This is a genomic window from Sphingomonas sp., from assembly GCF_036677245.1.
Lineage (GTDB): Bacteria > Pseudomonadota > Alphaproteobacteria > Sphingomonadales > Sphingomonadaceae > Allosphingosinicella.
Map to the genome: position 1 here is coordinate 1 of NZ_JAKFCG010000055.1, position 54489 is coordinate 54489.

The following is a 54489-nucleotide window of genomic DNA, read 5'->3' on the forward strand; positions in this document are numbered from 1 at the left end:
GCGGGCAAAGCGGCGGCGGCTGCTCGAACAATTCTCCTCGCACGGCCTCGTGCCGGCCTCGCTCCGCGGTCTCCACGCCTGGCTGGCGCGTGATCCCCACTTAGCCGACGCGGTAATCGAGGCCGACCCGATGGGGATCGTCGAATATGGCGATGCGGACGCATTGACGGCCGATCAGGCGCGGCGGCTGTTCGGCGCACTGGAGCGTCTCGCTTCCGAGAATCCCCGCTTCTTGGACTGGCGCGAATACCGCGCGGCATCGCTAGTGACCCCGCCGCTGATGTCGGAGGTGGAGCGTGTTGTCCGCGATCCAAACGCGGAATTTGGGCTGCGCACTCTTCTCCTGCAGCAACTAAAAGGCGCCGCTACAGCCGAAGGGCTGCGTCACCTGCTGCGGCAGATTATGCTGGATGAGGCGCAGCCGTATGGCATCCGCCAGCCATCCGCGATGGCTTTGGTATGCCTCGGCGGCGAGGACTGGCCCGCCCTGCTCGAGCAGCTGCGGTGCCAGGCGCGCGAGGATTCCCTGCGGCTCGCGCACGAACTGCTCGACGACATTGGTCTCGAGACCCTTAGCGACGAGCAGATCGTCGCGATTATTCTAGCTCGCGACGGCGTCTCGCTTTGTCCGATCGGAGCGGAGCCAGAGCGCAACACGGTGATGGGCTTCTACCGCTTCGCCAAGCACGTGCCCGTCGCGCGGCTGGACGGGTTGCTCGATCTTTTCGCGGCCTATGCCGAAGAGCTGCTGCCCGAGCACGCGGGGTACGAAGAGAACGAGCTGATCGACCTTCAATATGCCTTGGTACTGAAACGGCTTGCAAATGGTGATCCGGTCGATCCGCTGCGGCTCTGGCGGTGGCTTGAGCCGTTCGGCGAGCAGAACTCCTACCGGCGAGAACAGGGCAAGGAGCTAGCAGATTGGCTAAAGGCCAACGCATCCGTGCGCCAAGCCATTCAACGTCACATTCTAATCGACGAGGTAAGCGGAAAGGACGTTCGCGAACGAGCTTGGCCGCTCCATCGCGACGCCCTCAACCTCTATCCCACGCAGGACGACGTTGTCGCTTTGCTGAATTCAATGAGTTTAGCCGATCCGCGCTGGCGCGAAGTTCTGGATCTGGGCCGCACCTGGGGCGAAGAGGGACGACCGCTGCGCGAGGCGGCCGCGCGCTTCGCGGCCGGCGAGCCCGAAGACCTCGCGTGGATCGAAGCCAACGCCGAGCGACCTGTGCCCGAGTGGGAGCGCAAGGAGGAGGAGCGGACGCGTAAACGCGACGCCGAGCGAACGGCCAAGCATGCAGAACATCGCCGCGAGTTCCTGGCCAAGATGGAAGGCGTAAGGGCCGGGGAGTATGGCCTGATCCTGCCCCTTGCCCAGGCGTACCTCAAACGGTTCAGCGACATCGGCGACGGCGTGCCCGCGCATGAGCGGATGGCCGAGTGGGTGGGCGAGGAGGTCGCGGCGGCGGCGCGGGTGGGTTTCGAAGCGTTCCTCCGCGCCCGCCCGCCGCGCCCGCGCGCGGCTGAAATAGCGCGCAGCTTCGCCGAGTCGAAGCGTTGGCATGCGGCCGATGTCATCGTCGCCGCGCTCGCCGAGCGGGTTCGAACCCAGGAGCGGCCGTTTGATGGGCTGAGCAGCGAGCGCTTGGTGGCGGGGCTGTTCGAATGTTGGCACGGGGCAATCGACGACCATGCCGGGCTAAGAGAACTCGGGCCGCTGCTCGAGGCCGAGCTCAAGCGGCGTGGGCAGTGGAGACGGGCGGCGCGGCTCTTTGTTGAGCCGCAGCTGCGCCGGCGCGTGCAGCACGTGGACCGGCTTTGGGCGATCATGCGCGCGGATGACGCCGGTCTGGCCGCCGACTTAGCCGAGGGTTGGCTGACCCGCTTTCCCGACATGTCGGCCGAGGCAGAGGTCGAGATGGTCGATCGGCTGATTCGCTCCAACCGTCGGCACGCGCTTCGGGTGCTGCTCGCCGACCGCGAGGCGAAGGTGCTGGACGACGAGCGGCGGCGCAACTGGGAAGCGGTCGCGCTGATCGTCAACTTCGACACGGCGCGGGCGCGGCTCCGGGACCCGATTGAACCCGAGCTGCTCTGGCACTTGCGCGCCCGCATCGGCGGCCGACGCTATCATGATGATGGCGAGGGGCCACCCGCCTTCCTATCGGTCGACCAGGTGGCTTGGGTAATCGCGACGTTCCGGACGATTTGGCCGAACGCGGATCGGCCTAGGTCAATGATGATTGGTGATACCAATCCCTGGGACGCATCGGACTATCTCTGGTCGTTAATCAAGCGGTTGGGCAATGACGTTTCGCCCGAGGCCGTACGGGCGCTTGCCGAGCTGCGCGACGCGCCCACCGACGGCTATACTACCGCACTTCGCGTCGTTGCGGCCGAGCAGCGGCAGAAGCAGGCGGACGAGAGCTATAGCCCCCCCACGCTTGAGCAAATCAAGGCGGTGCTCGAAGGGGGGCCGCCCGCCGGCATCGCGGACCTTCGTGCGATCGTGGTGGATGAGCTGCAGGAACTCGGTCGGCGACTGCGCGGCAGCTCCGAGGACGAGGTCCGCTGGTTCTGGAGTGGAAACCAGCCGCTCGGCGAGAATGACTGCCGAGACCTAGTCGTCACACTGCTCCGCGGTCATCTTGCGCCCCTATCGATTTATCCGATGGACGAGGCCGACATGCCGGAGGGCAAGCGCGCCGACGTCGTCTTCTATCACGATGCGCTGTGGCTGCCGGTAGAGGCCAAGCGCCAGCAGCACCCCGACCTGTGGATCGCCATCGAGCACCAGCTGGAACGCCTCTACACCGGCCATTGGCAGGCGGAAAAGCAGGGCGTCTTTCTTGTCTTTTGGTTCGGACTGCGGTTCAACGTCCCCACCCGACCCGACGGGGGGCCCAAGCCGACCACAGCCGCCGAGCTGCAAGCCGCCCTCGACGCCCACCCGGCAGCGAAGACCGGGCGAGTGCAGGTCGTCGTTCTCGATCTGTCACGACCGGGATGATTCTCGACCCGGAGCAAGACTGGCTGCCATCACACGGCGCTCTCTACGGCGTGGCGATGTCCTCTGCGCCGATAATCGGCAGCGTGGAGCACGCGCCCATGCCGTTCGTGCGGCCGTTCACGCTTGCGCAGCACTTTACGCGCGGCGGATACACGGGAAGCCTGCACGCGGGTTCCGCACTTCGAGCTCGGCAATGGCGTGAGCGCTGGCTCCGTGAAGGGCTGCCGCTGCTGCCCCTCGACCAGCGGGCTTCGATTATCGAACCCACGCAGTTTTGGCCACTGCTCGCAGAACTGAACGGCCAGGGGTTCGGCAAGCTGCAGCGCGCGCTCCGACTGGACAACGCCACCCTGGAACGCGCCGTTGCTGTCGCCGAGCAGCGCGGGCTGCTGTTCCCGCTACCGCTCTGGACCCGGCCCGACGCCACGGACGCGCCGCCGCCGCTCCGCTATTGGCGAGACAGCGCCTTGGTAGCAGATCTTCAGCGACGTCGCGAGAACGTGTCGCGCGTCAAAGTTTGGGAGGAGAAGCGATGGGAGGCGTTCGTGATCGCGGCGCTCGCCGGCGCGGCGGGTATAGCCGTCCGCGCGCGAGGCTACCGCATCGGGCAGGATGAGATCGATCTGATCTTGGATTGGCCGCGAAGCCGTCGCCCTTGGGCTATCGAAATCTCGGCGTCCCGCAACAAGCAGCTCTCCCCAGGCAACTGGCGCGCGTTTGAAGAAGCGGAGGCGGAGCGATTGATTGTCGTCGACGCCGGGCCGGAAGCGCGGAGTCGGCGCGCGCGCGGCGAGGAGCCGATGCGGCTGATCGAAGCAATGCGCCAGGTGCGGATGGGGCCGTGACACAGTGGGCCACGACATAGGCTCTTCTCTGTTGGGCAGCTGATTGAATGTCCGCTTACTAACCTAGGCGAACGGAGAGCCGTCGGTCGGCTAACGGACATCATCGGAAGCTCCCCTGATAGTTGCTCGCTATCAATGACACATGGGCCTCCAGCGGCGGCCGCAGTTCGAACTTCTTCATTAGAAGGAGCCCCCGTCACCGAAACCGGCTCCATTACTTAGCCATTGCGCTAAGCGCCGGGGCCATGATACTTAGCCATATGGAAAAGCATTCGGAACCGCTGGACGGCGTCTTCCAGGCGCTCGCTGATCCCACCCGCCGGGCTGTGCTCGGGCGGCTCGGGCAAGGGCCTGCGAGCATCAGCGACCTGGCCAAGCCGTTCGACATGGCGCTGCCTTCGTTCATGAAGCACATCCGCACGCTCGAGCAGAGCGGCTTGATCCGTACGCGCAAGCAGGGCCGGGTGCGCACCTGCGCGATCGAGAAAAAGCGCTTCGCTGCCGCCGAAGCTTGGCTCTCGGAGCAACGCGCGCTCTGGGAAGGCCGCATCGGGCGGCTCGAGCAATTCGTCACGACCGAAGAAGCGAAAGGAAATCGTCAATGAGCCGCTCCGTCGATCCGCTACTCGACCTGACGATCTCGCGGGTGATCGCAGCGCCCCGGTCCACCGTCTGGGGCGCCTGGGCGGACCGCACCCGTTTCGAGCAGTGGTGGGTCCCGGCCCCGGCGCAATGCCGGGTCGACGCGATGGACCTCGTGCCCGGCGGCGCGTTCGAAACCCGGATCAGCGAGGAGGACGGCGTTTTCAGGCCGCATATGAGCGGCTGCTTCCTCGCCGTGGATCCGGCGGAGCGGATCGTCTTCACGACCTGCCTCACCGGCGGATGGCGGCCGGCGGAGCAGCCCTTCATCACCGCGATCATCACTTTTGCCGATCATCCCGACGGGACCAATGTCGACGCCCATGTGATGCACAAGAACACAGCCGACCGCGCGATGCACGACGAGGCCGGCTTTTTCGACGGCTGGGGCACTTGCCTGAGCCAGCTGGCCGCGATCGCCGAGCGAAGCGCGTGACCATCGCGAAGCCGCACATTATCGCAACGGCGACGACGCAGCCGAGGACCCTATGAACGCCGCACCTTCTCTCACCCTCTACGGCATCAAGAATTGCGACACGGTCAAGAAGGCGCGCGCGTGGCTCGACGCCAATGGCGTCGGCTACGCCTTCCACGATTATAAGAGCGCTGGGATCGAGGCCGAAAGGCTGCGCGGCTGGGCGGAGGAAGTCGGCTGGGAGCGGCTGCTCAACCGCAGCGGGACGACCTTCCGCAAGCTGCCCGATGCGCAGAAGCAGGATCTCGACCAGGTCAAGGCGATCGCGCTGATGGTGGCGCAGCCCTCGATGATCCGCCGCCCGGTGGTCGAGGGCGCCGGCGGGCTGCTCGTCGGGTTCGATGCGGACCGCTATCGCGGCGCGCTGCTCTGAGCTTTCTGGCAAAGCGCCGAGGGAGTCGCTAAAAGCCCAGCGATGTCCACTTACACGCTCGACACGTCGACCAGCCGCGCCAACCCGACGCCGGCGCCGATGCGCCGCCTCACCGTGCCGGCGATCCGTGGGCGCAAGGGCGGCGATCCGATCGTCATGCTGACGGCCTACACAGCGCGGATGGCGCAATTGCTCGATCCGCACTGCGACCTTCTGCTGGTCGGCGACAGCCTCGGTCAGGTGATCTACGGCCTTCCCACGACGATCCCGGTCAGCCTCGAGATGATGTGTGCGCACGGCGCGGCGGTCGTACGCGGCTCTTGGCATGCGGTGGTCGCGATCGACATGCCGTTCGGCAGCTACGAGGCGAACCCGGCGCAGGCGTTCGAAAGCGCGGCGCGGATCCTAAAGGAAACCGGCGCCGCCGCGGTCAAGCTCGAAGGCGGCGAGGCGATGGCGGAGACGATCGCCTTTCTCACCCGGCGCGGGATTCCGGTGATCGGCCATGTCGGCCTCACGCCGCAGGCGGTCAACGTCCTCGGCGGATATGGCGCGCGCGGCCGCGACAAGGCCGAAGCCGCGAAGATCGTCGCGGACGCCAAGGCGGTTGCCGATGCGGGCAGCTTCGCGATCGTCGTCGAGGGCGTGGTCGAGGAGATTGCGATCGCCGTGACGCGCGCGGCGCAATGCCCGGTGATCGGCATCGGCGCGTCGGCGCAATGCGACGGGCAGGTGCTGGTGACCGAGGACATGCTCGGGCTGTTCGAGCGCACGCCCCGTTTCGTGAAGCGCTTCGACGATCTCGCCGCGCGGATCAGCGCCGCCGCCGCGGACTACGCGGCCGAGGTTCGCGATCGTGCCTTTCCCGGCGCCGAGCAGGTCTACGCGGCCTTGGGTCAGGACCCATTAGATGCACGCTCGTGACAAGGGGAGATTTGGTTCCTGGCCAGGCGCGAGTGCGCCGGATAGCAGCGCTATCCGGCAATCGAGCAACGCCGCCGGGGGCCAAATATCCCCTTGCCCCGAAGGGGTGGGGTCGAAGCGGGCGATCCGCGTCGTCAAGGCCCCTCACCGTAGCTCTGCTACGCTTTCGGAACCTTTCCTCGCGGCTCATCCCGCTTCGACCCCATCACGAACGTGCATCTAATGAGTCCTGACCCTCGGGCGAAGTCCCTTCCGTTTGACGCACAGCCTCGATAGAGGAGGAACGGGAGCGATCCGCCGCCCGCCAATCTTCCGTTCATCTTCCATCCTGTCTAGGCGTGAAGCTGTCCGGAATGGCGTGGTTGCCGGCCCGCTGATGGAGGAAAGTCTTGGCTGTTACGCCGAAGGACAATGAAGCATTCTACCGCGAGGTCGACGAAGAGCTTCGCCGCGAGCAGGTCAGCCGTGCGATGCGCCGCTATGGCGTGGCCGCCGCCATCCTCGTGCTGTTGTTCCTCGGCGCCGTGGGCGGCTACCTGTGGTGGCAGCAGGAAAAGGAAAAGCGCGCGGGCGTGCAATCCGAGACATTGAACGGCATTTTCGAGGATATCGCCGGCGGCCGCACCAAGGGGATCGAATCCAGGCTCGATGAAGTCGCCAAAAACGGCGGGCTCGGCTATCGCGCGGCGGCGCTGCTGACCAAGGCGGCGGTCGCCGTCCAGACCGGCAATGATGCAGCCGCGATCACGACCTACAAGGCGGTCGCGCAGGACGAGGATTTCGCCCAGCCCTATCGCGACCTCGCGACGATCCGCCAGACCGCGCTCGAATATGACACGCTTGCCCCGGCCGCGGTGATCGAGCGGCTCAAGCCGTTGGCGGTCGCCGGCAATCCCTGGTTCGGAAGCGCCGGCGAGATGATCGCGATAGCGCATTTGAAGGCCGGCAAGCCGGAGCTTGCCGCTCCGATCTTCGCGGCAATCGCAAAGGATGAAAACGTGCCGGGTTCGATCCGTTCGCGCGCACGGGAGATGGCCAGCTCGCTTGGCGTCGATGCGGTCGAGGACCGCGCGGCCACGCCTGCGGCGAAGGGGCAATGAAGGAAGTAAGCGAATGAAGCGATTGATTGTCTCCGTGGCCGCGCTTGCCCTGCTTGGCGGCTGCGGGCTGTTCGACGGCAAGGGCAAGCCGAAGACCCCGACCGTGGGCGAAAGGATCGCCGTGCTGAGCGCCGAAGCCAGCATCGAGGCCGATCCGGCGCTCGCCGACGTCGCGGTGATCGTTCCGCCGGCCGTGGCCAACGCCGAATGGCCGCAGCCGGGCGGCAATGCCGCCAATTCGATGACCCATGTCTCGCTCGGCACTGCGCTGAGCCGTGCGTGGAGCATCGACATCGGGCAGGGCGGCAACAGCCGTATCCGGCTCGCGTCCGCGCCCGTGGTTGGCGGCGGCAAGATCTACGTCATCGACGCGATGGCGGACCTGCGCGCGTTCGACCCCGCCAATGGTCGGCAGATATGGCGGGCGCAAGTCGGCGATGCCAAGGAGACCCGCGGCGGCATGAGCCTGTGGAGCGGCGAATATACCGGCAGCAGCGCCTTGTTGTTCGGCGGCGGCGTCAGCTACGACAACGGCCGCGTCTACGCGACCAACGGGCTTGGCGACACGGCGGCATTCGATGCCGCCACCGGCGCGCAGATCTGGCGGGTGCGGCCGGGCGGGCCGCTGCGCGGCGCGCCGACCATCGCCAACGACAATGTCTATGTGGTGAGCCAGGATAATCAGCTGTTCGCGCTCGACCCGGCCGATGGCAAGACGCGGTGGCAGGAATCGGGATCGGTGGAGCTGGCGGGCGTGTTCGGAACGGCTGCGCCGGCGGCCGCGCAGGGCACGGTGGTTGCGGGCTTCTCATCGGGCGAGCTGAACGCCTATCGCTATGAGAACGGCCGCGGCCTGTGGCAGGACGTGCTCGCACGGACGAGCATCTCGACGGTGGTCGGAACGCTTTCCGACATCGACGCCAATCCGGTGATCGACGCCGGGAGAGTCTATGCGATCGGCCAGGGCGGCCGCATGGTCGCGCTCGAGCTCAACACCGGCCAGCGCATCTGGGAAATCAACGCGGCGGGCATGTCGAACCCGTGGGTGGCCGGCGAATGGATCTTCGTGGTAACCGATCAGGCGCAGCTTCTCGCCATCGCCCGGTCGAGCGGCAAGGTGCGCTGGATCAGCCAGTTGCGCCGCTTCCGCGACGAAGAGGACAAGAAAGGCCAGATCTACTGGCGTGGACCTTTGCTTGCCGGCGATCGGCTGATCCTCGTCAATTCGATCGGCGAGCTGGTCAATGTCTCGCCGGCGAACGGCCAGGTCCAGTCGGTGGCGGCGACCAAGCAGGACATCTCCCTGCCGCCGATCGTCGCCGACAACACGCTCTATATCCTCAGCGACGACGGGAAGCTGTCGGCCTGGCGCTAACTTCGGCGGCGCTATTCATATCGTCCCGGGCCGACTGCATCGGCGCGCTCGGCTCCTACTGACCGCGCGAGCCGGATCGAGGAGTGCCCCGTTACGCGCGGGGAAAGCACGCCGGTTGACCGCCGGGCGGCAACGGGGCAGGGCGCCGCCATGGCGAAGCTTCCCACCGTCGCGATCGTCGGCCGGCCCAACGTCGGCAAGTCGACCCTGTTCAACCGGCTCGTCGGCAAGCGGCTGGCGCTGGTCGACGACCGTCCCGGCGTGACGCGCGATCGCCGCGAAGGCGATGCCCATCTGCTCGGCCTCGATTTTCGGGTGATCGACACCGCCGGCTACGAGGATGAGGATCCCGACACGCTTCCGGGCCGGATGCGCGCCCAGACCACCGCCGCCGTCGCGGAGGCCAACGTCGCCTTGTTCCTGATCGATGCGCGCGCCGGCCTCACGCCGCTCGACGAAGAGATCGCACGCTGGCTGAGAACCGGCAGCACGCCGGTGATCGTCGCTGCGAACAAGGCCGAGGGAAAGGCCGGCGAGGCCGGGACGATGGAGGCCTATTCGCTGGGTTTCGGCGAGCCGATCGCGATCAGCGCCGAGCATGGCGAGGGCGTCGTCGACCTGTTCGAGCAACTCCTTCCCCATGTCGAGCAGGAGCCCGAGGCCGAGCCGGAGACGGAGGAGCATCCGCTCAGGTTCGCGATCGTCGGCCGGCCGAACGCCGGCAAGTCCACCTTGATCAACCGGCTGCTCGAGCAGGAACGGCTGATCACCGGCCCCGAGGCCGGCATCACGCGCGATTCGATCGAGATCGAATGGCAATGGCGGGGAAGGCCGGTGCGGCTGATCGACACCGCCGGGATGCGCAAGAAGGCCCGCGTCCAGGACAAGCTCGAGAAATTGTCGGTCGCCGACGCACGCCGCGCGGTCGATTTCGCCGAGGTCGTCGTCTTGCTGCTCGACGCCACGCTGGGGCTCGAGGCGCAGGATCTGCGCATCGCCGACCAGGTGCTGCAGGAAGGGCGCGCATTGCTGATCGCGATCAACAAATGGGACGTCGCGCAGGACCAGTCGTCGCTCTTCCAGGGCGTGCGCGCGGCACTCGCGGACGGGCTTTCGCAGGCGCCCGGCGTGATGCTGCTCGCAGTCTCCGGCAAGACCGGCAAGGGGCTCGACCAATTGCTCGACGCCGCCTTCGAGCTGCGCGACATCTGGCAGAAGCGGGTCAGCACGGGCGAGCTCAACCGCTGGTTCGCCGACGCGATCGAGCGCAACCCGCCGCCGGCGCCCCACGGCAAGAGGATCAAGCTGCGTTACATTACCCAGGTCGGGACGCGGCCGCCGAGCTTCGTCATCTTCGGAACGCGAGTCGACCAGCTGCCCGACAGCTACAAACGCTATCTCACCAACGACATGCGCAAGACGCTTGGCTTCGGCGCGGTACCGGTGCGCCTGCATCTGCGGGCGCCCGGCAATCCGTTTGATCGGTAACGCGATGAACGGCGGCGAAAGCCTGGTCGATGCACGGGGGCTGCTCTGCCCGTGGCCGGTGCTTCGCCTCTGCCGTGCGGCGCGCGAAATGGCCTCTGCGGGTGCGATCCGCATCCTCGCCGACGATCCTGCAGCCGGGCGGGAGATCGCCCAGCTCTGTGTCGAGCGCGGCTGGAAATTCGCGCCCGATCAAGCCGAAACGGATGCGTTCATCGTAGTGATCGGCTGACGGCGTCAACTGCCTGTTTACTTAACCCCCCTAGGGTCGACGGCGGACGTGGTGGACCAATAATCTCAAGAAGGAGCGGTGATTTGTCGGAAATCAACGCTATCGTGGACTGGACTGTTTTTTCGCGTGCGCGCGCCGAGCTCGGGCCCGGCTTCGTCCGGATTCTCGGCTATTTCCGGGAAGATGGCGAAAAGTCGGTCGCGAAGATCGAGGAAGCGATGCAGCGCCGCGACACCACCGGGCTCGTCATTCCGGCGCACACGCTCAAATCCGAAGCCCGCCAGTTCGGCGCCGAGCCGCTCGGCCAGCTCGCCGAGGAGATCGAATTTGCTGCGCGCCGCGCGATCGAGCAGCGCACCTTTCCCGATGAGCTGATCCCGGCGGTGGCAAGGCTTCGTCCGCTCTACCGCGAGACGCTCGAATTGTTCGACAGGGAAAGCAACCCGCTGGTCGAGCGGCGCCCCGCGTTCGGCAAGGCCGGCGTCAGCAACCAGAATTTTGGGCGAATCTAGCCCGTTACGCCGTTCTTGCGCATCGGCTGGGGCCGCCCGCGCGCGAGGCTGCGCCACAGCCATTCGAACGGCCCGTAGCGGTAACGCTCGAGCCATGGCTTGCTCCACAACAGCATCAGCATCCAGGCCGGCACCACGACCAGCCACAGCTCCGCACGGCTGAGCTTGCCGAACAAGCCAAGGCCATAGCCGTAGAAGAGGGCGGTCATCAGGATGCTGGTGCCGAGATAATTGGTGAAGGCGGCTCTCCCGGCGGCGGCAATGCGATCCGTCAGCGCGCCGCCGCGGCGCGTGGCGAGGATGATCAGGGCGATCGTCGCGAAGATCATGATCGGCCGCAGCAAGGTCGTCGCGGCAAGGTTGAGCGAGATGATCGCCGGGTTGCTGAATTGCTCGCGGATGAGGCCAAGCGCGAGGAGCGAGCCGAGCGGGATGCCCATCGCGAAGCCGGCCGCCGCGATCTGCCGGTAGCGGCGGAGGCTCCAGCTCCCGGTGATGAAGCCGGTCTTCAGCGCCGCCATTCCCAGCAGCATGTAGCCGAGCGTCTCGGCGCCGTTCAGCAGGATCGAGTCGATCGGCCCGTAGAGGCCATCGGTGAATTGGTGGTGGACGATGCCGCCATAGCTTCCGCGGTAGAGCGCGACCGCCTCCGCAACCCTCGACGCGATCGCCGATCCGGCCGACGCTTGGCCGGGCATGGGAGGCGTTTGCGGACCGGCGAGCAGGCCGGTCGCGGGCAGCGCGAGCAGGGCGAACAACAGGAATTGCAGCAGGATCAGCGCAATGGCGACCCGCACCAGCGCGCGCGGCGAAGAGCCATGCAGGAACCAGGCGACGATGCCGACCGCCGCGTAGAGGGTGAGGATGTCGCCGTGCCAGATGAAATAATAATGGAGGAGCCCGAACAGCAGCAGCCAGCCCATGCGGCGGAAATGCACTTTGTCGGAGGGCTCGCCCGCCGCCTCGGCCCGCTCGATGACCAGCAGCATGCTTGCGCCGAACAGCAATGAGAAGAGGCCGCGCATCTTGCCTTCGATCAGGACGAAGCTGGCGGCCCAGGAAAGGAGATCGGCGTCGCTCTCGAGACCGAGCGCCCGCGGGTTGAGATAGGCGTCGAGCGGCAGGGCGAAAGCGGCGATGTTGATCGCGAGGATGCCCATCACCGCCACCCCCCGCAAAATGTCGAGCGTCACGATGCGGCCGCTGCCGGTCATGCGGAGGCCGGTCGGGCGCCGCCTGCGGCGCTAGGGGGCGGGGGTGGATCCGCCATCACTATGCCTTACGCGGCGGCCGAGCGCAGACCAAGCGCAGCGGGGCTGCCCGGGCTTCAGGCAAGCGCCGCGTCGGGGCCCATCAGGGTCGGGAAGAAGCCCTCGTGCGCACGGCGCAGGTCCGCGAGCGCGACACTGAAGCCGTCGCCCTCGCTGGCGATGCGGTTGCCGCCGGTGACGCCGAGCCGAACGACTTCGAGCCCCGCCTGCCGCGCGCGCTCGATCGCGCGCGCGTCGCTGGCGGGGACTGTCACCACATAGCGGCCCTGGTCCTCGCCGAACAGGCGTGCGGCGAGCGGCTCGTCGCCGGTCTCGATCGACAGCTGCGCGCCGATATCGCCGGCGAGCGCCATTTCGGCGATCGCGATCAACGCGCCGCCGTCCGCGCAATCGTGGACCGCGCTGACCAGGCCATCGGCGATCGCGGCGCGCACCACCCCGCCGGCGCGGCGTTCGGCGTCGAGATCGACCGGCGGGGGAGGGCCTTCTTCGCGGCCCGCGATTTCGTGCAGCCAGAGCGACTGGCCGAGGTGGGTGCCCCAGCCGCCGCCGATCATCCAGATCACCTCGCCTTCCGCCTTGAACGCGATCGTCGCAGACTTTCGCCAGTCGCCGAGCAGGCCGACGCCGCCGATTGCTGGTGTCGGCAGGATCGCCGACCCGGAGCCGTCGTCATTCTTGGTTTCGTTATAGAGCGAGACGTTGCCCGACACGATCGGGAAGTCGAGCGCGCGGCACGCTTCGGCCATGCCTTCGATGCAGCCGACGAACTGGCCCATGATCTCGGGACGCTGGGGATTGCCGAAATTCATGCAGTCGGTCGTGGCGAGCGGCTTGGCGCCGACGGCGGACAGATTGCGGTAGCATTCGGCGATCGCCTGCTTCCCGCCCTCGACCGGATCGGCGAAGCAGTAGCGCGGCGTCACGTCGGTCGAGATGGCGAGGCCCTTGTCGGTGCCGTGCACCCGCACCACCGCCGCGTCCCCGCCAGGGCGCTGGACGGTGTCCGCGCCGACCATGTGGTCGTACTGCTCCCAGATCCAACGGCGACTGGCGAGATCCGGGGAGCCCATCAGCCTGACCAGATCGGCGGCCGCGTCTTTTGTGTCGGGAGCATTTTCAAGCGGAGCCGGTTTGGGCGTGGCGACCCAGGGCCGATCGTAGAGCGGTGCTTCGTCGGCGAGCGGCGCGAGCGGAATGTCGGCGGCGACCGCGCCATTCCATTTGAGCACCATATGGCCGGTGTCGGTGACCCGGCCGATCACCGCGAAATCAAGCTCCCACTTGCGGAAGATCGCCTCGGCCTCGGCCTCGCGGCCTGGCTTGAGGACCATCAGCATCCGCTCCTGGCTCTCGGACAGCATCATTTCGTAAGGAGTCATGCCCTGCTCGCGGCAGGGGACGGCGTTCATGTCGAGCTCGATGCCGACCCCGCCCTTGGACGCCATCTCGACGCTCGACGAGGTCAGGCCGGCCGCGCCCATGTCCTGGATCGCGACGATCGCGTCCGAGCCCATCAGTTCGAGGCACGCCTCGATCAGCAGCTTTTCGGTGAACGGGTCGCCGACCTGGACGGTCGGGCGCTTCTCTTCGCTGTCCTCGGTGAAGTCGGCCGACGCCATGGTCGCGCCGTGGATGCCGTCGCGGCCGGTCTTCGAGCCGACGTAGACGATCGGATTGCCGATGCCCGATGCCGCCGAATAGAAGATCTTGTCGACGTCCGCGACGCCGACCGTCATCGCATTGACCAGGATGTTGCCGTCATAGGCGCGGTGGAAGTTGACCTCGCCGCCCACGGTCGGAACGCCGACGCAATTGCCGTAGCCGCCGATGCCCTGCACCACGCCTGAGATCAGGTGGCGCATCTTGGGATGATCGGGCCGGCCGAAGCGAAGCGCGTTGAGGTTGGCGACCGGCCGCGCGCCCATCGTGAAGACGTCGCGCAATATCCCGCCGACGCCGGTCGCCGCGCCTTGATAGGGCTCGATATAGGAGGGGTGGTTGTGGCTCTCCATCTTGAAGATCGCCGCCTGACCGTCGCCGATGTCGATCACGCCGGCATTCTCGCCGGGACCCTGGATGACCTGCGGGCCGGTGGTCGGCAGTTTCTTGAGATGGATGCGCGAGCTTTTGTACGAACAATGCTCCGACCACATCACCGAGAAGATGCCGAGCTCGGTGAGGTTCGGCGTGCGGCCGAGCGCGTGCAGCACGCGCTGATATTCCTCGGGTGAAAAACCATGTTCGGCGACGACTGAAGGGGTGATCGGAGATTCGCTCATCGCGCGCCTCTAGAGCATCGTGCGGAAAAGTGGGAACCGGTTTTCCGCGAGAACGATGCGCAGGCAGAGCATCGTGCGGAAAAGTGGGAACGGGTTTTCCGCGAGAACGATGCGGAGGCAGACACCGAGACGCCAATCCCCGGCCTGTCCAAACCCGCCTTTCCCCCCTCCCATGCTTGCGCGATCATGGCGCAAGGCGGATAATTGGCAGCCCTGGAGCAGAGAGGAGCGCTGCCATGAGCGTCAATCCGATTCCAAGCGGCTATCATAGCGTCACCCCTTACCTGATCGTCGACGGTGCGGCGGCGGCGATCGCCTTCTACCGCGAGGCGTTCGGCGCGACCGAGGTGCTGCGGTTGCCGATGGGCGACAAGATCGGCCACGCCGAGGTCAAGATCGGCGATTCGCACGTGATGCTGTCCGACGAATGGCCGGACATGGAGATGGTCGGGCCAGCCAAGCGCGGCGGCACCAGCGTCAGCCTCGCGCTCTACGTCACCGATGTCGACCTCGCCTTCGCCCGCGCGCTGAGCGCCGGGGCGCGTGAAGAGCGGGCGGTCGAGGACCAGTTCTATGGCGACCGGACGGGGACCCTAATCGATCCGTTCGGCCACCGCTGGTCGCTCGCGACGCACATCGAGGATGTCGCACCCGAGGAGATGCAGCGGCGGTTGGACGCCATGGCCGGGGCGGCGGCGGATGCTCCAGCCTGATGGCGTAGCGCCGCGGCGATGCTGGGCGCATGAAAAAGGCCGGCCGAATCATCGGCCGGCCTGTTGAGACCCAGGAAAAGCTGCGCTTACGCCCTGCAGCTCTGGCTGCCCTTGCCGGGCGCGGTGAGGTTGATTTCGGTGCCGCTGCTGCTCACCGAATAGCCGTCGGCGACATAAGGCTCGCCGGCCGCCGCGGAGGTCAGGACGGTCGGTTCACCCCCCTTGGTGGTGCGGTACCTCGCCTGCTGGTTGCTCATGAAGTCGATATAGACCAGGCTGTTGTCCTTGCACCGGTAGGTGCGGCTGGCGACGATCGAGGGCGGAAGCTCGACCGGCGCAGCAGCAGCGAGCTCTTTCGCCTGCGTATCCGGCGGACCCGAGTTGATGACCTCCGGCTCCTGATTGCAGGCCGCGAGTGGGAGGAGTGCCGCGACTGAGGCGGCGGTGAGCACACGAAGAATTTTCTGCATAGCGGGCCCCTTCCCCGAGTGTGACCGCTCTCGTCAAGAGAAACTTTACAATTGCGCAAAAAGCCGGAGTTCGACAAGCGCGTCGCAATTCGTTACTTTTGGCGTCGCAAGGGGCGGGAGATCTCACGCACATGCAGCGCGTTCGCATCGGCCTGACGGGTTTGGCGTTCGTCTTCGTCCTCGTCCTGCTGGGCGCGGTGTTCAGAAGCGCGAGCGACGAACGGCCGATCACGGCCAACAGCATCGAGCAGCAAAGCGTCGACGGCAGCGCGGGCGACGCGCAGGAGGCGGAACCGACCGAGCCGCTCGCCGAGCTTGGCGTTGCGCCGGGCAACGCCGATTCCAACACGCTCGCCGACGCGGCAGGAGCGGGGCGATAATAAGGCGCTAGGGTGTGATCCTCTGAGGTCGAAGCGCTTCGCGCTTCCGCCGAAAGCGTGAATCGGGCTCTATTCAAGGTCTCCCGAGCCGAGACTCGCATCGTCGATCTCGCGCCGGCCGTCCGCAGGATCGAGAGCGACCGCTTCCCCAGACTTATCCACAGGGCTTCCAACAGGAACGAGGATAGAACTCTATCTAGAACAAACCATGAATACATGCCTTGACTCCATCTATTGGCATGAAATCCCCACGTACGGCATGAAAACCCCTTCCATCCCAATGCTTATCCTGTTATCCACCGGACCTTAGAGTTTGGGGCACTTCCTGTTGGCCGACAGATGACGCGCGGGTGCGAAGGCATTCGCCGCGAACAGGAGGGCTTTGTCCGGGGAAGCGGCTTGGAATTGGATCATCTCTTCAACGGCAGCGCGCTGACAGCGGTGGACGCCAAAGGGCGTCTTTCCGTGCCGGCGTTCATCCGTGGAGTGATCGAGCGCCGTTCGGACGCCAAGGCGGTGGTGATCGGCGGGCACGAGGTCGACCCCTGCCTCACCGCCTACGACCGCGGCTATGCGCGGATCCTCTATCTCGAGAACGAGCGCCGCCGCCTCAAGGAGGAGGAGGCAGGCGGCGTCCCGGAGGCGCATTATGCCCGCGCCCGCCGCACGTTCGGCCTCACCGAAGACGTTCCCTACGACAGCAGCGGCCGCATCATCCTGCCCCCGATGATCCGCCGCAAAGGCCAGATCGAGGATCTGGCGCTGTTCGTCGGCGTCGGCGGCACGTTCGAGATCTGGAACCCGCTGATCGCGATCAAGAGCGGCGACGAGGATCTGCGCGAGCTCGCCGCCTATCGCCTCGAAGAGCGGGGGATCAGCGCATGAGCGCCGCTCCCGAAACCGCTGCGCTCGGCGCGGAGTCGCGGCCGCATGTCCCGGTGCTGCTCGACGAAGTCATCGCAGCGCTGGCGATCGAGCCGGACGAGTTGCACGTCGACGGCACGTTCGGTGCCGGCGGCTACACCAAGGCGATGCTCGCACGCGGTGCCCAAGTCTTTGCTTTTGACCGAGATCCCGATGCTGTCCGCGAGGGTCAATCCCTCGTGGACGCGAGCGGGACGCGCCTGACGCTTGTGCCGGAGCGTTTTTCCCGGATGCGTCAGGCGCTGTTGCGTCTCGGTGTCGAAGCGGTCGACGGCGTGACGCTCGACATCGGCGTCTCGTCGATGCAGCTCGACCAGGCCGAGCGGGGCTTCTCTTTCCAGGCCGACGGGCCGCTCGACATGCGGATGGAGAAAGCGGGGCAGAGCGCCGCCGACTTCATCAACCACTCCGATGAAGCCGAGATCGCGGACATCCTCTATCATTATGGCGAGGAGCCGAAATCGAGGCGCATCGCGCGCGCGATCGTCGCCGCGCGGCCGATCGAGCGGACCGGGCAACTGGCCGAGATCGTCCGCCGGGCCGTGGGCCACAAGCCCGGTGCCAAGAAGGATCCGGCGACGCGCGCTTTTCAGGCGATCCGCATCCATCTCAACGACGAGCTGCAGGAGCTCGAAGGCGGCCTCTCCGCGGCCGAGGACGTGCTCAAGCCGGGCGGCCGGCTTGCCGTCGTGACCTTTCACAGTCTCGAGGACCGGCTGGTCAAACGCTTCCTGCGCGAGCGCAGCGGCGCCGTCCCGGCCGCATCGCGGCACCGGCCGGAACAGGCGGAGGGCCGCGCGCCGAGCTTCGAGGCCGTCGCCAAGCCGATCCGCGCCGGCGAAGCCGAAGTGCGTCGCAATCCGCGCGCGCGTTCCGCGACCTTGCGCGTCGCCCGCCGCACCGCGGCATCCGCCTGGCCCGAAGCGCCGCTCGGCCATTCCAAACCAAGCCACAAACAAGGAAAGCAACGATGATGGCTCCGGGTTTCAAACCCGTTGGATGGGTTGCCGCTGTCGGCGGCGCCGCCCTTGGCTGCTACATGCTGTCGCTCAACGTCGCCTCCGAACGCGCCGAGCTGGCGCGAGTCGAACGGCAGATCGTCGCGGCCAAATCGGAGATTCGCTCGCTCCAGACCGAATTGGGCACGCGCGGGCGGATGGCGCAGCTCGAGCAGTGGAACGCCGAGGTGCTCGCGCTCGCCGCGCCTGCGTCCGGCCAGTTCCTCGACAATGAGATGAAGCTCGCGCGCTTCGATCAGCGCGGCCCGACGATCGAAGAGCGGGCCGCGGTCCGAATGGCAGCAATGCAGGTCGGGCCTGTCGAGAGCAGGAAGGCCGAGGCGCCGGTCGTCCGCGCCGCGGCGGGGATCGAGCCGGCGGTTTCGGATCGTCCGATGGTCCGCCGCGCGAGCCTGACCGTCGGCCCGGCCAAGCTGCTGCAGCCCAAGCCGCTCGCGGCCGCGAAACCGCTCGGCGCCGCAAAGCCGCTCGGGGACGACAAAGCGATGCCAGCCGCGAAAGCGCCACGCGCGGCCAAGTCCGCGCCTCGTCTCGACGACCGGCTCGCCAGGGAAATCAGCGCTGCTGCGAGAATCGAAGCGGGCACGGGCGGGCAATGACCGCAATTGCGGTGCAACCGGGGCGGGCGCTCGTCCCCGCCGATCGGCACCAATCACTGGCCCTGACCTACCATCGGCTGATGCTGGTGATGCTGGTGTTCGCGGGCGTCACCTTGCTGATCGTCAGCCGGCTGGTCCTGCTGCAGCTGTTGAGCGACCGCTCCAGCGGCCAGGCGATCGCCGACCCCTTGATCCCGGCGCGCGCCGACATCGTCGATCGCAACGGCATTCCGCTTGCCCGCACGATCGATGCATGGTCGATCGCGATCCACCCCAAACGCCTACTCGGCAACCCCAACGAGCTGGCGGCGAAGCTCGCCGAGCTGATGCCCGAGCGCAGCGCCTGGCAATATCAGGAGATTCTGCGGTCGGGGAAAAGCTTCGTCTATCTGAGCCGTCGCGCCGCCCCCGAACTGGTCGCCGCCGCCAACGCTTTGGGCGAGCCCGCGATCGTCTTCCAGCGCGAGCCCGAGCGCCTCTACCCCAACCTCGGCCTCGCCGCGCATGTCCTCGGCTTCACCGACGTCGACGGCAACGGCGATGCCGGGATCGAGCGCGCGTTCAACGATCGCCTCTCCAACCCGGCGTCGCGCGGGCAGCCGCTCGAGCTCTCGCTCGACGCGCGAGTCCAGCAGGCGCTCGAGGCCGAGCTCGGCGCAGCGATGGCCCGGTTCAGCGCGATCGGCGCCGCCGGCATCGTGATGGACATCAAGACCGGAGAGGTGCTCGCGCTGACGTCGCTGCCCGAGCTCAATCCGAACGTTCCCGGGCACGGCTCGATGGAAGCGCGCTTCAACCGCGCCACTTTGGGCGTCTACGAGCTGGGCTCGACGTTCAAGCCATTCACCGTCGCAATGGCGATGGATGCCGGCGTCATCACCAGCTTCGGCCAGACCTATGATTGCCCGGCCGGGCTGAGGGCGGGCGGCTTCACGATCACCGACACCCATCCGTTCGGGCGCCGTGCCAGCGTCGCCGAGATCATGAAGGAATCGTCGAACATCGGCACCGCCCAGATCGCCGCGCAGGTCGGCGGCGAGCGGCAGCGCGAGTTCCTCCGCAAGATGGGTTTCCTCGACAAGGTCGCGATCGAACTCAAGGAGCGCGGCCGGACGCTGACCCCCGGCGCCAATTGGGGAAATGTGGCGACGATGACGGTCGGCTACGGCCACGGCATCGCCGTCACGCCGCTCCACCTCGCGAGCGGCTATGCCTCTTTGTTCAACGGCGGCCTGTGGCGTCCGGCGACCCTGCTCAAGGTGGGCGCCCGCCATCCCGTGCCCGAGGGCCAGCGCGTGTTCAGCGAAGAGACGTCGTACAAGATGCGTTCGCTGATGCGTCTCGTCGTCACCCACGGCACCGGCAAGAAGGCCGACGCGCCTGGCTATCGCGTCGGCGGCAAGACCGGCACCGCGGAGAAGATCGTCGCCGGCCGCTATACCGGCGGCGCGGTGGTGACGACGTTCGCGGGCGTTTTCCCGATGGACGAGCCGCGCTATGTGGTGGTCGCCATGCTCGACGACCCCAAAGCGACCGCAGAGACTTTCGGCTTCCACACCGCCGGGTGGAACGTCGCGCCGGTGGTCTCGAAAGTGGTCGGTCGGATCGCACCAATGCTTGGCGTCATGCCCGACAGCCGCCGCGACGCGAATCTCTCCGAGGTGCTGCCTTTCGTTCGCCCCGAGGCGCATTGAGCGATGCGCTTGGCTGATCTTGCGGGGATCGAATCCGATTCTCAGGTCACCGGCTTTGCCATCGACCACCGCAAGGTTGCCCCCGGCACCGTCTTCGGCGCGTTCAAGGGCAGCCGTTTCAACGGCGAGGATTTCATTGCCGATGCGGTCGCGTCGGGCGCGGTCGCGGTCGTCGCCGCGCCGGAGGTGGCGGTGCCGGGTGCGGTGCACATTGCCGCCGACGAGCCGCGCCGCGCATTCGCGCAACTCGCCGCGCGCTTCTTCAAGCCGTTCCCGCCGGTCGTGGTCGCAGTCACCGGCACCAACGGCAAGACATCGAACGTCGAGCTGACCCGCCAGCTGTGGCGGATGGCCGGCCATCATGCCGCCTCGATCGGGACGCTCGGGGTCACGACCGCCGACGATCAGGCCAGCACCGGCCTCACGACGCCGGATATCGTCACTTTCCTGTCGAACATGGGTGGCCTGGCGCGCGAGGGCGTCACCCACGCGGCGTTCGAGGCCTCGAGCCACGGGCTTGCCCAATATCGCACCGAGGGGCTTCCGGTTCAGGCCGCGGCCTTCACCAATTTCAGCCGTGACCATCTCGATTATCACGGCACGATGGACGCTTATTTCGAAGCCAAGATGCGGCTGTTCAGCGAGGTGGTCGCGCCCGACGGCTCGGCCGTGATCTGGATGGACGATCCGCGATCTGAGGAGGTGGCGCGGCGCTGTCGCGAGCGCGGCCTCCGGCTGCTGACGGTGGGTACGAACGGGGAGACCTTGAAGCTGGTCGGCCGCAGCCCGACCCAGCTCGGCCAGCGGCTGACGATCGTCGTCTACGGGCAGGAGCGCGAGGTGACGATCCCGCTGATCGGCGCCTATCAGGCGGCCAATGCGCTGACCGCTGCGGCGCTGGTGATCGCCACCGGCGGCGACGTCGAGCGGACATTGACCGATCTTGCGCGCCTGCAGCCGGTGCGCGGCCGGCTCGAGCGCGCCGTCATCACCCGTGCCGGGGCGCCGCTCTACGTCGATTACGCGCACACGCCCGACGCGCTGCGATCGGCGATCGAGGCGCTCAAGCCGCACGCCAAGGGCCGGCTGATCATCGTGTTCGGCGCCGGCGGCGACCGCGACACCGGCAAGCGCCCCGAAATGGGCGAGATCGCCGCGCGGATGGCGGATCTCGCGATCGTCACCGACGACAATCCGCGCAGCGAGGATCCGGCCGTCATCCGCCGCGCCATCCTGGCCGGGGCGCCGGGCGCGCGCGAAATTGCCGGCCGGCGCGAAGCGATCGCCGCCGCGATCGCCGAGGCGAGCGCGGACGATATCATCCTCGTCGCCGGCAAGGGGCACGAGCAAGGCCAGATCATCGGCGAGCGCATCCTGCCGTTCGACGACGTCGGCGTCGCGAGGGAGTGCGCCTCGTGAAGCCGCTCTGGACCGCGCAGGAGCTTGCCGAAGCGACCGGGGGCCATGTCGAGGGTGACTTCGCCGTCAAGGGCGTCGCCTTCGATTCGCGCGAGATCGAGGCGGGCGACCTGTTCATTGCGATGAAGGGCGAGAGCGACGACGGCCATCGCTTCGTCGAGGGCGCTTACGCCGCCGGCGCGGCAGGGGCGATCGTCAGCCGCCCCGTGGCGGGACCGCACGTCCTCGTCGCCGATACCAATGCAGCGCTCGACTCTATCGGCCGCGCCTCGCGGGCCCGCAGCGCCGCCCACATCTTCGGCGTGACCGGATCGGTCGGCAAGACCGGCACCAAGGAAGCGCTTTTTGCCGCGCTCGACCGGGCGGCGCCGGGCAGCGCGCATCGCTCGCTCAAGAGCTACAACAACCACACCGGCGTGCCGTTGTCGCTCGCGCGCATGCCGCGCGAGGCGCGCAGCGGCGTCTTCGAGATGGGGATGAACCACGCCGGCGAGCTCGCGGCGCTGACCCGGCTGGTCCGCCCGCACGTCGCGATCGTCACCGCGATCGCCCCCGCACATCGCCAATTCTTCGCCAGCGACGAGGCGATCGCCGATGCCAAGGGGGAGATTTTCCAGGGGCTCGAGCCGGGCGGGACGGCGATCATCCCGTACGACAGCCCGCATCGCGATCGGCTGGTCGCCGCCGCGCGGCCGCATGCCGCGCGGATCTGGACCTTCGGACACGGGGAAGGAGCGGACATTCGCGCCCGCGACAGCGTCTCGGCGGCCGAGCGCGGCACGCTCGTCTCGGCCTCGCTGCCCGAGGCGGAGCTCACCTTCACCATTTCGCAGCTCGGCGATCATTGGGTGTCGAACGCGCTGGCGGTGATCGGCGCGGTCCACGCGGTGGGCGGCGACCTCGCCGCCGCCGGGCTCGCGCTGTCCGACATGGCCGGGCTGAAGGGACGCGGCGAGCGGCACCGGATCGCGCTGGACGGCGGCGAGGCGTTGCTGATCGACGAAAGCTACAATGCCAATCCCGCGTCGATGGCCGCGACGTTGAAGACGCTCGAGCGCGAGAAGGGGGTGGTCCGCCGGATCGCGGTGCTCGGCGCAATGCGCGAGCTCGGCGAGCAATCGGCCGCCTTCCATGCCGCGCTCGCGGCGCCGATCGAGGCCGCGCGGGTCGACTTCGCATTGCTCGTCGGCGAGGAAATGGCGGCGCTCGCGAAAGCGCTTGGCCAAAAAGTTAAAATGACGCATGTGCCCGACGCGGCCTCCGCCATCGACGCATTGCGCAATCGTCTCGCGCCAGGCGACGCGATACTCGTCAAGGGATCGAACTCGGTGGGACTTGCCGCCGTCGTCGAAGTGCTGGCAGGCGGGAAAAGCTGATGTTTCTGTGGATTGCCGAACAGCTTGGTTTTCCGGGGGTGCTGAACCTCTTTCGCTACATCACCTTCCGCGCCGGCGCGGCGACCGCAACCGCCTTGTTCCTTGGCCTGCTGATCGGCCCCAAGTTCATCGGCTGGCTGCGCGTCCGGCAGGGCAAGGGGCAGCCGATCCGCGAGGATGGGCCGCAGAGCCATCTCGCCAAGCGCGGCACGCCGACGATGGGCGGGCTGATGATCCTGACCTGCGTCACGGTCGCGATGCTGCTGTGGATGGATTTCTCCAATCGCTATCTCTGGGCCTGCCTGTTCATCACCGTCGGCTTCGGGCTGATCGGCTTCCTCGACGATTACGACAAGGTCACCAAGCGCAGCCACAAAGGGGTGTCCGGCAAGGCGCGGCTGCTGGCCGAGTTCGTCGTCGCCGGCATCGGCTGCTGGGTGATCACCTACGGCGCCGGCACCGAGCTCTACATTCCCTTCTACCGCGGCCCGGTCGTCGATCTCGGCCCCTTCTACATCCTGTTCGCAGCGTTCATCGTCGTCGGCGCCGGCAATGCGGTGAACCTCACCGACGGGCTCGACGGGCTTGCGACGATGCCGGTGATCATCGCCAGCCTCGCCTTCCTGGTCATCGCCTATCTCGTCGGCAACGTCGTCTTCTCGCGCTATCTGGGCATCCCGCACGTGCTCGGCGCCGGCGATCTCACCGTTCTATGCTCGGCGATCATCGGCGCGGGGCTCGCCTTCCTCTGGTTCAACGCGCCGCCGGCGGCGGTCTTCATGGGCGATACCGGCAGCCTCGCGCTCGGCGGCGCGCTCGGCGCGATCGCTGTCGCCACCCAGCATGAGATCGTGCTCGGCATCATCGGCGGGCTGTTCGTGCTCGAAGCGCTCTCGGTGATCATCCAGGTGTTCTTCTACAAGAGGACCGGGCGGCGCGTGTTCAAGATGGCGCCGATCCACCACCATTTCGAGCAGATGGGCTGGTCCGAGCCGACCGTGGTGATCCGTTTCTGGATCATCAGCTTCGTCCTCGCGCTTGCGGGGCTGTCGACCCTCAAGTTGCGATGATCACGAGCAAGGTCTTCGCCGGACGAGATTATGCTGTGCTGGGCCTCGCCCGCTCCGGACGCGCGACCGTCGACGCACTGGTCGCGAGCGGCGCCAATGTGATGGCGTGGGACACGGATGCCGACCGCCGCGCCTCGGTCGCTGACAAGGCGCGGCTCGCCGACCCGCTGGCCACGTCCATCTACGGCTATAGCGCAATCGTCGTCTCGCCCGGAGTGCCGATCAACCGCCACCCGATCGCCGAGCGCGCGCGCGCCGCCAAGGTGCCGCTGATCGGCGACATCGAATTGTTTGCCCAGGCGCGGGCCGATCTGCCGCCGCACCGCGTCGTCGGCATCACCGGCACCAACGGCAAGTCGACCACCACGGCGCTGATCCATCACATCGTCAAATCGGCCGGCCTGCCGGCTTTGATGGGCGGGAACATCGGCCTTCCGATCCTCGCCCAGGATCCGCTGCCGGACGGCGGCGTCTATGTGCTCGAGCTTTCCTCCTATCAGATCGACCTCACCCAGACGCTCGATTGCGACATCTCGGTGCTGCTCAACGTCACGCCGGATCATCTCGACCGCTATGACGGCATCGACGATTATGCGGCCTCCAAGGCGCGCCTGTTCGCGATGCAGTCGCCGGAGCATCTGGCGATAGTCGCGACCGAGGACGATTATACCCGGGCGATCGCCGGCCAGCTCACCGGCGAGCGGGTGCTGGTCGAATCGACCGACGTCAAGGATCAGTCGAAATGGCCGGCGCTGCAGGGCCCGCACAATGCGCAGAACGTCGCCGCTGCGGTCGCCGTCGCGCGTGGGCTCGGCATCGACGACGACGTCATCGCCGACGCGCTGGTCAGCTATCCCGGCCTGCCGCATCGCATGGAGCGGATCACCGAAAAGAACGGCATCGTCTTCGTCAACGACAGCAAGGCGACCAACCCGACCTCGGTGGCCCCGGCGCTCGCCGCATTTCCGCCCAATCCGGAGAAAAGGCTCCACTGGATCCTCGGCGGGCGGGCCAAATCGGACGATCTCACCGCCTGCGACCCTTTTTTCGGCCATGTCCGGGCCGCCTATACGATCGGCGAGGCCGGGCCGATGTTCGCCAGCCTGCTCGCCGACCGGATGCCGGTGCAGCAATGCGGCGAGCTCGATCGCGCGGTCGAGGCGGCGGCGGGGGCGGCACGGCCCGGCGAGATTGTCCTTCTCTCCCCCGCCTGCGCATCGTTCGACCAGTTCAGCGATTATGAGGCGCGCGGCGAGGCCTTTCGCGCCGCGGTCGGGGCGCTGCCATGGACGTGAGGGAGCAGGACGGGGCCGCCCGCCGCAAGTCGATGCCGCCGCGCCTCGGCCGGTCCGACCGCAGCGCGCTCGGCCGCTGGTTCTGGGAGATCGACCGCGTCCTGCTGCTGCTCGTCGTCGTGCTGATCTCGATCGGGCTGGTCGCCGTCGCCGCCGCCTCGCCGGCCGCGGCGCTGCGCTATTCGGGCGGCAACGTCAGCTTCGCGCCGCTCCATTATTTCTATCGCCAATTGATTTGGATCATCGTCGCCGTGCCGGTGATGGTCGGCGTCTCGATGCTCTCCAGGCCGATGGCGCGGCGTCTCAGCCTTGCCGGCGCCGCCCTGTTCACCCTGCTTTTGGTGTTCGTGCCGATCATCGGCACCGAGGTGAACGGTGCGCGGCGATGGATCGGGCTCGGCTTTCTCCAGTTCCAGCCGTCGGAGTTCCTCAAGCCGTTGTTCGTCGTGACGCTCGCCTGGCTGTTGTCGCTGCGCGAGCATGACAAGAGCTTGCCGATCGTACCGCTGACCGGCCTGCTCACCGCGATCATCGCGGTGCTGCTGATGCGCCAGCCCAATTTCGGCGAGACGATCATCTTCGCCGCTGCCTGGGTCATGCTGCTGACCCTGGCAGGGGTGTCGATGCGCGTACTCGGGCTACTCGCGCTTGCCGCCTTGGTCGGGCTGATCCTCGCCTATCTCTTCTACCCGGTCGCGACCGCGCGGATCGATGCCTTCCTGTTCGCGACCGGCGAAACCGACACCTACCAGGTCGACAGCGCCTTGCGGACGCTGACCTCCGGCGGCCTGTTCGGCATGGGCCCGGGTGCGGGGACGCGCAAATTCGGGCTGCCCGAGCCGCACACCGATTACATCTTCTCGGTGATCGGCGAGGAGTTCGGCATGGTCGCCTGCGTCGCGATTGCGATCATCTATCTGGTGATCGTCGCGCGGGTGCTGATCAAATTGCTCCACGAGGAGGATCTGTTCCTGGTCCTCGCCACCGCCGGCCTGGTCTGCCAGTTCGGCCTGCAGGCGCTGATCAACATGGCGGTGAACGTCCATATCGCGCCGTCGAAGGGCATGACCCTGCCGTTCATCAGCTACGGCGGTTCGTCGATGGTGGCGCTGTCGATCGGCTTCGGCTTGCTGCTCGCCTTCACCCGGCGAAACCCCTATCTTCACCGCTCGCCTTATGTCGTCAAATGGAGCGGTCGATGATTTCGCGCCACTATGTCCTCGCCGCCGGCGGCACCGGCGGCCACATGATCCCCGCGCATGCGCTCGCCGACGAGCTGATGGCGCGCGGCCATCATGTCGCGCTGATCACCGACGATCGCGGCGCGCGCATTCCGGGCCTGTTCGAGCGGGTCCCGGTCCATGTCCTGCCGGCTGGCCGGTTCGGCGGCCCGCTGACCTGGGTGAAGGGGGTGCGCAATATCCTCGCCGGGCGGGCGATGGCGTCGCGCATGTACGAGACCTTCAGGCCGTCGGCGGTGATCGGCTTCGGCGGCTATCCCGCGCTTCCTGCGCTGCTCGCCGCGCGCAGGGACGGCATCGCCACCCTCATCCACGAGCAGAATGCGGTGCTCGGCAGGGTCAACCGGCTGCTGGCGCGCGGGGTGGACGCGGTCGCGACCGCTTATCCGAACGTCGATCGCCTGTCGCCGAACCACCTCGCCAAGACCCACCTTGTCGGCAATCCGGTGCGCGACGAGGTGCTGATGCTTCGCGACCAGCCCTTCCCGCCGCTCGACGACGACGGCGTGTTCAGGGTGCTCGTCACCGGCGGAAGCCAGGGCGCCACCATCCTGTCGGGCGTCGTCCCGGACGGGCTGGCGCTGCTTCCCGAGCATTTCCGGCGCCGGCTGCAGGTGACCCAGCAATGCCGCGCTGAGGATATCGAGCAGGTCCGCGCCAAATATGCGCAGCTCGGCATCGCCGCCGATCTCGCCACCTATCTTCCCGACCTTCCCGACCGGCTCGCCTGGTCGCATCTCGTCATCGCCCGTGCCGGCGCGTCGACGATCGCCGAGCTGACCGCGGCCGGGCGCCCGGCGATCCTGGTCCCGCTGCCGTCGGCGACCGACGATCACCAGACCGCAAACGCGCGCGAAATGGCCAAAGCCGGTGGCGCGCGGATGATCGCGCAAAGCAAGTTCAACCCGATCGAGCTCGCCAAGCAGATGCAGAAGCTCGGGCTCGATCCGGCAGCGCTCGCCAAAGCCGCCGACCGCGCCAAGGAGGTCGGCCGCCCGGACGCCGCCAAGGACCTTGCCGATCTGGTCGAGCGGGTCGGCGGCGCGTCACCCGCCAATCCGCTGGCCGCGGAGGGGAAGGCGAATGGGCCGGTTGCGCAAGGCGCTTTTGCATGAGGGGTGTCGGGGCTGACATCGGCACAATCCACTTCATCGGCATCGGCGGCATTGGCATGTCCGGGATTGCCGAGGTGATGCATATCCTCGGCTACAAGGTGCAGGGATCCGACGTCGCCGAAAGCTACGTCATCGAGGGTCTTCGCCAGCGCGGGATCACGGTCCACATCGGCCACGATCCCGCCCATCTCGCCGACGCCGCGGTGGTCGTGACCTCGACGGCGATCAAGCGCGGCAATGCCGAGGTCGAGGCCGCGTACGAGCGCCGCGTGCCGGTCGTGCGCCGCGCCGAGATGCTCGCCGAGCTGATGCGGCTCAAATCGACCGTCGCGATCGCCGGGACGCACGGCAAGACCACCACCACCTCGATGGTCGCCGCTTTGCTCGACGCCGGCGGTCTCGATCCGACGGTGATCAACGGCGGGATCATCAACGCCTACGGCTCGAACGCGCGGCTCGGCAACGGCGAGTGGATGGTCGTCGAAGCCGACGAAAGCGACGGAAGCTTCCTCAGGCTCGACGGCACGATTGCGGTCGTGACCAACATCGATGCCGAGCATCTCGATCATTACGGCAGCTTCGACCGGGTCAAGGACGCGTTCGTCGAATTCGTCGAGAACGTCCCTTTCTACGGCGCGGCCCTGCTGTGCGTCGACCATCCCGAAGTGCAGGCGATCATCCCGCGGCTGCGCGACCGGCGCATCGTCACCTACGGCTTTGCCGCACAGGCCGACATTCGCGGCGACAATGTCACGCCCTTTCCGGGCGGCAACCGCTTCGACGTCAGCATCCGCGACCGGCACGGCGAAACCCGCATGATCGAAGGCGTCGAGCTGCCGATGCCGGGGCGCCACAATGTCCAGAATGCGCTCGCCGCGATCGGGGTGGCGCTCGAGCTCGGCATCCCGGACGAGGTGATCGCGACCGGTTTCGCGCGCTTCCACGGCGTCAAGCGGCGCTTCACCAAAGCCGGTGAGGTCGAAGGCGTGACGATCATCGACGATTATGGCCACCATCCTGCCGAGATCAAGGCGGTGCTCGCGGCGGCGCGCGAAGGCGCGGAGGGGCGGGTGATCGCGGTGGTCCAGCCGCATCGCTACACCCGCCTGCGCGATCTGATGAGCGACTTCCACGGCGCGTTCAACGACGCCGATATCGTCTATGTCGCCCCGGTCTATCCGGCCGGCGAGGAGCCGATCGAAGGCGTCGATGCGGAAGCATTGGTCGAGGGGTTGAAGGAGCGCGGCCATCGCGCGGCGCAGACCGTCGACGGGCCCGACGATCTCGCCCGGCAGCTGCGCGATATCGCCGCCCGAGGCGATATGGTCATCTGTCTTGGGGCCGGAGACATCACCAAATGGGCGGCGGGGCTCGCCGAAAAGGTCCGCCAGGCGAGGCTCGCGAGATGAGCGCGGCCGCGCTGAAATCCACGCTTCCGGCGCTGGCGGGGACGCTCGAGGCGAATGGTGCGCTTGCCGATTTCACCTGGTTCCGCACCGGCGGTCCGGCCGAGTGGCTCGCTCGCCCGCGCGACGTTGCCGACCTCTCGCGCTTCCTCGCCGCGCTCGACCCGGCCGTGCCGGTGATGGCGGTCGGGGTGGGATCGAATTTGATCGTCCGGGACGGCGGCGTGAGCGGCGTCGTCGTGCGCTTGCCCAAGGCCTTCGCGGCGGTCGAGGTCGAGCCCGGCAATCGTATCCGCGCCGGCGCCGCGGCGATGGGCATCACCATCGCCAGCAAGGCGCGCGACGCGGGCATTGTCGGCCTCGAATTCCTGCGCGGCATTCCCGGCACCGGCGGCGGCGCCGTGCGGATGAACGCCGGCGCCTATGGCCGCGAGGTTTCAGACATATTGGTCGAGGCGACGTTGGTGCTGCGCGACGGGCGGGTCGAGACCTGGCCCGTGGCGCGCTTCGATTATTCTTACCGCCACAGCGAGACGCCCGAGGGCGCGATCGTCGTCGAGACGCTGTTCGAAGGGACGCCGGGCGATCCGGCCGCGATCGGCGCCGAGATGGACCGCATCGCCGAGGAGCGCGAGGCGAGCCAGCCGCTGCGCAGCCGAACCGGCGGCTCGACCTTCAAGAACCCGCCGGGCGAGAAGGCGTGGCAGCTGATCGATCGCGCCGGTTGTCGCGGTCTTCGGATCGGGGATGCCCAAGTCTCTGAAAAGCATTGCAACTTCCTGCTCAACCTTGGCAAGGCGAGCGCTGCCGAGATCGAGCAGCTTGGCGAGGAGGTCCGCCGCCGGGTCAAGGCGGCTTCGGGGATCATGCTCGAATGGGAGATTCAAAGGGTGGGGACCGCGCAATGACGCTTCATGTCGCAGTGCTGATGGGCGGATGGTCGGCCGAGCGCGACGTGTCGCTGACCAGCGGTAAGGGCGTCGCCGATGCGCTCGAGAGCCTCGGCCACCGGGTCACGCGGATCGACATGGACCGCGACGTCGCGGTGAAGCTTGCCGAAGCCAAGCCCGACGTCGTGTTCAACGCGCTGCACGGCACGCCGGGCGAGGATGGCTCGATCCAGGGCATGCTCGACCTGATGGGGCTGCGCTACACCCACAGCGGCCTCGTCACCTCGGTCATCGCGATCGACAAGGAGCTGACCAAGCAGGCGCTGGTGCCGCACGGCATCCGCATGCCCGAGGGCAAGGTGGTGACGCGCGAGGAGCTTTATCGCGGCGATCCGTTCCCGCGTCCCTATGTGCTCAAGCCGCTCAACGAGGGCTCGTCGGTCGGCGTGGCGATCGTCACCGCCGAGGGCAATTACGGCGATCCGATCGGCCGCGACAGCGCGGGGCCGTGGCAGAAGTTCGAGCGGCTGCTCGCCGAGCCGTTCATTCCGGGACGCGAGCTCACCGCCGCCGTGATCGGCGACGAGGCGCTCGCCGTGACCGAGCTTCGGCCGAAGTCGGGTTTCTATGATTATGACGCCAAATATACCGACGGGCTGACCGAGCATGTCTGCCCGGCGGAGATCCCCGACGACGTTCGGGACGAGGCGCTGTCGATGGCGTTGCGCGCGCACCAATTGCTCGGCTGCGCCGGCACGTCGCGCTCGGACTTCCGATGGGATGAAGCTCGCGGCACCGACGGCCTCTATCTGCTCGAGGTCAACACCCAGCCCGGCATGACTCCGCTCAGCCTCGTTCCCGAGCAGGCGCGCTATCGTGGGATGAGCTATGCAGAGCTGGTGCAGAAGATCGTGGAGCTGGCGCTATGAGCGCAAAGGCCACCGCAGGTTCGGGCGCCGGCTCGGGCCGCGGCTCCGGCGCGAAACGCAAGTCGCAGACGCGCTCGACGCCGCGCGGCGGCTCCTCCCGCAAAGCGCAGGCCGCAATGCTAGACACCTTGCCGCTGCCGGCCGAGACGGTGCGAAGAGTCAGCAGCTGGCTGCTGGTCGCGATGCTGGTCGCGATCGGCATCGCGGTGCTCGCGGCGCTCCGCGTCCCGCAGATGGTGGGGGTCGAGATCGGCGAAGCGATCGGGCGTGCCGGCTTCACCGTCAACCGGATCGAGTCCAAGGGTCTCAACCGGATGAATCCGATGCTGGTCTACCGCATCGCCGAAGACCAGCTCGAGCGGCCGATGCCGCTTGTCGATCTCGACGGCACGCGTGCGCGCCTGCTGCGCTACGGCTGGGTGCAGGATGCGCGCGTCTCGCGCCGGCTGCCGGACACTTTGGTCGTCGACATCGTCGAGCGGCGGCCCGCGGCGATCTGGCAATATAACCAACAATTGACGTTGATCGACCGCGACGGGGTCGTGCTCGAGCAGGTCAAGCTGGAAGCGATGCCCGACCTGCCGCTGGTGATCGGCCCCGCCGCCAACCATCATGCCGGCGAGCTCGCGCGGCTGCTCGACAGCGCACCGGCGCTGAAGCCGATCGTCGAGGGCGCCACCTGGGTCGGCGGACGGCGCTGGGACATCCGCTTCCATTCCGGCGAGCTGCTCGCGCTGCCGGAGGGGGAGGCGACCGCGGCGCGCGCGCTGACGCGGTTCGCGCAGATGGACCGGCAGTCGCAATTGCTCGGCCGCGGGCTGGTGCGGTTCGACATGCGCATCCCCGGCAAGTTCATCGTCCGCGTCTCGCGCGAGCCAGGAAGCACCGTGCCGGAGATCGCCGATCCGGCTCCCGCGATCGGCGACGCTCCGGCGCCCGCCGGCGATCAGGGCGTCACCGACACGACCCAGACGATCTGAGGAGAAGAAATGGCGCCGCCGCAGGTCAGGAAGCTCGTCACCGCAGTCGACATCGGCTCGTCGAAGGTCTGCGCGCTGATCGCGGAGCCGGAGGAGAATGGCGGACTCAAGATCCTCGGGACCGGCCAGCGCGAAAGCCGCGGCATTCGCCGCGGCTTCATCGCCGACATGGAGCGGACCGAAGCCACCGTGCGCGAAGCGGTCGAGCAGGCGGAGCGCATCGCGGCCACCAACATCGAAGACGTGTTCGTCGGCTTTTCGGCGGGCGGACTGATCAGCACGGTCGCCAACGTCGAGGTCGAGATCGGCGGCGACCGCATCGAGCGCGACGACATCGATCAGCTGCTGACGGTCGGCCGCGATGCGATCGACCCGCAGGGGCGGATGGTGCTGCACGCGCTGCCTGCGCTCTACACGCTCGATGGGCTGCAAGGCGTCAAGAACCCGCTCGGTCTGCATGCCGACAAGCTCGCGGTGGACATCCACGTCGTCGCCGCCGATCCGGCGCCGGTGCGCAACCTCGACTTGTGCGTGCGCTCGGCGCATCTCGGCGTCTCCGCGATCGTCGCCTCGCCGGTCGCCGCGGGCAAGGCCTGCCTCAGCGAGGAGGAGCGCGAGCTCGGCGTCGCCTTGGTCGAGCTTGGCGGCGGCGTGACCAACGTCTCGGTCTTCGCCGGCGGCATGCTGGTCGGGCTCAAGTCGCTGCAGATCGGCGGGATCGACATTACCGACGACATCGCCTCGGCATTCGGCACCCGCCGCACCGAAGCCGAGCGGATGAAATGCTTCTATGGTTCGGCGTCGACCTCGCCGCGCGACAATCACGACATGATCGAGCTGGTGCCGATCGCCGGCGGCGAGGACGGCACCGAGGCGGCGCGGATCACGCGCGCGCAATTGATCGCGGTCATTCGCCAGCGCCTGGAGCATCTTACCGGCGAGATTGCGAATGCGCTGAAAGAGCTTGGCTTCGCCGGCCCCTTCGGGCGCCAGGTGGTGCTGACCGGCGGCGCGTCCGAGCTGAAGGGCATTGCCGATTATGCTCAGGGCGTGCTCGGCCGGGCCGTGCGCGTCGGCCGGCCCAAGCTGCCGGGCCTTCCCGAAGCGCACAGCGGGCCGGCCTTTTCGACGCTCGCAGGGCTCGCCCAATTCGCAGCGTCGGACGAGCTTGACCTGCGCCAGGTCATGGCGCCCGGTTCGATCGTGCGGAAAGCGGAGGGCGACAGCCTTCTCCAGCGCCTGATCGCGGCATTTCGGACTCAGTATTAAGAAAAATTACTGAGCCGTTAACTTTTTGCTCGCACGGGCGAATCGCATGGTGCAAAAGGCGTTTAGGAGCGCTTGTGGACGCGCTGAGCACAGGGGAGACACTCGCATGAGCATCGATTTCATCCGACCGGAAGTGGATGAGCTTCGGCCTCGGATCAGCGTGATCGGCGTCGGCGGCGCTGGCGGCAATGCGATTGCTAACATGATCAACAGCGATGTTCAGGGCGTTGATTTCATTGTCGCCAACACCGATGCGCAGGCGCTCAACGCGTCGCGCGCCGATCAGCGCATCCAGCTCGGCCTGAAGATCACTCAGGGCCTCGGCGCCGGCTCGCGGCCGGAGATCGGCAAGGCCGCCGCCGAAGAGACGATGGCGGAGATCGAAAAGGCGCTCGACGGCGCGCACATGTGCTTCATTGCCGCCGGGATGGGCGGCGGCACCGGCACCGGCGCTGCTCCAGTGATCGCCAAGATCGCGCGCGACCGCGGCATCCTCACCGTCGGCGTCGTCACCAAGCCGTTCAGCTTCGAAGGCTCGCGCCGCGGCCGCGCGGCCGATGCCGGCATCGACGAGCTTCAGCAATTCGTCGACACGTTGATCGTCATCCCCAACCAGAATCTGTTCCGCATCGCCAACCCGAACACGACCTTCAAGGAAGCGTTTCAGATGGCCGATGAGGTGCTCCAGCAGGGCGTCCGCGGCATCACGGACCTGATGGTCATGCCCGGCCTGATCAACCTCGATTTCGCCGACGTCCGCTCGGTGATGGGCGAGATGGGCAAGGCGATGATGGGCACCGGCGAGGCCGGCGGCGACAATCGCGCGATCGAGGCCGCCGAGCAGGCGATCGCCAATCCGCTGCTCGACGGCGTGTCGATGCGCGGCGCGCGCGGCGTGATCATCTCGATCACCGGCGGCGAGGACATGCGCCTGATGGAGGTCGACGAGGCCGCCAATCACATCAAGGACCTGGTCGATCCCGACGCCAACATCATCTGGGGTTCGGCGTTCAACAACGATCTCGAAGGCAAGATCCGCGTCTCGGTCGTCGCGACCGGCATCGATGCCGAAGCGGTCCATCAGCCGACCCCGGCGAAGGTCTTCGCTTTCCCGGCCGCGGCCCGCCAGGCGGAAATCGCCAAGCCCGCGGTTCAGCCCTCCACCGCTCCGGTTGCGGAAGCCCCGGAGCCGGCCGTCGAAGAGCCGACCACCGAAGTCGCCGAGTTCGACCTCACCGAGGAAATGGCGGCTCCCGCCGAGCTGCCGCTCGATGCCACGGCCGAGGACGAGGGCGAGCTTCTGCTCGACACCGGCAGCATGGTCGAAGCCGAGGGCGACACCAATCTGATCGACGATGCGGCAGAGGTGGGTGCCGGCGCGCAGGCGCCCGGCACGCGCACCTGGCTGACCGGCGAGCCCGAGGCTGCACCGGCACCGCGCCGTGAAGGTGGGACGTTGTTCGAGCGCATGTCGAATCTGGCCCGCGGCGCCGCCAAGGCGCAGGTGGAGGAGGAAACTCCGCACACCACCCGCGATCCGCTCGACATCCCGCGGTTCCTCAACCGCCAGAACAATCAATAGGCGTCGGGCGATCGCAACGGCGGCGACAACGTGCCGTTCATCGCCGGCACGAACCGACTGACCGCAGATCATGCCGGCCGGACATTGCCGGTACAGCATTCGGGCCGCTTATCGTCGGCCATGACTTCACAGATGGAACGGAGGCGGCTGGGCTCTGCTTCAGCCGCACTCTCGTGCTGAAACGCATAATCGCGCTCGCGGCGATCGGATCGCTGTGTGGCGGCGCCGCGCAGGCCCAGGCGCGGACGCAGCCTCAATCGGCGCCGGCCGGGAGCTACGCCCGGGTGCCCGAGGATCCGGGCACGACCCTGTCGCGCCACCTCACGGCGATCGCCGCCGATCCGCGCAACGTCGCGGCGCTGACCGGCGCCGGAAAGGCCGCGATCGCGCTCGGCGACCCGCAATCGGCGCTGAGCTTCTACGTCCGCGCCGAGGAGATCGCGCCGCGCGACGGGCGTATCAAGGCCGGCATCGGGTCGGCGCTGGTGATGGTCGAGCAGCCGCAGACCGCACTCACCTTCTTTGACAATGCGCTCGCGCTTGGCGTGCCCGAGGCCGAATTCGCGGGCGACCGCGGGCTCGCCTTCGATCTGCTCGGCAATCCGCGTCGCGCCCAGCGCGACTATCAGCTGTCGCTGCGGCGCGCCGACGACGCGGAGGTGAGGCGTCGGCTGGCGCTGTCGCTGGCGATCAGCGGCGATCGCGGACCCGCGATTGCGGCGATCGACGATCAGCTGCGGCACCGCGACCAAGCCGCATGGCGGACGCGTGCGTTCATCCTGGCGCTCACCGGCGACACGGCCGGCGCGACCGCTGCGGTGCAGGCGGTGATGCCCACCCAGGCGGCGGCGATGCAGCCGTTCCTCGCTCGGCTGCCGACCCTCAACGCGGCGGATCGTGCGCTCGCCGTCCATTTCGGCCATTTCCCCGACGGCCCGATGCAAATCGCGGCTGCGCCGCCGCCGCCCCAGGCACAGGCCGATCTGACCGCCGCCGGGCGTCCCGACGCAGCCCAGGCGCCGCTCGGTGGGTCGTCGCGCGACACGCGCCGCACCGACACCCGCAGCGACCGCAAGCGGAAGCGTGAGGAAAAAAGGCAGAGCGCGCAGCCGAGTCCGGCCCGCAGCGGCATTGCGGTCGCTGCCGCGCCAGTCGCGGCCCCGCCGGTCCGCGCACCACAAATTTCCGCCCCGCCGCCGCAGCCTCAGCCTCAGCCGATCGTGACGGTACGGGCGGAAGTGCCGCCGCAGATCGCGACGCAAGCGCCGGCCGTTGCGCCACCTCCCGCTTCGCCGCCTAGCTCGACGAGCATCGCGGCTGCCCCGCCGGAACCGCTGGCGCAGGCACAACCGTCTTCCCAAACCCCGGCGCCTGCCCCGACCCCGGCGCCTGTCCAGGCCCCGGCGGCTGTCCAAGTCCAGGCGCCAGTGGCGAGCGCCGCCGCCTCGCCGCCCGCGCCGGTGCCGACCGCGCCAGCGGAGACGGCGCGCACGATCGATCCGGCCGAGCTTGGGCCGAGCGCGGTGGCGGTGCCGTCGGAGTCCGCTCGACCGCGCCTCACCGGCTTTGCCGACGTCGCGGCGATCGTCGCGGCGCTTCCCGCCACGCTGCCGGAGGAAGCATCGCCCGAGGAGCCCGTTGCGGTGCCGGAGGGCGCCGCGCGCAAGGCAAGTGCCGACAAGGCTGAAGCCGCCAAAAAAGCCGATGCGGTGAAGAAGGCGGAGGCTGCGAAGAAGGCGGAGACCGCGAAGAAGACGGAGACGGCCAAGAAGACCGAAGCCGCGAAAAAGGCTGAAGCCGCGAAGAAAGCCGAGGCGGCCAAACCGAAGAATCCGAGCCGGGTGTGGGTGCAGGTCGCAGGCGGCGCCAATGAGGCATCGCTGCCGCGCGAATTCGCCCGACTGAAGGCCAAGGCCCCGAAGCTGTTCGCCGGCAAGACCGCCTGGACGACGCCGTTGCGGGCGACCAACCGCCTGCTCGTCGGGCCCTTTGCCACCGACAAGGAGGCGCGCGAGTTCGTCAATCAGCTCGCCAAGGCCGATCTGTCGGGCTTCAGCTGGACGAGCGAAGCCGGCCAGGCGATCGAGAAGCTGCCCGCCAAGTGAGGCCGCTGGCCCCCTACGCCTCCGATCCTGCACGCTCGCGCGGCCGGCTGCACCGCTCGAGCAGCGGCGAGACGCGCGGGCCGCGCGATGCTTTCCAGCGCGACCGCGACCGCATCATTCACTCGATCCCGTTCCGCCGCCTGCGCCACAAGACGCAGGTGTTCGTCGCGCCCGACGGCGATCATTTCCGGGTCCGGCTGACGCACAGCCTCGAGGTCGCGCAGATCGGCCGCACGATCGCCCGCGCGCTGGCGCTCAACGAGGATCTGACCGAGGCCTTGTGCCTCGCCCACGACATCGGCCACCCGCCGTTCGGCCATTCGGGCGAGGAGGCGCTGACCGCGGCGATGGCCGATGCCGGCGGCTTCGACCACAATGCCCACACTTTGCGGCTGCTCACCCGGCTCGAGCGCCCCTATCCGCGTCACGCCGGGCTGAACCTCAGCTGGGAGGCGCTCGAAGGGCTGGCCAAGCACAACGGCCCGGTCGCCGATCCCAATTGGGCGCTGCGCGAGGCCGATGCCGAATTCCCGCTCGAGCTGGCGAGCTGGCCATCGCTCGAGGCGCAGGTCGCGGCGATCGCCGACGATATCGCCTATGACAATCACGACATCGACGACGGCCTGCGCGCCGGGCTGTTCACCTTGTCCGACCTGCTGACGGTGCCGCTGGTGGCGCGCCAATGGGGCGAGGTCAAAGCGCGCTTCGCCGACGTCGACGAGGCCCGCCTCGTGCCCGAGCTGGTGCGCGAGCAGATCGGACTGATGGTCAACGACGTGATCGACGAGACGCGGCGGCGGCTCGCCGCGAGCGGTGTGGCCGACGCTGCCGACGTCCGTGCCGCGGGTGGCGCCTTGGCTGGCTTTTCCGCGGCGCTGGCGCAGGAAGAGCGCGCTTTGCGGCGTTTCCTGTTCGAGCATATGTACCGCTCGCCGCCGGTGAGGGCGGTGGCGGAAGAAGCGCAGAAGGTGCTCGCCGGACTGTTCGACGCCTATCGCGCCAATCCGGCCTTGCTGCCGCGCGAGTGGCAGGATGCGGCCGCCACGGCCGGTCTGGTGCGGACGATCGGCGATTTCGTGGCAGGCATGACCGACCGCTATGCGATCACCCAGTACCGCCAACATGTCGGGCCGGTGCGCCTGCCCGAGGGCTTTTGAAGCGCGACAGCTGAGCTCCGGCGGCCCAAGAACGACCGCTGGACCTTCGCCGCGCCCATCCGCTACAGCGCCGCCTTTCCCGAACTCCACCCACGGATCGACGCTTGAGCACTGTCTACGCCCGCTTTGCCGGTCACATCGATGCGGTACTCGACGCGCTCGAAGCGGAGGGTTCTCTCCCGCCCGGTCTCGAGCGGCGCGCGATCACCGCCGAGCCGCCGCGCGATCCAGCGCATGGCGATCTTGCGACCAACGCCGCGATGGTGCTTGCCAAGCCTGCCGGCACCAATCCGCGCGCGCTCGCCGCGCTGATCGCGCCCAAGCTCGAGGCGCTCGACTTCGTCCAGGGCGCCGACATCGCCGGCCCCGGCTTCATCAACGTCCGGCTCGATCCCGAGGTCTGGCGCGAGGAGCTCGAGCGGATCATCGCGAGCGGCGCCGATTACGGCCGCGGCACGCTCGGTACAGGCGTGCGGGTCAACGTCGAATATGTCTCGGCCAACCCGACCGGCCCGATGCACGTCGGCCATTGCCGCGGCGCGGTGGTCGGCGACGCGCTCGCCAATCTGCTCGAATATGCCGGTTTCGACGTCACCCGCGAATATTATGTCAATGACGCGGGCAACCAGGTCGACATCCTCGCCCGTTCGGCATGGCTGCGCTACCGCGAGGCGCTCGGCCATGATGTCGGCGAGATCCCCGAAGGCCTCTATCCCGGCGACTATCTCAAGCCGGTCGGCGCCCGCCTCGCCGCGGAATTCGGCGACCTTTACGCCGACGCGCCCGAGGCCGAATGGCTCGCGCCGTTCAAGCGTGCGGCGGTGGACGCGATGCTCGAGCTGATCAGGAACGATCTCGCGCAGCTCGGAATCCACCACGACATATTTGCCTCCGAAGCCGAGGTGCAGGCGAGCGGCGCTCCGGACCGCGCGCTCGAGACTTTGCGCGAGAAGGGACTGGTCTACGAGGGCGTGCTCGAGGCGCCGAAGGGCGAGACACCGGACGATTGGGAGCCGGTCGCGCTGACCTTGTTCCGCTCGACCCTGTTCGGCGACGACCAGGACCGGCCGATGAAGAAGTCCGACGGCAGCTGGACCTATTTCGGTGCCGATGCGGCTTATCATCTCGGCAAGGCGGAGCGGGCCGACAGCCTGATCGACATCTGGGGCGCCGATCATGCCGGCACCGTCAAGCGGATCCAGGCCGCGGTCTCGGCGCTCACCGACGGACGGGTCGAGCTCGACGTCAAATTGGTCCAGATGGTGCGCCTGTTCCGCGCCGGCGAGCCGGTGAAGATGTCCAAGCGCAGCGGCAGCTTCGTCACCCTCGCCGACGTCGTCCAGGAAGTCGGCAAGGACGTGGTGCGCTTCATGATGCTGACGCGCCGCGCGGACGCGCCGCTCGATTTCGATTTCGCCAAGGTGCTCGAGGCGTCGAAGGACAATCCGGTCTTCTACGTCCAATATGCCCATGCCCGAATCTCGTCGCTGCATCGCCGGGCCAAGGAAGAGGGCATCGACCTCGCCGCGCCGGCCGATCTGAGCTTGCTCGACGAGGATGAGCTGGCGCTGATCAAGCTCGCCGCCCAATTCCCGCGAATCGTCGCCGCGGCGGCCGAATCGCACGAACCGCACCGAGTCGCATTTTATCTGGCTGATCTCGCCGCAGCGCTGCACGCGCACTGGAATCGCGGCAATGATGACCCAGAACGACGCTTTTTATTGGTTAATGCGCCGGAAACCACGCGCGCGCGGCTGGAACTGGCATCGGCAATAGGGCAGATTATCCGCAATGGCCTCGGCATCATGGGGGTTGCCGCGGCGGAGGAGATGCACTGATGACAGACATTCGTGCCGATGATGCCACGCCACTCGAAGACGAGGATCGGCTGCCGTGGCTCGAAGCAGTCGACGAGGATGAGGACGAGGACGGCCCTTCGCCGCTCAAGCTGATCGTCGCGGTCCTGATCGGGCTCGCTGCGATCGGCCTGATCGTCGGCGGCCTGTTCTGGATGGGCAACCGCAATGCCGAGACCGGCGAGCCGGAGCTGATCACCGCGGATGCGGGTGATTACAAGGTCCAGCCCGACGATCCCGGCGGGATGCGCGTCGACGGGCAAGGCGACACGTCGTTCGCCGCAAGCGCCGGATCGGAGCCCAAGGGAACGATCAACGTCAATGCCGTGCCCGAAGCGCCGGTCAGCAAGGCGCCGGTCGCCCCGGCGCCCGTGGCGGCACCGGCTCCCAAGCCGAAAGCCGCACCGGCCGCGCCCGCCGCTCCGGCGGCGCAGGCGAGCATCCAGCTCGGCGCCTTCTCGAGCCATGCCTCGGCCGAGCAAGCCTGGAAGGCACTGTCCGGCCGGTTCAAATATCTGGCGCCGCTCAGCCACAGCGTCACCTCCGTCAACGTCGGCGGCAAGACGCTCTATCGCCTGCGCGCCGGCGGCCCGAACGCGTCGGGCGTCTGCGGTCGCTTGCGGGTGGCTGGCGAGACCTGCGTATCGATCGGCTGAGTCAGGCGTCGATTGGGAATGCAGCCGGCGATTTACGGGTTTGCGGGCGAAAGGCTGAGCGCCGACGAGCGTGACTTCTTCCGCGATGCGGACCCGGCCGGCTACATAGTGTTCGGGCGCAATTGCCGCGACCGGGCACAGATGCGCGCGCTGACCGACGAGCTTCGCGCGCTGCATGGCCGTGATCGGCTTCCGATCCTGATCGACCAGGAAGGCGGCAGGGTCGCGCGGCTCCAGCCCCCGGTCTGGCCCGCCTTTCCAACGGCGGAGCGGTTCGCCGATCTCTACCAGGTGGCGCCGGTCTCCGCGATCGAGGCGGCGCGCGCCAATGCCCAGGCGATCGCGACGATCCTCCACGAGATCGGGATCAACGTCGATTGCCTGCCGCTGCTCGACGTCCGTCAGGCCGGAGCGAACGACATTATCGGCGACCGCGCGCTCGGCTCCGAGCCGATGCAGGTCGCCGCGCTCGGCCGCGCCGTGATCGAGGGGCTGCGCGACGGCGGCGTCGTCGGCGTCGTCAAGCATATGCCCGGCCACGGCCGCTCGATGAGCGACAGCCACATCGAGCTTCCGGTGGTGACCGCCGGCGAGGAAGAATTGGAGCGCGACATCGAGCCGTTCCGGACCTTGCGCAGCGCGCCGATGGGGATGACCGCGCATGTCGTCTACACGGCCTGGGACGCCGAGCGTTGCGCGAGCCTTTCGCCCAAGGTGATCGGCGAGATCATCCGCGGCCGGATCGGTTTCGAAGGCTTTTTGATGTCCGACGATCTCGGCATGCACGCGCTGCAGGGCGATTTCGCCGACCGCGCCCGCGACGTCGTCGCGGCCGGCTGCGACGTCGCGCTGCACTGCTCGGGCGACATGGCGGAGATGCGCGCGGTCGCCTCGGGCCTGAGCGCGATGAGCGAGGCCTCGGTCGAGCGCCTCGAACGGGCGATGGCGACGATCGCCGGGAGCGCTCCTGCCACGTCCTACGAAGAAGCCGCGGCGAAGCGCGATGCCTTGCTCGCTTATGCGTGACGTGGAGCCAGTTTAGCCTTCTTCCCGCCGCTTCTCGATCTGGACTTGCCCCGCTTCTGCGTTAGGATCGGCACATGACGGTCGACGAGGATTGGGAGCAGCCCCAGGCGGCGCCGCCGGCTGAGCAGCTGACGCTCGAACTCGACGGCTGGGAAGGTCCGCTCGACCTGCTGCTCACCCTGGCGCGCGGGCAGAAGGTGGATTTGGCCAAGATCTCGATCCTGGCCTTGGTCGACCAATATCTCGCCTTCATCGCCGATGCGAAGAAGCTCAAGCTCGAGATCGCGGCCGATTACCTGGTGATGGCGGCGTGGCTCGCCTATCTCAAATCCTGTCTGCTGCTGCCCAAGGACGAGCAGGCCGATCCGAGCCCCGAGGAGCTCGCGCTTCGCCTCCAGCTGCGCTTGCAGCGGCTCAACGCGATGCGCGAGGCCGGGGCCCGCCTGCTCGCCCGCGACCGCATCGGCCGCGACGTGTTCGTGCGCGGCGCGCCCGAGGGCCTCCGCGTGATCCGCAAGGCCGCATGGCAGGTCGATCTTTACGATCTCATCGCCACCTATGGGCTGGTCAGGGCGCGCGCCGAGCCGGCGATCCATGTCATCAACCGGCGGCCGGTGATGACGCTCGAGGAGGCGCTGCTGCGGGTCGAGCGCATGGTCGGCGCGGCGCTGGAATGGGCGGCGCTCGAAAGCTTCCTTCCCGAGACGCAGGATCCCGCCTTCCGCCGCTCGGCGCTTGCGTCGAGCTTCGTGGCGACGCTCGAGCTGGCCCGCCAAGGCAAGCTCGAACTGGATCAGCAGGACGCCTTCACCCCGCTCTACGTTCGCGCCGCATGAGCGCTCCTCCCGATTCGGTGCGTGCGGTTGAGGCGGCCTTGTTCGCGTCGACCGCGCCGATGACCAGCAGCGAGATCGGCGACTATGTTGGCGAAGACGTCGACGTTGCGGCAGCGCTCGAGACTCTGGTCGATCATTATGCCGGCCGCGGCATCGAGCTGGTCGAGCGCGGCGGGCGCTGGCATTTCCAGACCGCGCCCGATCTCGCGCATATCCTGCGGCGCGAGCGCGACGAGACGCGCAAGCTGTCGCGCGCAGCCGTCGAGACGCTTGCGATCATCGCCTATCACGAGCCGGTCAGCCGCGCCGAGATCGAGGCGATCCGCGGCGTCCAGATCTCCAAAGGCACGCTCGACGTGCTGATGGAGGCGGGATGGGTCCGCCCTGCCGGCCGGCGCGAGGTGCCCGGGCGCCCGTTGACCTATGCGACCACCGCCGCCTTCCTCGACCATTTCGGCCTGCAGAGCCGCCGCGACCTGCCCGGCATCGACGATCTCAAGGCGGCGGGCCTGCTCGATCCGGTCGACATCGCGTTCGAGCAGCTGGAGTTCGCGGGGGCAGGCGATCTCGACGAGGAATAGGGCCGAGGACGAGTAAGCCAGGGATGATCCTGCCCCGAACCCCGGGGAATTAAGTGTTTCGCCAAACCCCATTCAGGCTCTAGACTCCGCGCCACGTGTTTCTGGAGAATTGAAATGGGTGGTTTCAGCCTTTGGCATTGGCTCATCGTCGGCATTGTCATCTTGCTGCTGTTCGGCAAGGGCCGCTTTTCGGACATGATGGGCGATGTCGCCAAGGGATTGAAAAGCTTCAAGAAGGGCATGAGCGAGGATGATGAGCCCGCGCCCGCGCCGCCGCGGCGGATCGCCGAGGAGAAGCCGCTCGATCCGCCGATCGAAGGCAGCCGCACGACCGAGGGCGATCAGCGGGGCGAACGCTAGGCGCCGGACTGGCTGAGGACACGAGCGTGTTCGACGTCGCACCAACCGAATTCCTGCTCGTCGCGGTGGTCGCCCTGGTGGTGATCGGGCCGAAGGACCTGCCGCGCCTGATGCGCACCGTCGGCCAGTGGGTGGCGCGCGCGCGCGGCGTGGCGCGTCATTTCCGCATCGGCCTCGACACGATGATGCGCGAGGCCGAGCTCGAGGAAATGGAGCAGAAGTGGAAGGCGGAGAATGAGCGGATCATGCGCGAATATCCGTCGCTGCCGCCCCATCCTGAAGCGTCGGGCCCCGGTATGTCGGACCCCGATGTGTCGGGCCCCGGTACGTCGGGCCCTGCAACGTCTGGGCCTGTAATCTCCGGTCCGGACAGCGCGGCCCGCGAGGCGCCCGGCGGCGGCAAGTCCGCCCCCGGCGACGACAACCCGCCCGTGGACCCGCGGCCGCTGCCATGAGCGATCTCGATCAAAGCCGTGCGCCTCTGCTCGATCATCTCATCGAGCTCAGGCGGCGCTTGTTGTGGTGCGTGGCCGCGGTTGCGATCGCGTTCGGCATCTGCCTCTATTTCGCGCGGCCGATTTTCGCGTTCCTCGTCCAGCCGCTGCTGCGGGCGGGGCAGGGGCGGCTGATCTACACCAACATCTTCGAGGCATTTTTCGTCGAGATCAAAGTCGCCTTCTTCGCGGCGATCATGGTCGCCTTCCCGATCGTCGCGACGCAGATCTGGCAATTCGTTGCGCCCGGCCTCTACCGCAACGAGAAACGCGCGTTCCTGCCGTTCCTTTTCCTGACGCCCCTGCTGTTCCTGATCGGTGCCTCGCTGGCCTATTTCGTCGCCGTGCCGCTCGCGCTTCATTTCCTGCTCGGTTATCAGGGCAATATCGGGGGGGTGCAGCAAACGGCGCTGCCAGGCGTCGGAAATTACCTCGATTTCGTCACCAAATTCATCTTCGGCTTCGGGGTGGCGTTCCTGCTGCCGGTGCTGCTGATGCTGATGGAACGCGCCGGGATCGTCACGCGCGCGCAGCTCAAGGCCGGGCGCCGCTATGCGATCGTCGCCGCCTTCGCGATCGCGGCGGTGCTGACGCCGCCCGATGTGGTGTCGCAGCTGACGCTCGCGATCCCGCTCGTCGTGCTCTACGAGATCGCGCTGATCGCGATCTGGTTCACCGAGCGCCGCCGCCGACGCGTTACCGCCGCCGAGCGGCCCTAGCCAGCATTGCGCGAAAAGGTGGGTACCGGCTTTTCGCAAGCGGCAATGCGGTAACAAAAAGCTGTAGGCATAGAAAAAGGCGCCATCGACGATGGCGCCTTTTCCCGAAATTCGAAGTGACTCTATTTGGCGGCGTCGGAAACCGCATCGCCGGCGGACGAGACGTCCTGGCCAGCGCCTTCGACCGTGTTGCACGCGGCGAGCGCGAGGCTGCCCGTCAGCGCGATGATGGTGATAAACTTGCGAACCATGGTCTGTCTCCTGAAGGTCCCGGGCGTCGCCTAAGGACGCCGAGCGGCGGAAGCTAAATGCGCGCCTTCTCGATTTGGTTCCACCGCCGTCACAAGGCGATTTCCGCTCTGATCCACACCGTTCAGCGCCTTGATTCGGCACATAAAATTTGAGCCCGGAGGCGCCACCGGGGGGGGGAGGTTGGCGCGTCCGGGCTCGTGTCTTGGATAGCGAGAGCGGGGGGGCAAAAGGTCACTATCCGAATTGCTGAACGTCGAAGCAGGAACGGGGTTCCGCCGAAATTCGAAAAAAAGCGTGCGACAGCGATTTCGCAGGGCGAAATGAGACGAACCGTGAGTCATGCGCTTTGGCTGGCCGTCCGCGGGACGACCGGCACCCCTCGCGGCAACCGTTCGCAGGCCCGGTGGTTGGTAGCGAAATGATGGAGAGTGACGTGACCAAACCACCGCCCAGCACACCGCATTCGGATCTCGACGGTGTCCACCAGGACGAGCGCCGCAACACCGATGTCGCGGCCGAACTCGGCCAGAGCGCCGAGGATGTCGAGCAGGCCAGGAAACAGTCGCGCGCACGGCCTCCGGTCGACGATCAGAAGAGCCGCGACGACCGAAGCTGATCCGAGCGCGAAACCGCGGGCCCTATCATGCGGAAGCGCCGAAGATTCTTGCCCCGCGGGTGGGTCAGGTGTCGCCTTTGTCGATCACGGTGATGGCGAGCGAATAGCGTCCCGTCTCGATGTCGCGCTCGATCGTCGAGCGCAGCTGGCGCGAGAGGCCGGTGACGATCCGGTCGAAACGTTCGAACAATTCGGAGTCGCGGTGGGCCTCGCCGCGCAGGCTGTCCGACTGCACCACCAGATCCGCGGTCTGGCCGCCGTTGCCGGTCAGCGAGATGCGCGGCGCGGCGGCCCCTGAAAACATCACGAATTCGATGATCTCGGTGATCAGGAACGCGATCGACACCGCAACGTCCTGGGTGACGTAATAGGATTCGATGTTGACGCTGATCCCCATGTGCGCCGCGGAAGAGGGCGCCGTGGCGCGCAGATTGGCGGCGAGCTCGGAGATCAACGGCTTGAGCGCGACGCCGCGATTTTCCTCGAGCTCGGCATAATGGTTGCGGTGGACGACCGCGAGCGCGTCGACCCTTCGCTGGATCGAGGCATAAGCGGCGGCGACGTCCTCGTTGCGCGAGCCGCGGGCGTGGAGGTTGAGCAGCGAGGCGACGACCTGGAGGTTGTTCTTCACCCTGTGGTGGACCTCGCGGACCAGCCGGGTCTGGCGCGCCACCGCTGCCTCGAGCTCGCCCTCGTGCCGAGCCACGGTCCTCGCGACCTTGTCGAAGGCCTGGCCGAGCTCGCCGATCTCGCGCGCGGGCGTGGACAGCGCCGGCAGCGCGATCTGGCGGTCGCCCGGTTGATAGCGGGAGATCGCGCGCTGCATGCTGACCAGCGGCCTGAGCAGCAGCCGATCGACGATCAGCCAGCCGATCACGGCGGCGGCGAGCCACATCATCACCGGCAGCAGGATCATCAGCAGCTCGGCCGCGCTGATCGGATTTGCCGCAGCGGTCATGCGCAGCTGAAGCTGTCCGTCTGCGATCGGTTGCGACAGCCGCACCGCGCTCGCCCAGGGGTGCTGCTCATAATCGTCGCGCAGGACCATCCGCCGGGCGCCTTGCACCAGCTCGAGGTCGAACGCGCGCCTGCTCGCCGGCGTCGCTGCGAGCGCATTGATCTGCGCCCGCGGATATTCGCCAAGGGCATCGATCCGTCCCTGCTCGTCGAACAAGGCAAAGCGAAGCGCTTCGCCATCTTCGCTGATCTCCACTCGCGTGCGGCTGTCGCCCGGCCGGTCGCTGGCTCGATCGCTGGCCCGATCGCCGAGTTGCGCGCGGGGTTGAGCGCTCAGCGGCGGGGGCACGAAACCGGGTGTCGCGCACCGCAGCCGGCCGCCGGCATAAAGCGCGTAGGAGCCGCCGAACGTCGGCGCGCCCGACAGCCGGCGCAGCGTGGCCTCGCATATCCCCGATTCGGGCGGGGTGGCCGCGACCGCTATGCCGGCCGCATGAATGGTCAGGATGCTGCGCGAAATCGAGGCATTGATCCGTTGCGCGCTGAGCGCGCTTTGCGCCGCAATCTCGTCGCGTTCGTCGGCGCGATTTTGCTGCGCGCTCTGGATCGACGCGAGAATCGCGATCAGCCCGAGCGGGAATAGCCCCACGCTCAGGATCAGCAGCATCTTCGCTCCGGTCGAGAGCCGAGCGAATTGCGATGCGATCCAGCCATTGTCCTCGCTGGTCACGATTGTCCGATCACGATCGTTCGCTCACGCCGGTCCAATCAAGCTGGGGTCCGATCAAACTGGTCCAAACAGATTTATACAACACGCCCACCCGACAGGGGGTCCAAACAGGCCCATCTAAACACGGGGGGGTCGAAGGACGCTCCCGGGATAATCAGCGGCCGCAACGTCTTTCCGCGCAAGCTGGCTTTGTAGCGCGAACGGGTGCCCGGTTCGAAAGATTTCACTCCCAAGGTTTTGCGGAGCGGCGGCAAGCGGGATCGAGACATGGGCTGCAACGATCCCACGGCAAAGTCAGGGTCGCGGATTATCCGAGCTTGCCGAGCAGATCGAGCAAATCGGGTGGAATCTTCTCGTTCAACGTGTCGTCGTAGACCGACCGCAGTGCGCGGCCGACTTCGGGCGAATCGGGAAGGGTCTTGTTCTTGGCTCGTGAATTCACGCTGGTTCCGCTGGAAGGCCGCTCTGACTTGCGGCGGCGCGCCCCATCCTTTTTACTGTCGAAGCTCAAAACATTACCCCTCGCGCCCGGAGCCGCGCCAGCATTCATTAATGCCTGGGCGACCAGCCGACTGCTGCCGAGCTTGATTATCAGGCCCCACGCCCGCCGGCGAATAATCCGCTGGCGGTGGCATGGAAACAAAAAACTGGGCCATTAGTTCCACCCCTGAAGAAGGAGTGGGTCGGGCCGTCTTTTGCCGCGCGACGCGAGCGCTTCCCGTCTTGGACCGCAGGCCGCGTGGCCGCACGCAGAATGTCCAAAGATGGGCCATGCGTCTTGTCGGGACCCGCGCTCATTCTGCTCGATCTGGCCTGGCGGGTTGCATTGCCCGTCCGAGCCAACCAATAGAATGCACGTTTCAAGAGGAGTCGTAACGAATGTCGCTTGGTCAGGAACTCGCGCCGCATCTTCCCTTCCTGCGCCGCTATGCCCGCGCGCTGACCGGGAGCCAGGCCCATGGCGATAATTTCGTCCGCGCCACGCTCGAGGCGATCGTCGCCGCTCCCGATGATTTCCCCCGCGACGTCGATCCCCGCCTCGGGCTCTACCGCACCTTCCACGTTATCTGGTCCTCGGCGAACATCGAGGAGGATCCGGATGGTACCGCCGCCAGCGACGAAGAGGGCATTGCCCAGGCGCGCCTCGCGCGCATCACCCCTTATTCGCGCCAGGCGCTGCTGCTCACCGCGATGGAGGGCTTCACGCCCGAGGATGCCGGCTATCTGATCGGCGCCTCGCCCGACGAGGTCGACTCTTTGGTCGCCGAGGCGCTCGCCGAGATCGAGCGGCAGACCCGCGCCGAAGTGCTGATCATCGAGGACGAGCCGATCATCGCGATGGACATCGAGACGATCGTGCGCGATCTCGGCCATAATGTGACCGGTGTCGCGGTGACCCGCGACGAAGCCGTCGCGCAGGCGCTGGCGCGCCGGCCCGGCCTGGTGCTCGCCGACATCCAGCTCGCCGACGACAGTTCGGGCATCGATGCGGTCAAGGACATCTTGCAGGAATTCTCGGTGCCGGTGATCTTCATCACCGCCTTCCCCGAACGGCTGCTGACCGGCGAGCGCCCGGAGCCGACCTTCCTGATCACCAAGCCGTTCCAGCGCTCGACCGTCAAGGCGGCGATCGCGCAGGCCTTGTTCTTCGACAGCGCGACGATCCCGGCCTGAACGCCTGGCCTGAATGGGGCGGTTGCGCCGAGCGCGGGTGGAACCGCCTCATCCAGCACGCGTTGCGGTCGAAGACGTGAAAAACAAAAAAGGAAGCGCCGCGATCATGGACGAAGGCGAAACCCACATCAGCACCACCGAAGCGCGGGCCGGCGCCACGCCGCACATGACCCGTTATGTCCTGTCGATCGGCCTCGGCCTGGTCATCCTCCTGTTCGCGCTGATATTGCTAGTCTGGCGCTGAGCACCTACCTTCGCACGGGGGCCGCGGTGAGTGCTCACCGCCCCCCGGCCGTTCGATCATATTATTTCGTCTTAGGGGCAGCGTGAATGGCGGGCGAAGAGCCAGCATCGGTCGACGGTGACGGTCGCGAAGAATGGGCGCCGCTGCCCGACGACGAGTTCAAGGACCAGCTCGCGCAGGTCATCCCGCATCTTCGCGCCTTTGGCCGGTCGCTCTCGGGCAGCCGCGATCTCGCCGACGACCTCGTCCAGGAGACGTTGCTCAAGGCCTGGGCGGCGCGCAAGCGCTTCCAGGCGGGCACCAACATGCGCGCCTGGACCTTCATCATCCTGCGCAACCTCTTCCTCAGCCAGATGCGGCGCGCGCGCTTCAAGGGCGAGTGGGACGAGCTGACCGCCTCGAAGCTGCTCGCCGCTCCGGCCAGCCAGGATCGCCACGTCGAGCTCGGCGACATGCAGCGCGCGCTGATGCATCTGCCGCAGCCGCAGCGCGAGGCGCTGATCCTCGTCGGCGCCGGCGGCTTCGCTTATGAGGAAGCGGCCGAAATCTGCGGCTGCGCGGTCGGAACGATCAAGAGCCGGGTTGCCCGCGGCCGCGTCGCGCTCGAGGCGCTGCTGACCGACGGCAAGCTGCCCTCACGCCGCGATCACGAGACCGATTCGACCAAGACCGCGCTGCAGAGCATCATGAGCGAAGTCGACGAGCTCAGCCGCGACCGGGACATCTGATCCGGTCCGGTGACTTCGAAGACGCCCGATCTTCGGACGGCTGGTGCTGAATGGCGGGGCGCAACTCAATCGAGGCGCGCGAGCAGGGCCTCGAACATCTTGAGCGAGCGCAGCTCGCCGTCCATCGCATAGGCCTGGCGCAAGGCATTGCCGACGCCGGCGTGCACGGTCGGCGGAGCGACCTTCACGAAGCGCTTGGTAGAGGCATTTGCCATGGCGCCTTTCTGGGAGTTCAACGTATCCACAATCGACTAACGAACATCATTGTTCGCGGTTTCAAATGTTGCGCACCTAAAATGGATTAACTTTTTCGATGGCCACTGGAATCCCCCGCAGCGCAGACGAGAATGCTCCCGCCGCGCATCGCCTTTCGGAGGCGATCGAGCGGGCGCGGGCGCATTCGCCGTTCCTGCGGCACCAGCTCGAAAATCGTCCCGCCGTCACGGCGGCTTTGCTGTCCGGATCGGTCGATGCCGCGCTGGCGGCCGCCACGCACGGCGAAGCGCCGGACCTCGCCGCCGCGCTGCGGCGCGAGCGCAGCGGCGTCGCGCTCGCGCTGGCGATCGGCGATCTCGCCGGGCTGCTGCCGCTCGAGCCGGTGGTCGAGCGGCTGTCCGATCTCGCCGACAGCGCGCTCGATCGCGCGGTGGCGGCGGCGATCGCCGAGCGTACCCCCGACCTCGAGCCGCGCGGCTTCGCGATCATCGCGCTCGGCAAGCACGGCAGCCGCGAGCTCAATTTCTCGTCCGATATCGACCTCTTGTTCGTCTACGATCCGGCCACCCTGCCGTTGAAGCCGCGCGAGGAGCCGGTCCAGGGCGCGGTGCGGATCGGCCAGCGCGTGGTCGACCTCCTCCAGACGCGCGACGGCAACGGTTATGTCTTCAGAGTCGATCTGCGGCTGCGGCCTTCGCCCGAGGCGACTCCGATCGCGCTGCCGGTCGAGGCGGCGATCGGCTATTATGAATCGTCGGCGCTGCCGTGGGAGCGCGCCGCGTTCATCCGCGCGCGCGCGGTCGCGGGCGACCAGGCGGTCGGCGCTTATTTCCTCGACGCGATTCATCCGTTCGTCTGGCGCCGTTCGCTCGATTTCGGCGCGATCGGCGAAATCCAGTCGATCTCGAGCCGCATCCGCGATCATTATGCGCAGGGCCAGAATTTCGGCCCCGGCTTCGATCTCAAACGCGGCCGCGGCGGCATCCGCGAGGTCGAATTCTTCGCGCAGATCCACCAGCTGATCCACGGCGGGCGCGAGCCCGCGCTGCGCGCGCCGGCGACGCTCGAGGCGCTCGCCGCGCTCGCCGCCGCCGGCCGCATCGACCGCGGCGAGGCCGAGGATCTTGCCAGCGCCTATCGCCTGCAGCGCACGATCGAGCACCGCCTGCAGATGGTCGACGACCGCCAGACGCACAGCCTGCCGTCCGATCCGGCGGCGCTCGACAATGTCGCGCAGCTGCACGGGCTTGCCGGCGGCGACGCTTTGCTCGACCTGCTGCGCGCGCCGCTCGCGCGGGTCGCGACGATCTACGACCAGATGGGCGGCGAGCAGGCGCGCCGGCTGCCGACCGATCCGCAGGCGCTCGAGCGCTGGCTGGGCGAAGCGGGGTTCGAGGATCAAGCGGCGGCGCGGCTGCGCATCGAAAGCTGGCGCTCGGGCAAGGCGCGCTCGCTGACCGCGACGGCCGCCCGCGAGGCGTTCGAAGCGATGCTGCCGGCGTTGCTCGAGGCGTTCGGCGGCGCTCCGACCTCGTCGAGCGCGATGAACCGCTTCGACGACATCGTCACCAAGCTGCCGAGCGGCGTCAATTTCTACCGCCTGCTCGAGGCACGGCCCGGCCTCACCCAAATTCTCGCGCAATTGCTCGGCCATGCGCCGGCGCTCGCCGAGGAGCTTGGCCGCCGTCCCGAAATGCTCGACGGGCTGATCGATGCCAGCGCGTTCGACCCGGTCGGAACGGTGCCCCAGCTTGCCGCCGAATTCGCAAGCGCCGAGCGCGGCGGCGAGGATTATCAGCTTCTGCTCGACCGAGTCCGGCGCAAGGTCAACGAGCGCCGCTTCGCCCTGGGCGCGCAGCTCGTCGTCGCGCGCAGCGATCCGCTCGACGTCGCGGGCGGCTATGCGCGTGTCGCCGAGGCCGCGGTCGAAGTGCTCGCGGCGGCGACCGTGCGCGAGTTCGAGGCGGCGCACGGCCGCGTGCCGGGCTCGGAACTGGTCGTCCTCGGCCTCGGCCGGCTTGGCGGCGAGGAGCTGACCCATGCGTCGGATCTCGATCTCGTCTATTTGTTCACCGGCACGCACGAGGGCCATTCGGACGGCCCGAAGCCGCTGCGCGCGACCGATTACTTCAACCGCCTCGCGCCGCGGGTCAGCGCCGCTTTGAGCGTGCCGACCGCGGCGGGGCCGCTCTACCAGGTCGACACGCGGCTGCGGCCGTCGGGCAAGGACGGGCTGCTGGCGGTGTCGCTGCCGAGCTTTGAGCAATATCAGGCGAGCCAGGCCTGGACCTGGGAGCATATGGCGCTGACCCGCGCCCGCCCGATCTTCGGCTCGGCCCCGGCACGCGCCGAGCTCGATCGCATCATCGCGGCGGCTCTGCGCCAGCCGCGCGACCGCGCCACATTGGTCGCGGACGCGGTGCGCATGCGGGCCGAGATCGCCGCGCACAAGCCGCCGGGCGGACCGTTCGACATCAAGCTCGGCGAGGGCGGGCTGGTCGACCTCGAGTTCGCGGTACAGGTGCTCCAGCTGCGCGAGGCGACCGCATTCACGCCGCGGCTCGGCGCGGCGATCGGCGAGCTGATCGCGCAGCAGCTGCTTGCGCCGGGGATCGCGGCGGCGCACGCCTTGCTGACCCGGATGTTGGTGACATTCCGCCTGGTCTCGCCGACCTCGGCCGAGCCGGCCGAGGAGAGCAGGGCGCTGGTGGCGCGGGCCTGCGGGCTCGAGGATTGGGACAGCCTGCTTGCGGCGCACGCCGAGGGGCGGCAGACCATCGCCGCAACCTGGCGCGACGTCGCCGCAGCGGAGGAACAATGATGCTCAGCGAAGGCGATATCGTTCCCGACGTGAAGCTCGTCGGGCTCGAGGGCCAGCCGGTCAGCCCGGCCGACTTCCGCGGCCAGAAGTTGGTCGTCTATTTCTATCCGAAGGACGACACCTCGGGCTGCACCCGCGAGGCGCAGGATTTCACCGCGCTTGCCGGCGAGTTCGAGAAAGAGGGCACCTGGATTTTGGGCGTGTCGAAGGACGATCCGGCCCGGCATCGCAAGTTCATCGGCAAATATGACCTCAAGGTCGCGCTGGCCTCGGACGTCGACGGCACCGTGTGCGAGGCGTTCGGCACCTGGGTCGAAAAGAGCCTGTACGGCCGCAAATATATGGGGATCGAACGCGCGACCTTTCTCGTTGATCGTGCCGGCACGATCCACAGGATCTGGCGCAAGGTCAAAGTGCCCGGTCACGCGCAGCAGGTGCTCGAGGCGGCGAAGGAGCTTCCCTGAACCGCTGTCCGGCGCGGCCCGGGCCGCACGGCGATGAGGTGCCCGGCCGCAAGGCGATGAGGTAAAGCGATGGCGAAGAAGGGCAAGCAGACCAAGGGCCAGAAGACCAAGGGCCGGGCCGGCAAGGTTCCCAAGGAGATTGCGGGGATCAAGCTGCCCAAGGAGCTGCGCAAGGCGGTGGCGCCGATCGTCGATTGGGCCGAGCGCAACCCGCTGGTCACCGATGCGATCGCGGCCGCATTGCTCGCCGGCGCGACCGCGCTCGCCGACAACAAGGGCGCGAAAAAAGCTGCGAAGGCGGCGGGCGCCGGCGCCGGTGCCGCCGCGGTCAAGGCCGGCAAGGGCAGCGAGCGGATCGGCCTTGCGCTCGCGGTCGCCGCGGGCGAGATCGCGACGCGGCTGTTCGCTGATTCGCGCGCACGGGGCGAGGAAGACGAGCCTCGGGAGGATCGGCCTTCACGCGGACAGGGTGAGCCGAGCGGCGGGGCGCTGGACGCCGATGGCGTGCTTCACTAGGGAGCAGTCGCTGCGGCCAGGCGGCCGAGTTCAGCCGCCCCGCAGCCTGAGTTCAGGCTCCCCGGAGCCTGAGTTTAAGCCGCCCCGCGGCCACGGCTCTTCGGCCGAGTTTAGGCTCCCCCGGAGCCACGGCTCTTCGGCCGAGTTTAAGCCGCCCCGCGGCTTAAACTTATCCCCGATATCCTATTTATCCACAGGACGATTGTGCTTGGCGCGACTCGGATCGGCGTGGGAATTTTGCATCATGGCCGAAACGGTAAGCCGGCAACGGCGGACAATTTCGGACAAAGTCGAAGTGATAGCCCGGTTTCCGCAAGGCGAGCCTGGCTGGCACGGTCGACGGGACCGCTGGAAAGACGATGCCACTCCGACGCCTTCGGGCGGAAGACGAGCAGGATCCAGACAGCGTCCGGCAGGGCCGACGTCCCCCCGGACATAGGCACTGCACGCCGGGCGATCGCCAGGGCATGCCCTGACGAGGACCCAACCGCCTGAGCTGAGACGCCTTGCTCAACCCAGGCAAGGGGCGGTTGATCTCAGGATAGTGGGGGTTGGTGGCGACACCAGCCCCCATTAGGTTT

53 protein-coding genes are annotated in these 54489 nt (G+C 67.5%); 46 read left to right on the forward strand and 7 right to left on the reverse strand.

Annotated elements, in window-relative coordinates; all coding sequences use genetic code 11:
* From V6M48_RS06065 to V6M48_RS06115, 11 genes are all read left to right on the forward strand, one after another.
* Nucleotides 1-3013, forward strand: a 3013-nt coding sequence (locus V6M48_RS06065; protein ID WP_332811633.1) for a hypothetical protein, incomplete at its 5' end; no start/stop codon positions are given.
* Nucleotides 3010-3858: a hypothetical protein gene (locus tag V6M48_RS06070; RefSeq protein ID WP_332811634.1), complete on the forward strand. Its 849-nt coding sequence runs from the start codon at nucleotides 3010-3012 to the stop codon at nucleotides 3856-3858. The genes V6M48_RS06065 and V6M48_RS06070, both read left to right, overlap by 4 nt.
* Before the next feature lie 245 nt (nucleotides 3859-4103).
* Nucleotides 4104-4463: an ArsR/SmtB family transcription factor gene (locus V6M48_RS06075; protein ID WP_332811635.1), complete on the forward strand. Its 360-nt coding sequence runs from the start codon at nucleotides 4104-4106 to the stop codon at nucleotides 4461-4463.
* Nucleotides 4460-4936, forward strand: coding sequence for an SRPBCC family protein (locus V6M48_RS06080; RefSeq protein WP_332811636.1), 477 nt, complete (start codon nucleotides 4460-4462; stop codon nucleotides 4934-4936). The genes V6M48_RS06075 and V6M48_RS06080 overlap by 4 nt, the downstream gene beginning before the upstream one ends.
* Nucleotides 4937-4988: 52 nt before the next feature.
* Nucleotides 4989-5348, forward strand: coding sequence for an ArsC family reductase (locus tag V6M48_RS06085; protein WP_332811637.1), 360 nt, complete (start codon nucleotides 4989-4991; stop codon nucleotides 5346-5348).
* A gap of 42 nt (nucleotides 5349-5390) precedes the next feature.
* The gene (panB, locus tag V6M48_RS06090) at nucleotides 5391-6272 is read left to right on the forward strand and encodes a 3-methyl-2-oxobutanoate hydroxymethyltransferase (RefSeq protein WP_332811638.1); all 882 of its coding nucleotides are present in this window, start codon (nucleotides 5391-5393) and stop codon (nucleotides 6270-6272) included.
* A gap of 389 nt (nucleotides 6273-6661) precedes the next feature.
* The gene (locus V6M48_RS06095) at nucleotides 6662-7372 is read left to right on the forward strand and encodes a tetratricopeptide repeat protein (RefSeq protein ID WP_332811639.1); all 711 of its coding nucleotides are present in this window, start codon (nucleotides 6662-6664) and stop codon (nucleotides 7370-7372) included.
* A 13-nt stretch (nucleotides 7373-7385) separates the two neighbouring features.
* Entirely contained in the window at nucleotides 7386-8747 is a 1362-nt protein-coding gene (locus tag V6M48_RS06100) for an outer membrane protein assembly factor BamB family protein (RefSeq protein ID WP_332811640.1), read from the forward strand.
* Nucleotides 8748-8897: 150 nt separating this feature from the next.
* Complete coding sequence (gene der, locus V6M48_RS06105) at nucleotides 8898-10235, forward strand: ribosome biogenesis GTPase Der (protein ID WP_332811641.1); 1338 nt, start codon at nucleotides 8898-8900, stop codon at nucleotides 10233-10235.
* Nucleotides 10236-10239: 4 nt separating this feature from the next.
* Complete coding sequence (locus tag V6M48_RS06110) at nucleotides 10240-10464, forward strand: sulfurtransferase TusA family protein (protein WP_332811642.1); 225 nt, start codon at nucleotides 10240-10242, stop codon at nucleotides 10462-10464.
* Nucleotides 10465-10565: 101 nt separating this feature from the next.
* Nucleotides 10566-10976 carry an Hpt domain-containing protein gene (locus V6M48_RS06115; protein ID WP_332811685.1) on the forward strand — a complete coding sequence of 137 codons (411 nt, stop codon included), beginning with the start codon at nucleotides 10566-10568 and terminating at the stop codon, nucleotides 10974-10976.
* Here V6M48_RS06115 and V6M48_RS06120 read toward each other — a convergent pair.
* Nucleotides 10973-12190, reverse strand: coding sequence for a DUF418 domain-containing protein (locus tag V6M48_RS06120; RefSeq protein ID WP_332811643.1), 1218 nt, complete (start codon nucleotides 12188-12190; stop codon nucleotides 10973-10975). The genes V6M48_RS06115 and V6M48_RS06120 overlap by 4 nt on opposite strands.
* A gap of 113 nt (nucleotides 12191-12303) precedes the next feature.
* Nucleotides 12304-14529 (reverse strand): phosphoribosylformylglycinamidine synthase subunit PurL, encoded by a 2226-nt coding sequence (gene purL / locus V6M48_RS06125; protein ID WP_332811644.1) that lies wholly within the window; start codon nucleotides 14527-14529, stop codon nucleotides 12304-12306.
* A 236-nt stretch (nucleotides 14530-14765) separates the two neighbouring features.
* Between purL and V6M48_RS06130 the strand changes: the two genes are divergently transcribed.
* A complete protein-coding gene (locus V6M48_RS06130; RefSeq protein WP_332811645.1) occupies nucleotides 14766-15242 on the forward strand; it encodes a VOC family protein in 477 nt (158 codons plus the stop codon).
* Nucleotides 15243-15328: 86 nt separating this feature from the next.
* On the opposite strand, the gene V6M48_RS06135 is transcribed toward V6M48_RS06130, so the two are convergent.
* Nucleotides 15329-15712, reverse strand: a complete 384-nt coding sequence (locus tag V6M48_RS06135; protein ID WP_332811646.1) for a hypothetical protein — start codon at nucleotides 15710-15712, stop codon at nucleotides 15329-15331.
* A gap of 131 nt (nucleotides 15713-15843) precedes the next feature.
* On the opposite strand from V6M48_RS06135, the gene V6M48_RS06140 reads away from it, so the two are divergent.
* The 27 genes from V6M48_RS06140 to tatC all read left to right on the forward strand — a co-directional run bounded on the left by V6M48_RS06140 (nucleotide 15844) and on the right by tatC (nucleotide 44690).
* Nucleotides 15844-16092: a hypothetical protein gene (locus V6M48_RS06140; RefSeq protein ID WP_332811647.1), complete on the forward strand. Its 249-nt coding sequence runs from the start codon at nucleotides 15844-15846 to the stop codon at nucleotides 16090-16092.
* Nucleotides 16093-16491: 399 nt separating this feature from the next.
* Nucleotides 16492-16977, forward strand: coding sequence for a division/cell wall cluster transcriptional repressor MraZ (locus tag V6M48_RS06145; RefSeq protein WP_332811648.1), 486 nt, complete (start codon nucleotides 16492-16494; stop codon nucleotides 16975-16977).
* On the forward strand, nucleotides 16974-17990 hold the full coding sequence (gene rsmH, locus V6M48_RS06150; RefSeq protein ID WP_332811649.1) for a 16S rRNA (cytosine(1402)-N(4))-methyltransferase RsmH: 1017 nt from the start codon (nucleotides 16974-16976) through the stop codon (nucleotides 17988-17990). The genes V6M48_RS06145 and rsmH overlap by 4 nt, the downstream gene beginning before the upstream one ends.
* Nucleotides 17987-18634 (forward strand): hypothetical protein, encoded by a 648-nt coding sequence (locus tag V6M48_RS06155; RefSeq protein WP_332811650.1) that lies wholly within the window; start codon nucleotides 17987-17989, stop codon nucleotides 18632-18634. The genes rsmH and V6M48_RS06155 overlap by 4 nt, the downstream gene beginning before the upstream one ends.
* Nucleotides 18631-20328: a peptidoglycan D,D-transpeptidase FtsI family protein gene (locus V6M48_RS06160; protein ID WP_332811651.1), complete on the forward strand. Its 1698-nt coding sequence runs from the start codon at nucleotides 18631-18633 to the stop codon at nucleotides 20326-20328. The genes V6M48_RS06155 and V6M48_RS06160 overlap by 4 nt, the downstream gene beginning before the upstream one ends.
* Nucleotides 20329-20331: 3 nt before the next feature.
* A complete protein-coding gene (locus V6M48_RS06165; protein ID WP_332811652.1) occupies nucleotides 20332-21747 on the forward strand; it encodes a UDP-N-acetylmuramoyl-L-alanyl-D-glutamate--2,6-diaminopimelate ligase in 1416 nt (471 codons plus the stop codon).
* A complete protein-coding gene (locus V6M48_RS06170) occupies nucleotides 21744-23123 on the forward strand; it encodes a UDP-N-acetylmuramoyl-tripeptide--D-alanyl-D-alanine ligase (RefSeq protein ID WP_332811653.1) in 1380 nt (459 codons plus the stop codon). Before V6M48_RS06165 ends, V6M48_RS06170 begins: the two co-directional genes overlap by 4 nt.
* Entirely contained in the window at nucleotides 23123-24193 is a 1071-nt protein-coding gene (gene mraY, locus V6M48_RS06175) for a phospho-N-acetylmuramoyl-pentapeptide-transferase (protein ID WP_332811654.1), read from the forward strand. Before V6M48_RS06170 ends, mraY begins: the two co-directional genes overlap by 1 nt.
* On the forward strand, nucleotides 24190-25488 hold the full coding sequence (murD, locus tag V6M48_RS06180) for a UDP-N-acetylmuramoyl-L-alanine--D-glutamate ligase (protein WP_332811655.1): 1299 nt from the start codon (nucleotides 24190-24192) through the stop codon (nucleotides 25486-25488). The genes mraY and murD overlap by 4 nt, the downstream gene beginning before the upstream one ends.
* Nucleotides 25479-26690, forward strand: a complete 1212-nt coding sequence (locus tag V6M48_RS06185; protein WP_332811656.1) for an FtsW/RodA/SpoVE family cell cycle protein — start codon at nucleotides 25479-25481, stop codon at nucleotides 26688-26690. Before murD ends, V6M48_RS06185 begins: the two co-directional genes overlap by 10 nt.
* Entirely contained in the window at nucleotides 26687-27844 is a 1158-nt protein-coding gene (gene murG, locus V6M48_RS06190; RefSeq protein ID WP_332811657.1) for an undecaprenyldiphospho-muramoylpentapeptide beta-N-acetylglucosaminyltransferase, read from the forward strand. Before V6M48_RS06185 ends, murG begins: the two co-directional genes overlap by 4 nt.
* Nucleotides 27841-29253: a UDP-N-acetylmuramate--L-alanine ligase gene (gene murC, locus V6M48_RS06195; protein WP_332811658.1), complete on the forward strand. Its 1413-nt coding sequence runs from the start codon at nucleotides 27841-27843 to the stop codon at nucleotides 29251-29253. The genes murG and murC overlap by 4 nt, the downstream gene beginning before the upstream one ends.
* Nucleotides 29250-30158 (forward strand): UDP-N-acetylmuramate dehydrogenase, encoded by a 909-nt coding sequence (murB, locus tag V6M48_RS06200; RefSeq protein WP_332811659.1) that lies wholly within the window; start codon nucleotides 29250-29252, stop codon nucleotides 30156-30158. Before murC ends, murB begins: the two co-directional genes overlap by 4 nt.
* Nucleotides 30155-31069 carry a D-alanine--D-alanine ligase gene (locus tag V6M48_RS06205; RefSeq protein WP_332811660.1) on the forward strand — a complete coding sequence of 305 codons (915 nt, stop codon included), beginning with the start codon at nucleotides 30155-30157 and terminating at the stop codon, nucleotides 31067-31069. Before murB ends, V6M48_RS06205 begins: the two co-directional genes overlap by 4 nt.
* Nucleotides 31066-32049: a cell division protein FtsQ/DivIB gene (locus V6M48_RS06210; RefSeq protein ID WP_332811661.1), complete on the forward strand. Its 984-nt coding sequence runs from the start codon at nucleotides 31066-31068 to the stop codon at nucleotides 32047-32049. The genes V6M48_RS06205 and V6M48_RS06210 overlap by 4 nt, the downstream gene beginning before the upstream one ends.
* Before the next feature lie 9 nt (nucleotides 32050-32058).
* Nucleotides 32059-33318 carry a cell division protein FtsA gene (gene ftsA, locus V6M48_RS06215; RefSeq protein ID WP_332811662.1) on the forward strand — a complete coding sequence of 420 codons (1260 nt, stop codon included), beginning with the start codon at nucleotides 32059-32061 and terminating at the stop codon, nucleotides 33316-33318.
* A 106-nt stretch (nucleotides 33319-33424) separates the two neighbouring features.
* Nucleotides 33425-34900, forward strand: a complete 1476-nt coding sequence (gene ftsZ, locus V6M48_RS06220; protein WP_332811663.1) for a cell division protein FtsZ — start codon at nucleotides 33425-33427, stop codon at nucleotides 34898-34900.
* Between the two features lie 173 nt (nucleotides 34901-35073).
* Nucleotides 35074-37005 carry an SPOR domain-containing protein gene (locus V6M48_RS06225; RefSeq protein WP_332811664.1) on the forward strand — a complete coding sequence of 644 codons (1932 nt, stop codon included), beginning with the start codon at nucleotides 35074-35076 and terminating at the stop codon, nucleotides 37003-37005.
* Nucleotides 37002-38162, forward strand: coding sequence for a deoxyguanosinetriphosphate triphosphohydrolase (locus V6M48_RS06230; protein ID WP_332811665.1), 1161 nt, complete (start codon nucleotides 37002-37004; stop codon nucleotides 38160-38162). The genes V6M48_RS06225 and V6M48_RS06230 overlap by 4 nt, the downstream gene beginning before the upstream one ends.
* 104 nt (nucleotides 38163-38266) lie before the next feature.
* Nucleotides 38267-40000, forward strand: a complete 1734-nt coding sequence (gene argS, locus V6M48_RS06235) for an arginine--tRNA ligase (RefSeq protein WP_332811666.1) — start codon at nucleotides 38267-38269, stop codon at nucleotides 39998-40000.
* On the forward strand, nucleotides 40000-40674 hold the full coding sequence (locus V6M48_RS06240; protein ID WP_332811667.1) for an SPOR domain-containing protein: 675 nt from the start codon (nucleotides 40000-40002) through the stop codon (nucleotides 40672-40674). Before argS ends, V6M48_RS06240 begins: the two co-directional genes overlap by 1 nt.
* Nucleotides 40675-40692: 18 nt before the next feature.
* Nucleotides 40693-41700 carry a beta-N-acetylhexosaminidase gene (gene nagZ / locus V6M48_RS06245; protein ID WP_332811668.1) on the forward strand — a complete coding sequence of 336 codons (1008 nt, stop codon included), beginning with the start codon at nucleotides 40693-40695 and terminating at the stop codon, nucleotides 41698-41700.
* A gap of 74 nt (nucleotides 41701-41774) precedes the next feature.
* A complete protein-coding gene (locus V6M48_RS06250) occupies nucleotides 41775-42536 on the forward strand; it encodes a segregation and condensation protein A (RefSeq protein WP_332811669.1) in 762 nt (253 codons plus the stop codon).
* Entirely contained in the window at nucleotides 42533-43117 is a 585-nt protein-coding gene (gene scpB, locus V6M48_RS06255; protein ID WP_332811670.1) for an SMC-Scp complex subunit ScpB, read from the forward strand. The genes V6M48_RS06250 and scpB overlap by 4 nt, the downstream gene beginning before the upstream one ends.
* Before the next feature lie 114 nt (nucleotides 43118-43231).
* A complete protein-coding gene (locus V6M48_RS06260) occupies nucleotides 43232-43477 on the forward strand; it encodes a twin-arginine translocase TatA/TatE family subunit (RefSeq protein ID WP_332811671.1) in 246 nt (81 codons plus the stop codon).
* A gap of 26 nt (nucleotides 43478-43503) precedes the next feature.
* Entirely contained in the window at nucleotides 43504-43932 is a 429-nt protein-coding gene (gene tatB, locus V6M48_RS06265; RefSeq protein WP_332811672.1) for a Sec-independent protein translocase protein TatB, read from the forward strand.
* Nucleotides 43929-44690, forward strand: coding sequence for a twin-arginine translocase subunit TatC (tatC, locus tag V6M48_RS06270; protein WP_332811673.1), 762 nt, complete (start codon nucleotides 43929-43931; stop codon nucleotides 44688-44690). Before tatB ends, tatC begins: the two co-directional genes overlap by 4 nt.
* Before the next feature lie 122 nt (nucleotides 44691-44812).
* Here the strand turns inward: tatC and V6M48_RS06275 are convergent, their stop codons facing one another.
* A complete protein-coding gene (locus V6M48_RS06275) occupies nucleotides 44813-44941 on the reverse strand; it encodes an entericidin A/B family lipoprotein (RefSeq protein WP_332811674.1) in 129 nt (42 codons plus the stop codon).
* Nucleotides 44942-45375: 434 nt separating this feature from the next.
* Between V6M48_RS06275 and V6M48_RS06280 the strand changes: the two genes are divergently transcribed.
* Nucleotides 45376-45558, forward strand: coding sequence for a hypothetical protein (locus V6M48_RS06280; RefSeq protein WP_332811675.1), 183 nt, complete (start codon nucleotides 45376-45378; stop codon nucleotides 45556-45558).
* Nucleotides 45559-45622: 64 nt separating this feature from the next.
* Here V6M48_RS06280 and V6M48_RS06285 read toward each other — a convergent pair whose 3' ends face one another.
* Both V6M48_RS06285 and V6M48_RS06290 read right to left on the reverse strand, forming a co-directional pair.
* Nucleotides 45623-47245: a sensor histidine kinase gene (locus V6M48_RS06285; RefSeq protein ID WP_332811676.1), complete on the reverse strand. Its 1623-nt coding sequence runs from the start codon at nucleotides 47243-47245 to the stop codon at nucleotides 45623-45625.
* Nucleotides 47246-47552: 307 nt separating this feature from the next.
* Nucleotides 47553-47687, reverse strand: coding sequence for a NepR family anti-sigma factor (locus V6M48_RS06290; protein ID WP_332811677.1), 135 nt, complete (start codon nucleotides 47685-47687; stop codon nucleotides 47553-47555).
* A gap of 437 nt (nucleotides 47688-48124) precedes the next feature.
* Here V6M48_RS06290 and V6M48_RS06295 point away from each other — a divergent pair, with 437 nt between their 5' ends.
* The 3 genes from V6M48_RS06295 to V6M48_RS06305 all read left to right on the forward strand — a co-directional run bounded on the left by V6M48_RS06295 (nucleotide 48125) and on the right by V6M48_RS06305 (nucleotide 49891).
* Nucleotides 48125-48919: a response regulator gene (locus V6M48_RS06295; RefSeq protein WP_332811678.1), complete on the forward strand. Its 795-nt coding sequence runs from the start codon at nucleotides 48125-48127 to the stop codon at nucleotides 48917-48919.
* A gap of 106 nt (nucleotides 48920-49025) precedes the next feature.
* A complete protein-coding gene (locus V6M48_RS06300; protein WP_332811679.1) occupies nucleotides 49026-49163 on the forward strand; it encodes a hypothetical protein in 138 nt (45 codons plus the stop codon).
* 86 nt (nucleotides 49164-49249) lie between these two features.
* Nucleotides 49250-49891 carry a sigma-70 family RNA polymerase sigma factor gene (locus V6M48_RS06305; protein ID WP_332811680.1) on the forward strand — a complete coding sequence of 214 codons (642 nt, stop codon included), beginning with the start codon at nucleotides 49250-49252 and terminating at the stop codon, nucleotides 49889-49891.
* Nucleotides 49892-49956: 65 nt separating this feature from the next.
* On the opposite strand, the gene V6M48_RS06310 is transcribed toward V6M48_RS06305, so the two are convergent.
* Nucleotides 49957-50106, reverse strand: a complete 150-nt coding sequence (locus V6M48_RS06310) for a hypothetical protein (protein ID WP_332811681.1) — start codon at nucleotides 50104-50106, stop codon at nucleotides 49957-49959.
* 98 nt (nucleotides 50107-50204) lie between these two features.
* Here V6M48_RS06310 and V6M48_RS06315 point away from each other — a divergent pair, with 98 nt between their 5' ends.
* The 3 genes from V6M48_RS06315 (at nucleotide 50205) to V6M48_RS06325 (ending at nucleotide 53908) form a co-directional block, all read left to right on the forward strand.
* Nucleotides 50205-52928, forward strand: a complete 2724-nt coding sequence (locus tag V6M48_RS06315) for a bifunctional [glutamine synthetase] adenylyltransferase/[glutamine synthetase]-adenylyl-L-tyrosine phosphorylase (protein WP_332811682.1) — start codon at nucleotides 50205-50207, stop codon at nucleotides 52926-52928.
* Nucleotides 52928-53392 carry a peroxiredoxin gene (locus V6M48_RS06320; protein WP_332811683.1) on the forward strand — a complete coding sequence of 155 codons (465 nt, stop codon included), beginning with the start codon at nucleotides 52928-52930 and terminating at the stop codon, nucleotides 53390-53392. Before V6M48_RS06315 ends, V6M48_RS06320 begins: the two co-directional genes overlap by 1 nt.
* Nucleotides 53393-53461: 69 nt before the next feature.
* A complete protein-coding gene (locus tag V6M48_RS06325; RefSeq protein ID WP_332811684.1) occupies nucleotides 53462-53908 on the forward strand; it encodes a hypothetical protein in 447 nt (148 codons plus the stop codon).
* Nucleotides 53909-54489 lie beyond the last annotated feature (581 nt).

Excerpts from the sequence above, each read along its gene's own strand:
- V6M48_RS06070 (WP_332811634.1), top strand. The coding sequence starts at position 3,010 with ATGATTCTCGACCCGGAGCAAGACTGGCTGCCATCACACGGCGCTCTC.
- V6M48_RS06075 (WP_332811635.1), top strand. The coding sequence starts at position 4,104 with ATGATACTTAGCCATATGGAAAAGCATTCGGAACCGCTGGACGGCGTC.
- V6M48_RS06080 (WP_332811636.1), top strand. The coding sequence starts at position 4,460 with ATGAGCCGCTCCGTCGATCCGCTACTCGACCTGACGATCTCGCGGGTG.
- V6M48_RS06085 (WP_332811637.1), top strand. The coding sequence starts at position 4,989 with ATGAACGCCGCACCTTCTCTCACCCTCTACGGCATCAAGAATTGCGAC.
- panB (WP_332811638.1), top strand. The coding sequence starts at position 5,391 with ATGTCCACTTACACGCTCGACACGTCGACCAGCCGCGCCAACCCGACG.
- V6M48_RS06100 (WP_332811640.1), top strand. The coding sequence starts at position 7,386 with ATGAAGCGATTGATTGTCTCCGTGGCCGCGCTTGCCCTGCTTGGCGGC.
- der (WP_332811641.1), top strand. The coding sequence starts at position 8,898 with ATGGCGAAGCTTCCCACCGTCGCGATCGTCGGCCGGCCCAACGTCGGC.
- V6M48_RS06110 (WP_332811642.1), top strand. The coding sequence starts at position 10,240 with ATGAACGGCGGCGAAAGCCTGGTCGATGCACGGGGGCTGCTCTGCCCG.
- V6M48_RS06120 (WP_332811643.1), bottom strand. The coding sequence starts at position 12,190 with ATGACCGGCAGCGGCCGCATCGTGACGCTCGACATTTTGCGGGGGGTG.
- purL (WP_332811644.1), bottom strand. The coding sequence starts at position 14,529 with ATGAGCGAATCTCCGATCACCCCTTCAGTCGTCGCCGAACATGGTTTT.
- V6M48_RS06130 (WP_332811645.1), top strand. The coding sequence starts at position 14,766 with ATGAGCGTCAATCCGATTCCAAGCGGCTATCATAGCGTCACCCCTTAC.
- V6M48_RS06135 (WP_332811646.1), bottom strand. The coding sequence starts at position 15,712 with ATGCAGAAAATTCTTCGTGTGCTCACCGCCGCCTCAGTCGCGGCACTC.
- V6M48_RS06140 (WP_332811647.1), top strand. The coding sequence starts at position 15,844 with ATGCAGCGCGTTCGCATCGGCCTGACGGGTTTGGCGTTCGTCTTCGTC.
- rsmH (WP_332811649.1), top strand. The coding sequence starts at position 16,974 with ATGAGCGCCGCTCCCGAAACCGCTGCGCTCGGCGCGGAGTCGCGGCCG.
- V6M48_RS06155 (WP_332811650.1), top strand. The coding sequence starts at position 17,987 with ATGATGGCTCCGGGTTTCAAACCCGTTGGATGGGTTGCCGCTGTCGGC.
- V6M48_RS06160 (WP_332811651.1), top strand. The coding sequence starts at position 18,631 with ATGACCGCAATTGCGGTGCAACCGGGGCGGGCGCTCGTCCCCGCCGAT.
- V6M48_RS06165 (WP_332811652.1), top strand. The coding sequence starts at position 20,332 with ATGCGCTTGGCTGATCTTGCGGGGATCGAATCCGATTCTCAGGTCACC.
- mraY (WP_332811654.1), top strand. The coding sequence starts at position 23,123 with ATGTTTCTGTGGATTGCCGAACAGCTTGGTTTTCCGGGGGTGCTGAAC.
- murD (WP_332811655.1), top strand. The coding sequence starts at position 24,190 with ATGATCACGAGCAAGGTCTTCGCCGGACGAGATTATGCTGTGCTGGGC.
- V6M48_RS06185 (WP_332811656.1), top strand. The coding sequence starts at position 25,479 with ATGGACGTGAGGGAGCAGGACGGGGCCGCCCGCCGCAAGTCGATGCCG.
- murG (WP_332811657.1), top strand. The coding sequence starts at position 26,687 with ATGATTTCGCGCCACTATGTCCTCGCCGCCGGCGGCACCGGCGGCCAC.
- murC (WP_332811658.1), top strand. The coding sequence starts at position 27,841 with ATGAGGGGTGTCGGGGCTGACATCGGCACAATCCACTTCATCGGCATC.
- murB (WP_332811659.1), top strand. The coding sequence starts at position 29,250 with ATGAGCGCGGCCGCGCTGAAATCCACGCTTCCGGCGCTGGCGGGGACG.
- V6M48_RS06205 (WP_332811660.1), top strand. The coding sequence starts at position 30,155 with ATGACGCTTCATGTCGCAGTGCTGATGGGCGGATGGTCGGCCGAGCGC.
- V6M48_RS06210 (WP_332811661.1), top strand. The coding sequence starts at position 31,066 with ATGAGCGCAAAGGCCACCGCAGGTTCGGGCGCCGGCTCGGGCCGCGGC.
- ftsA (WP_332811662.1), top strand. The coding sequence starts at position 32,059 with ATGGCGCCGCCGCAGGTCAGGAAGCTCGTCACCGCAGTCGACATCGGC.
- ftsZ (WP_332811663.1), top strand. The coding sequence starts at position 33,425 with ATGAGCATCGATTTCATCCGACCGGAAGTGGATGAGCTTCGGCCTCGG.
- V6M48_RS06240 (WP_332811667.1), top strand. The coding sequence starts at position 40,000 with ATGACAGACATTCGTGCCGATGATGCCACGCCACTCGAAGACGAGGAT.
- nagZ (WP_332811668.1), top strand. The coding sequence starts at position 40,693 with ATGCAGCCGGCGATTTACGGGTTTGCGGGCGAAAGGCTGAGCGCCGAC.
- V6M48_RS06250 (WP_332811669.1), top strand. The coding sequence starts at position 41,775 with ATGACGGTCGACGAGGATTGGGAGCAGCCCCAGGCGGCGCCGCCGGCT.
- scpB (WP_332811670.1), top strand. The coding sequence starts at position 42,533 with ATGAGCGCTCCTCCCGATTCGGTGCGTGCGGTTGAGGCGGCCTTGTTC.
- V6M48_RS06260 (WP_332811671.1), top strand. The coding sequence starts at position 43,232 with ATGGGTGGTTTCAGCCTTTGGCATTGGCTCATCGTCGGCATTGTCATC.
- tatC (WP_332811673.1), top strand. The coding sequence starts at position 43,929 with ATGAGCGATCTCGATCAAAGCCGTGCGCCTCTGCTCGATCATCTCATC.
- V6M48_RS06275 (WP_332811674.1), bottom strand. The coding sequence starts at position 44,941 with ATGGTTCGCAAGTTTATCACCATCATCGCGCTGACGGGCAGCCTCGCG.
- V6M48_RS06295 (WP_332811678.1), top strand. The coding sequence starts at position 48,125 with ATGTCGCTTGGTCAGGAACTCGCGCCGCATCTTCCCTTCCTGCGCCGC.
- V6M48_RS06300 (WP_332811679.1), top strand. The coding sequence starts at position 49,026 with ATGGACGAAGGCGAAACCCACATCAGCACCACCGAAGCGCGGGCCGGC.
- V6M48_RS06305 (WP_332811680.1), top strand. The coding sequence starts at position 49,250 with ATGGCGGGCGAAGAGCCAGCATCGGTCGACGGTGACGGTCGCGAAGAA.
- V6M48_RS06310 (WP_332811681.1), bottom strand. The coding sequence starts at position 50,106 with ATGGCAAATGCCTCTACCAAGCGCTTCGTGAAGGTCGCTCCGCCGACC.
- V6M48_RS06315 (WP_332811682.1), top strand. The coding sequence starts at position 50,205 with ATGGCCACTGGAATCCCCCGCAGCGCAGACGAGAATGCTCCCGCCGCG.
- V6M48_RS06320 (WP_332811683.1), top strand. The coding sequence starts at position 52,928 with ATGCTCAGCGAAGGCGATATCGTTCCCGACGTGAAGCTCGTCGGGCTC.
- V6M48_RS06325 (WP_332811684.1), top strand. The coding sequence starts at position 53,462 with ATGGCGAAGAAGGGCAAGCAGACCAAGGGCCAGAAGACCAAGGGCCGG.